Raw genomic sequence first — 57,671 nt, forward strand, 5'->3', positions numbered from 1 at the left:
CACAAAACATAAGTATTGTCAGTAATAATGGATTGGATCGAACAAAACATATCATCTAATTGATTGGCTTTTGTTAATGCTACGATCAAGTCCACGTGTTCGTTGCTTTCGATGATTTCTTCTGGTGAATAGATTGGCAGTTTTGCGACCACTTCTTTACCGTTAAAGTCAGCAATCAACCCATTTGTACGAATGGCTTCAATGTGAGCAGGCCAACGATCGATCAAGAGGACCTCATTTCCGCTTTGATGTAGCATCAATCCGATTCGGCTGCCCATTGCTCCGGCCCCAGCTATTGCGATTTTCATGTTTTTTCTCTCCTTTATTCAATGAGTTCCCTTTTAGTATATAGAAAAATGGAAGAAAATAGCATTGTTTTGTTTGAAAAAAATGAAAAAAAGTGTCTTACTTAAGAAGAAAGTGAGGGATACAGATGGATATTTTGGCGGCAATTGATTCATTTAAAGGAAGTGCTTCTTCATTTGAACTAAATCAGGCAGTTCTAAATGGCTGGGAAGATCGTAAAGGAAGAAAAATCAATGTGCCGATTGCAGATGGCGGAGAAAATACTGCAGAAGCAATCTATTACGCGCTCAGGGGAACATGGCGTACCATTGATGGGATGGATCTCTTATTCCGTCAGCGAAAAATCAGCTATTTATTGACAACTTGGCAAGGAAAAAACACCGCAGTCATCGAATCTGCACAAGCATTGGGGTTAGATCTACTTGATAAACCAACGGATCAAACTATCCGACTTGCTTCCAGTTATGCCTTAGGAGAACTTATTAAAGATGCACTGCTTCAAGAAGTAGAACAAATTATTGTCACTTTAGGAGGAAGCGGGTGTAGCGATGGTGGTCTAGGATTACTCCAATCCTTGGGTGCTTCTTTAGAAGGGTACACAGAAGGAAATCCTTTATTATCTACTAAAAAACTTCATTTTGATCGAAGAAACGTTCTTGTTTCTAAAGTAAAATTGATTATCGCTGCAGATGTTACCAATCCATATACAGGTCAACAAGGAGCTGCTTGGCAATTTGGAAGACAAAAAGGAGGAATAGATACGACGCTAGCTTTCTTAGATAAACAAGCAGGAAAGATTGCTCAGCAAATAAAAGATTTCTGGGAGGTGGATTTAGATGATATTCCAGGAAGTGGAGCAGCAGGCGGTATTGGTGGAGCCCTTTTTTTGTTGGGAGCGAAGATGGTTTCTGGTTTCGATTTAGTCAGCCAAATCACTGGATTGGAAAAAAAGATCGAACAAGCAGATGTCATCATTACAGGAGAAGGGCGGATCGATCAGCAAACGATCCACGGAAAAGTTCCATACGGTGTAGCAGTGCTTGCAAAAAAATATCGAAAACCAATAATCGCTATTTGCGGAAGTAGAGACCAAGAGCTAGAAGGACTTTCTGATTTTCTCCCAATTGTCTTAAGTATTCATTTGGGTCCAATAGGTTTAGAAGAAGCAATGGAACACAGGCAAACATTAGAAAAAACAAAAATCTTAGGACAGACACTTAGCAGATTTTTCACCATCCTCCCGAAGTAGTTGACAAAATCATTTTCTTTATGCTATCGTAATTTCAAATATAGGACAAAGTGAGGGATCCGTGCATTGAAAAATTAAGTCGATTGATGAAAGCTGCATTCAGACTGTACCTTGTGGAGACAAGGAAGCAGTGTGCAGATTTTCGGGATTGGCTTGGTTTTTTCGATGTATGGGTCTTTTTGTGTGTATCCAACCCTTGCATCCTCTTTAGCCAGTTCTGAAAATAGGACTGGTCTTTTTTTACGAGGTGATGGAAAATGTCTAAAATCGAAATAAAAAATCTGACATTCGGCTACGACAGCCAAGGCACATTATTATTTGAACAAGCAAATCTAAATTTTGACACACAATGGAAACTAGGACTTATCGGACGAAACGGTCGAGGAAAGACAACTTTACTGAATATTCTACAAAACAAACTACCTTATCAAGGGCAAGTAATCCATCAGCAAGAATTTGCCTATTTCCCGCAACAGACAAAAGATAAAGAACGTTTAACCTATTACGTGTTAAATGATATTACGGATTTTGAGATATGGGAAATCGAAAGAGAGCTCCAATTGATGCAAACAGATCCTGAAATCTTATGGAGAGAATTCAGCACACTATCGGGGGGAGAGAAGACAAAAGTCCTACTGGCACTTTTATTTGTGGATGACACTCATTTCCCGTTAATCGATGAACCAACGAATCATTTGGATATCTCTGGTAGAAAACAAGTAGCGGCTTATTTGAAAAAGAAAAAACAAGGCTTCATCGTGGTCAGCCATGACCGGGGATTTATCGATGAAGTAGTGGACCATGTTTTAGCAATCGAAAAAAGTCAACTGGAACTTTATCAAGGGAATTTCTCTATCTATGAAGAACAGAAAAAACTTCGTGATGAATTTGAAATGGCTCAAAATGAAAAATTGAAAAAAGAAGTCAGTAGGCTAAAGAAAACAGCAGCTGAAAAAGCCGAATGGTCTCGTTCCCGAGAAGGAGATAAAACAAAGAAACAAGTCGGATTCATCGATACTGAATCTAGACGAGTGAATAAAGGAGCAGTGGGTGCTGATGCTGCACGGACGATGAAACGATCCAAAGCAATCGTGAATCGGATGGAGACCCAGATCAGCGAGAAAGAAAAACTATTAAAAGATATCGAATATATCGATTCTTTGACGATGAATAGCCAAGCGTCTCACCATAAGCGACTTTTAAGCGTAGAAGATCTTCAATTAGGGTATGAAAATCTGTTATTCGAGCCAATTCATTTTACAATCGAGCCTCATCAGCGGGTGGCGATTTCAGGTCCTAACGGTGCAGGAAAGTCATCCATTATCCATTATCTTCTGGGGGCATTCAACGGCAAGGTTATAGGAGAAAAATACCAGCCAAAACATCTGAGCATTAGTTATGCAAGCCAAAATTATGAAGACAATCGAGGAACGTTGGCGGAATTTGCAGAGAAAAACCAAGTAGACTACCAAGCATTTTTGAACAACCTCCGAAAGCTTGGGATGGAAAGAGATGTTTTTCATAACAAGATCGAGCAGATGAGTATGGGCCAACGGAAAAAAGTGGAATTGGCTAAATCTTTATCACAGCCAGCTGAACTATATACATGGGATGAACCATTGAATTATTTGGATGTCTTCAATCAAGAACAATTAGAACAACTGATCTTGAACGTGAAACCTGCCATGTTACTAGTGGAACATGATCAAACCTTCCTGGATAAAGTATCTACTGGGATTATTTCTCTTGAGAGAATCTAACCCTTGTAATCTCAAGAACAACAAGGTATGGTTAAGGGGAACTTTGCCAACGAAGGAGAGAATCACATGCTTTATGTAACGAGACACGGAGAAACAACTTGGAACGCACAAGGATTAGTTTGCGGACGGGCAGATGTGCCGCTGACTGAAAAAGGACAGATGCAGGCACAGAAACTAGCAGAAAAGGTAGTAGATTTGCCTGTTCCAATCACGAAAATCATCCATTCCCCTCTTCAACGAGCAAGAGATACAGCACAAGCAGTTGCTGATCGTCTCAGCTTGCCGCTGACCGTTGATGAACGATTGGTAGAAATGGATTTTGGGGATTATGATGGACTGCCAAGCAAAGATGAGAACTTTCAAAAAGCACGTTTAGCGTTCGCTGTACGATTCCCAAATGGGGAGTCAGTCTTAGATGTGTATGCACGGATCGTTCCTTTATTGAAAGAATGCATCGAAGACGAAGAAAATGTCTATCTGTTAGTTTGCCATAATGCCTTGATAAGAGTGATCAATGCTTATTTTCATCCGATGCCTAATGAGGGGTTCTTTACATTCATGGTAGATAATACAGAATTGGTTTCTTATGAGTAATTATGTTTTTGTGTTATTTAAATAAAATATTTCAAGGCACTGCTTTTGCTTAGCAGTGCCTTTTTTAGGTTATGACAATTCTTTTGATAATATAAACTCAACCTTTAGAAATGAAATTTAATTATTTTAATAAAAGTATTGAAATTTTGTTTCTTTAGATATATACTCTAGTCATAGAAATGAAGACGGATACAGAAAAAGAGGGATAATATGTTTGGCTTTTCAATATTTATGAACGATTCTTTGTCAGAAGAGAAGAAACAGTATATCCGCCAAATGGCATCCAATGGCTTTGTCGGTATTTTCACTTCCATGCATATACCAGAAGATGATGTTTCGGCATATCAAAAGCGATTGATCGAACTAGGAAGCGAAGCGAAAAAGAATAAACTAGAATTGATGGTCGATATTTCAGGAGAGGCATTGGAACGAGCGGGTTTTTCATTAGAAGATCTAACGCCTTTGAAAGCAATTGGTGTAACAGGTTTAAGAATGGATTATCATATTTCCAATCAGCAGATTGCCGACTGGTCACATCAATTGAAAATCAGTTTGAATGCTAGCACGATCACGCCTAAAGATATCGATGAATTGAAAGAAGCAGAAGCTGATTTCTCACAGATTGAAGCTTGGCATAATTATTATCCACGTCCCGAAACAGGGCTGGACAAAGAATGGTATCAGAAAAAAAATCAATGGCTCAAAATTCAAGGTCTCCTTGTCCAAGGTTTTGTACCAGGAGATACAGAGTTGAGAGGCCCACTATATCAAGGATTGCCAACTTTGGAAGAACATCGAGGGATCCATCCTCTTGCAGGCGCTCTAGATCTATTAGCAAGTAACACGGATATTGTTTACATCGGAGATGCAGGTCTGTCAGAAAACGTTCAGGAGCAATTTGCTTCTTTCCAAAAAGAACAGACAGTCTTGCTCCATACGGAACCTGTAGATGAAGAATTTTACGAATATATATTAGGGAAGCATACGAATCGGCAAGACGATGCAAGAGATGTCATACGAAGCGCAGATGCACGTTTTCGAGAGATTCCGCCTATCCCAGCAAGAAATACAGCTACGCGTATGAAAGGGTCTATTACTTTAGATAACGAAAAGTATTTGCGCTATATGGGTGAGATCCAATTAACCAAATATGATTTGCCAGCGGATGAAAAAGTGAATGTAGTAGCTAAAGTTATCAAAGAAGAGCTACCATTGATCAACCAAATCAAAGCTGGTATGAACTATCAATTTATAAGAAAAGAAGGAAGATAAAAATGAGCAAAATCAATTTAGAGAACCTAACAACGGAACGCAGAAACCAAGAAACTTTTGGATTAGATGAGATGAGTATTTCTCAAGCCGTTCAACTAATGAACAAAGAAGATCAGAAAGTGGCCGCTGCGGTTGAAAAAGAACTGACAAGTATCGAACCAGTGATTGCTAACACGATTGAGTCCTTTAAAAAAGGTGGACGTCTGATTTATATGGGAGCCGGAACAAGTGGAAGACTAGGTGTGTTAGATGCTGCTGAATGCGTACCGACATTCGGTGTAGAACCGGAAATGGTCATAGGTCTAATTGCTGGTGGAGAAGAAGCAATGACTGTAGCTGTCGAAGGGGCCGAAGATTCTTATGAGCTAGGGCAAGAAGATCTAATCAAGCTGAATTTGACAAAAAATGATATAGTTATTGGTATCGCAGCTAGCGGTCGTACACCATATGTGATCGGTGGATTAGATTACGCAAAATCGATCGGTGCTGTCACAGGAACGATTTCTTGCAATAAACAAGCCGAAATCAGTAAACACGCGGATTTCCCAATCGAAGTCGATGCAGGTCCAGAATTTTTGACAGGCTCTACTCGATTGAAGTCAGGAACAGCACAAAAACTTATCTTGAATATGATTTCTACTATCAGTATGATTGGTATAGGTAAAGTATTCAATAACTTGATGGTCGATGTCAAACCAACAAATGAAAAACTAATCGAACGCTCAAAACGAATCATCATGCAAGCGACAGAAGCTGATTACGAAACAGCTGAAAAGTACTTTGAAGAAGCAGATCAAAATGTTAAGCTGGCTATCGTCATGATTTTGACAAATAGTGATAAAGAGGAAGCTCAAGCAAAATTAGCTGAAGCAAACGGATTTGTAAAAGGGACCTTATGAGGGGGAAAAGACCATGGCAAAAAACGAACTGACTTTGGAAGAACTGGCAAAACAAATTTATAAAGGGGCAGGCGGCATGGGCAATGTAGAAAGCATTGTCCACTGCATGACTCGTGTGCGTATGAAGATCATCAATGATGATCTTGTAAATGTCTCTGAATTAAAAGCGATTCCAGGAGTGCTTGGTGTAGTAGAAGATGAACAGCTTCAAGTCATCATCGGACCTGGGAAAGTGAACAAAGTAGCACAGCAAATGGTTGATTTGGCAGGCGTGAAATTAGGAGAAAAACTTTCTTCTGTAAGTGCAGCTACAGCAAATTCATCAGCATCTGGAAAAGACCGTGTAAACGAACGGGCACAAGAAATGAAAGCGGCACAAAAATCGAAACAAAAACCATCTAAAATCAAATCGGTATTAAAAGACATTTCTAATATCTTTGTGCCAATGATTCCTGCATTTGTCGGTACTGGGATCGTGGCAGGGATTGCCGCAGTTTTAGCAAACTTAGTCACAGCCGGAACACTTGATGCAGCAACATGGCAACAATATATCGATGTGATGAACATCTTGAAAAACGGGATGTTTAGCTACCTAGTTATCTATACAGGTATCAATGCTGCACAAGTTTTTGGTGCAACACCAACTCTTGGTGGAGTTATCGGGGCCGTTGTGATGCTGACAGGGATGAATCCGGAAGCACCACTGAAAAACTTATTTACTGGTGAAGCTCTTGCAGCTGGACAAGGTGGGATCCTAGGTGTCATCTTCGCTGTTTGGCTATTGTCAATCGTTGAGAAAAAACTGCATAAAGTAGTACCTGATGCGGTAGATATCATCGTTACACCAACTCTTTCATTGATTGCCATCGGTCTGATTGAAATTTTCTTCATCATGCCTTTAGCAGGTTTCATTTCTGATGGCATGGTCGGTGGGATCAACTGGGTACTTGGCGTTGGTGGAGCATTTGCCGGCTTCGTTCTAGGCACATTATTCTTGCCGATGGTTATGTTCGGACTGCATCAAATTTTGACTCCAATCCATGTGCAAATGATTGATGAAACTGGTCGTACGCTATTGCTTCCAATTCTTGCGATGGCTGGTGCAGGACAAGTGGGTGCAGCATTGGCATTATGGATTCGCTGCAAAAAAGATAAAGAATTAACAGAAATGATCAAAGGAGCTTTACCAGTCGGGATCCTAGGAATCGGCGAACCATTGATTTACGGAGTAACATTACCTCTAGGACGCCCATTTATTACTGCTTGTATCGGTGGAGGTATCGGCGGGGCAGTGATCGGAATGATCGGAAATGTCGGGGCTATCGCTATTGGACCTTCAGGAGCCGCTTTGATCCCATTGATCTCTGACGGTAAATGGTTAGGCTACATCCTTGGATTATTGGCAGCTTATGCTGGTGGCTTCGTTGCTACATTCTTCTTCGGTATTCCTAAAGACCGTTTAGAAAAAGAAGAATTAGCGACTGAAACAGCCACAGTAAATGAAGTGCCTGAAAAAGTAGTACCTCAAACTTCAGCTGAAAGTGTGACTATCCTCTCATCAGTTGCTGACGGAACAGTTGTTTCTTTAGATAAAGCAAGTGATCCAGTTTTTGCACAAAAGATGATGGGTGAAGGCTACTTTGTAGAACCAGAAAACGGACATATCTATTCTCCAGTTACTGGGGTAGTCAGCTCTGTCTTCCCAACGAAACACGCTATTGGGATCACAACGCCAAATGGTTTAGAAATCTTGCTTCATATGGGAATCAACACAGTTGACTTAGGCGGTACGCCATTTGATGTGAAAGTAACAGAAGGGCAGCAAGTGACACCTGATACGCTTGTAGCAGAAGCTGACTTAGAAGCGATCAAAGCAGCAGGCAAAGAAACATCCATGATCGTCTTGGTAACCAATATGGATCGTGTAAAAAACTTTGTCTTGGAAAAAACAGGTAAAGCAAAAGCAAAAGCACCTGTGATGGATGTCAAAGCTTAATATGATAGAAACAATAGAAACGAAAGAAGAAACTGAAATCTATTTTTCAGCTTCTTCTTTTTTATTATTTATTGTTTTCTGCTAAAATCTGATAAATTCGTGTCACATCAGATGGTGTTCCCCGTAATTCATAATCTGCCAAGAAAGGAAAGCCAAATGTTTGTGCATATTGTTTGGCTGTTAGACAATACTGATTATTGAAGTTTTTATTTCCGCTACCGACTACACCAAGACAAAGTTTATGATTGTCTTCATGTTCCAGATATTCACGCATCGTTTCGGTCAAGATTTCTGTATCACCGTTATCTAAACCATTTCCGCCGTCTAAATAAGTAGGAACGAAAGTAAAAAATGGTTCTGTTTCTTTCGTAAAATCACTATTTTCATGGATTTCTTTTAAAGTAACTTCAGGATTGACAGGATCTTCTGCATGCATTTTTTCAGCATATTCTGCTAGATGTTTGGCAAAGGCACGCGTATTTCCTGAAATCGATATATATAAAATGTTCATGGATCATCCTCCAATTCTTTCCTTTTAGTATAGCATCTTTTTTAAGTTTTTTGGTGGTGTAATTTGGAAAGGGACTAGGCGCTTTGCTTGTATAATGAGAAAAAAGCCGGTAGAATTATATTTCTATTAAAGTTTTTATTAATTAAGTAAAAATAAAAAAGGTTTGTTATACTTTTTGATAAAAGCGGTTTTATTTTGGAGGATGCTTACATGGATACAGAGCAACAGAAAAAAGGAATTGGTTTAATTCCACTTGCTGCCTTAGTAATTGGTTCAGCGATTGGAGGTGGCGTATTTGGTATTATGACGGACATCTCCGGATCGGCTGGCGGCCCAGCTATTTTCAGTTGGGTACTCGTAGGAACAGCAATGTTGATGCTCTCCTTGTCGATCAATAATATCAATAAAAAACGTCCAGATTTAAAAGGCGGGATCTTTAGTTACGCAGAAGAAGGTTTTGGCCGTTTCGCTGGTTTTATCAGCGGTTGGGGTTACTGGCTCACATGCTGGTTAGGCAACGTAGCTTTTGCAACATTGTTGATGAGCGCATTAGGATATTTCTTCCCAGTATTTGAAGGTGGGCAAAATCTGGCATCGATCGTGATGAGTACAGTCTTTTTATGGGGATATGCATGGCTAGTGAATCGGGGAGTCGAAAATGCTAGTTTCGTCAATGCTATCGTCACATTCTGTAAATTAGTGCCATTATTTTTATTTATTGTAGTAGCTATCAGCACGTTTTCGATCCAACAATTCATTGATAACTTTTCTAGCGACATTATATTGAATGCGAATGGACAGCCGATCCCGTTTTCCAGTCAAGTATTGAGTTGCATCATGGTGATGCTTTGGGTATTTGTTGGTATTGAAGGAGCCTCTGTCGTAGGTTCACGAGCAAAAAAACAATCAGATGTTGGGAAAGCAACGATTCTAGGGATATTCGGCTTGATTATTATTTACGTCTTGGTTTCCATGCTTCCATATGGGACAATGACGATGAATCAGCTGCAAACGATCAAGGCGCAGCCTGCTATGGGCTATGTGTTTGAAATGATGGTTGGTAAATGGGGAGCAGTCGTGATCAACGGCGGTTTGATCATTTCTTTAGTTGGTGTTTGGCTCTCATGGACGATCTTACCGATTGAAACAATGGGAAACATGGCTGAAGACGGACTTTTGCCTAAAGCATGGGGAAAACTCAACAAAAATGGGGCACCAACTTATGCTATCGTATTGACGACGTTATGTACGAATGTCTTTTTACTTTCATTATTATTCACTGACAGTGCTTATAACTTTGCTTACACACTTGGTACAGCAGCTATTTTCTTCACGTGGCTTTTCTTAGGATTGTACCAAATGAAACTTTCTTATCAGCGGAAAGAATGGGTCCAATTTTTAGTAGGGCTTTTAGCAAGTGCCTTTCAAGTATGGGCTATGCTAGTCGTAGCCTTTAATGAAGTAATGCTTGTTCTTGTTCTTTTCTTGCCAGGCATTTATTTTTACCTCAAAGCACGTAAGGAGCAAAACGAGCCTGTACAACATATCCACTTAGATAAGATTTTACTTATAGGTGTGACGATGGTCGGAGTGATTGCAATGGTTTTATTTGCCACTGGGATGCTTCACGTATAGAAGTATAAAAGAAGTATAAAGAGAGGTTGTGAGCCTGTCGTTTATTCAAAAACATACTAGGAAAGGAGCTGTGACACAAATGTTGTCACAGCTCCTTTTTCAGAATAAACGGTGTTTAAGAGACAGCCAATCGGCAATAAGGCTGAACGTCTCTTTCACAGCCTCTTTTTTGATGAGTCATCATACATTTTTTCGCTTAAATACGAGATATCCTAATGCTAAGAACAAAACGATGTAAGCTAAATTACCGAATAGCATTTGATTAGTAGAAAGATGAGTCAATTGCTTCATGATCTCTTCGTTTCCAATTTGGTTTTGCAGATTCAACATACTGATCGGATTCCATTTGATCCACTCCCATTTTTGGATGAGTGCAATAAGGATACCAGATATGATTGACGAAGCAAAATAAAAGACGATTCCTGCTGAGATGGATGCACCGGAACTATTGATAAAGCAAGCAATCATCAACACTAAACTTAAAATCAGCCATAAACCGATATAACTACCCAAAGTATAAGTGAACAAGCTTTGGATCAGTGTTTGACCAGTAGAAAGCTTCTCCGTGAAGGAAATCGAAGGGAAAAGAATCAGTTTCATCAACACAGTGACAATAATAGCTAAAAGGTATAAATAAACAGAATAAATAACTAATGTGATCCATTTGCTTACTAATATTTCTCCTCGAGAATACTTTCGATAAAGGAGATTTTTCAATGTACCATATTGTGCTTCCATCGAAATGATCGTGCTTGCAGCTGCAATCATGATAAAGACAATCCAAGATGTGGCACTAAAAAGCTGAGCAGTCATTTCAACTGGATCAATGATCGTCGTGTATTTTTTGGCTAGAAGTGCTGTTCCTATGAGCAAAACAACTAATAGAACAGATAAAACAGCAGTTGACTTTTTCTTGATCAATTTAAATAATTCTTGTTTTACAAGCAATGTCATTTTTCTTCTTCCCCCTTTACTGAATCCAGAATTTCCAATAGAGAAGATTCCAAATCATTCGTCAGATGCTGGACGTCTGTCACATGGATATTTTGTGCAGACAATAGCTGGATCACGGTTCCTAATAATTCTTCGTTTTCTTTTAAAAGCTTGATTTTATCAGGATCTTCCAAAGTATATCCAGCTTCTGTCAAGATCGTTCGAGCAGCTAGATCATTTGTTGTAGAGATAACGATGAAATCTTGCGCTGTTTGGTTCAATTCAGCCATTGTACATTGTTTGATGATCTTTCCTTGATTGATCAGGATCAGCTCATCGACCATTTTTTCAAGCTCGCTGAGTAAGTGACTGGAGATCAAGAAAGAGGTGCCCTGAGTAGCCAAGTCGGTAATGATTTTTCGCACATCTCTTGTTGCTTGTGGATCCAAACCGTTCATCGGCTCATCTAAAATAACGATAGACGGATGGTTCAGTAAGGCAAGAGCAATTCCCAATTTTTGTTTCATTCCCAACGAGTAGGATTTCGCTTTTTTGTGAATGTACTTTTCCATCTTGAGCTGATTCACGATAGTGTCGATAGCAGATACATCGTTGGTTTCAGAGAATAACTTCAGATGATCATAGCCTGTTAAGAATGGATAGATACCCGGGTATTCGATCAATGCTCCTACTTGTTCCAACCCTTTATGACTAGAGGGAGAAATCTCATTTTCACCAATACAGATTGTTCCATCTGAGTAATGGATCAGTCCTAAAATAGCTTTCATGATCGTTGTTTTTCCAGCGCCATTAGGACCTACTAATCCAACGATTTTGCCAGGGGATAAGCTAAAACTGACATCGCTGAGGGCTTGTTTGTGACCAAAGTTCTTGGATAATTCTTGGACCGAAAGACTTTTCAAAAATATTCACTCCTTTTCTATAGATAGTACAAGCATACACCTGATGAGTGGAGAAGTCGCTAGGTCATTGGACTTATTTCTTATTTTTTCATAAAAAAATTGAATATTAAATAAAAAGGCTTATTTTTTCTGATCAGTACTTATTCCAAGTGTCTAGTGGCCGCTAGTAATCTTGATGCCAATGATACTGATGAGTAGCATCCCCACAAAGAACCAAGTGGAAAGATTCAGCTTATCATGAAACAAGACCACACCAATTATGACCGAACCAACTGCGCCAATCCCTGTCCAGATAGGATAAGAGAGACTCATCGGCAAACTTTTGATTGCCTTTGACAAAAAGTAAAAACTAGCAATCATGCCAATCACTGTGTAAAAAGAATAATTGATTTTAGAAAAACCATCACTCCATTTCATCATCGTTGACCAGAATACTTCCAAAATTCCTGCTATGATTAATTCCATCCATGCCATACTTACATTCCTCCTTAACTATAAAAAAATACACAAAAAGAGGAAAATCATCCCTTCAAAGACCTAATGGAATGATCATCCTCTTTATCCTACCCGGTGGCAGATCGTATATCTTTTTCTGTAGTATAGCACACCTATCCAGATATCGGCAATCTCATACTTTTTAGTAAAGTGTACCAAGCACTGACGGATATATCGTTAGCGGAAAAGAAGATGAATGCTTTGCAATTTCATAGAAAGAAGTTGTTATTTATTAATCATTTAAAAAAAACAGTAACTAGACCTTATTTCTATATATTATCGGGCAATAAATTAAAAAAAGCTTTACCTTACAATAAGTAAGATAATTTTTGTGATAAAAAAATAACGAAAAATATTTAAAAATAGTGTCTATTTCGTGAGAAAACAACTATATTTTTTATGTGTTTTGCTTTATAATTAAAAAAATATTGTCATTTTATGGAGGAAAATATATGGAAAATTATCTTAGCCTTTTAGGCGTCTTGATTGTTATTCTCGGGTTTGCATTTAAATTAGACTCGATATTGATCGTAATGGTTGCTTTAGTTGTTACAGCTTTGACTGGCGGTCTTGGCATTCAAGGAATGTTAGAACTTTTAGGTACAAGTTTTGTAAACAATCGCGGGATGGCGATTTTTATCATCATTATGTTGGCAACAGGAACGCTTGAAAGAAATGGTCTGAAAGAATCAGCGGCTTCCTTGATCAAGCGATTCAAGAAAGTATCTGCTGGTATGATTGTAGATATTTATGGGATCTTTCGAATGATCTTTGCGGCTTTTAACGTGAGTTTTGGTGGAGTTGCTGGATTTGTTCGTCCAATCATTTTACCGATGGCATTGGGGACCATCGAATCAAAAGGGTTAGAAGTCCATCCTAAGCATGAAGAAGAACTAAAAGGTATGGCTTCAGCTATGGAAAATGTCTGCTGGTTCTTTGGCCAAGTACTATTCATCGGAGGAGCAGGGGCGTTGCTAGTCCAATCAACACTGAAAGATCTAGGATATGACGTAACATTGGGACAGCTTGCTTTAGTGGAAGTTCCAGTGGCTATCACGGCTTTAGTTGTGGCAAGTGTCTACTTCTATCTTAAAGAAAAGAAATTAGCGAAGAAATATTATCCAGGAAAGGGGCAATAAGATGGACTTTTTTACAAATCCTGATATTTTATTAGGCGATAAATTACTGGAGATCCTTTATATCGTGATGGGACTCGTATTGATTTACACTGGAGTAAGAAATTTAACAGATAAAACCAATCCTCATCGTTATGGGTCAGCCTTTTTCTGGACGGTCTTAGGGGTAGTTATTGCAGGAGGAAGATGGCTTCCGGCAATCGTGAACGGTGGCTTGATCTTTGCGATGACCATACCAGCAATTGCTAAGAAAGTCAGCAAAGGAGAAAGCCGGCTTCCATCAAAAGAATATATGGAAAAAATGTCAGACAAACTAGGAATGAAAATTTTTATTCCAGCTTTGAGTATCGGTGTCTTTGCGATCTTGTTTGCTCTATTTACCAATTTAGGTGCTTTAGTCGGCGTGGGCGTCGGTGTTTTTGCAGCCATGCTAATCTTGATGTTCTTTTCTCGAGATAATCGACCAAGTACATTTTTAGATGATGCAGCAGATATGCTGGGCACAGTAGGGCCGTTAAGCATGTTGCCAATGCTTTTAGCTTCTCTAGGTGCGGTATTTACAAGCGCTGGAGTTGGGACAGTGATTTCCAATGCAGTAGGTACGATCGTTCCAGAAGGAAATGTGAACATCGGCATCATCATTTACGCTCTTGGCATGGTGATATTTACGGTAATCATGGGGAATGCATTTGCGGCCATCACCGTGATGACGGTTGGGATCGGTGCACCATTCGTATTTAGTCATGGAGCGAATCCAGCGTTAATAGGAATGGTTGCATTGACTTGCGGTTTTTGTGGGACCCTGCTGACACCGATGGCTGCTAACTTCAATATCGTGCCTGTAGCGATGCTGGAGATGAAAGACAAATACGGAGTGATCAAAAACCAGTTGTTTATTGCGTTATTTATGCTAGTTTTCCAAATTGCTTATATGATTCTATTTAAATAATAGAAGAGAGGGGTTGTGACAGAATAATTGTCGCAACCTCTTCTAACATTGTAGTGGAACACTATTTTTTTATAAGAATATATTAAGTTTGATCTGTTATGTTATTTAAACTATTGTTTCCTTTATTTACGCTGTTCAAGGAAAATGGTATGATAAAAGATAACCATATGTTAAATCAATCGGACGGAGGAACAACAGATGAAAGTACTAGTAACAGGTTTTGATCCATTTGGTGGGGACAAAGTGAATCCAGCCTATGAAGCAGTAAAAAAAATGCCAGATGAAATCAGCGGTGCTGAAATCATCAAAGTGGAAGTACCGACCGTATTCGAAAAAAGCAGTCAAGTAGTCAAAGAAGCCATCCAACAGCACCAACCAGATGTCGTGATCTGTGTCGGACAAGCAGGTGGGCGGTCAGCAGTCTCGTTCGAACGTGTCGCAATCAATCTAGCAGAAGCAAGAATCCCTGATAATGAAGGAAATCAGCCATTCGATACGGCTTTAGAAGAAAACGGTCCAGCCGCTTACTTTACCTCATTGCCAATCAAAGCAATGACAAAAAATGTACAAGATCATGGTCTACCAGCGTACATCTCTTATACAGCAGGAACATTTGTCTGCAATGATATCATGTATCGTTTGCTTCATTTGATCGAAACACAATTCCCGGCAATTCGAGGTGGGTTCATCCACGTGCCATTCTCACCCGATCAAGTGATCGATCGTCCAGTGGGTACGCCTTCTATGTCTTTAGAAGACATTGCTTCTTCTTTGACTTATGCAGTTGAAGCAGCAGTAGAAAATAAAGAAGATATTTCCGGAAATGCCGGAACAACTCACTAATTTAGCAAGAAACACTGGCTGGTTGCTAACGTTATGTTAGTAGCCAGCTTTTTGTAATTAGAAAGGAAAGAAACAGCCGTGGAAGAATGGCAATCCGTCTTTGAAGAATGGTTTCCAAAAGAAATCAGCAAAAGCTATCCCATCAAAATTTCTAAACAATACACAAGCAGTCAACGTTGGGAGATCTATGCAAAATTAACGAAAAAACAGCGGGAACTAGTCGATAAGCACCGCCGATATCTAATCAGCTCTCGTTTTATGGAAGAACATTATTTAGCTGCAACAGATTGGGTGTTTTCTGACTTCAAGATCAATCCGTTTTTTCGAACAAAACGAAGCCAGCAAAAATTGTATTGTGAGTGTGGTAGAGAATTAAAAGTGCAATACATCGTTAAATCGCCAAAAACCGGAAAGATCCTAAAACTAGGCATCAACCACTTTGCCGATCACCTGCATGTCTCTCCGACAGTGGCAGCTTCGATCCATCAGGGAATGACAAAAGTTGATCTGGCCTTAGACGAATTATTATGGCTTAAGCAGAAGAATATCGATTTTCCTGAAGGACTATGGCAAAAATACTGTTTTGTCTTGTACCAAAATCGTCGGATGAAACAGCCATATTTACCGGATATAAAATTAGCTCAGCGGCTCGCAGAATTTCGCCAAGTAGAAATGCCGATTTACATAGCGGATTATCAAGCATTGGAAAATGAAATCAAGAAAATAAGTGAACACATCAATGGGCAGTCAAAAAAGCGACAGATAAAAAAAGAACTATTTGACGACTTTGCAGAAGAATTAGTAAAGGATGTAGAAGAATTCTTGATCAACTATCGCGCATTTTTACGTAAAGATTGGCAATCCATCGTATATGAAGAAGTGCCAGTACATCCTAATGCTTATTTTGAAACATTTATTTCCGTGTTGAGAAAGACAAAACGTCAACGAACACCAGAAGTCACTGCTCAGATGGAATATTTTGCGAAAAACCAACGATTCATCCAACCAAAAATCTATCTATTTATTTGGAAGCAATATTGTCGCTATGGTTTTACAGAAGGGTTCTTCGACAGCATTCCTCGGATAGTCAGAAATGGTTTTTTAAAAGTATTGCGTAAAGAACGAGAAGCTATACAATCTGCTGATAAGAAAGACCGTACAGTCTCAAAAGAAAAATGGCAACTAGTAGTGAAAGATATCCAATCTGGAAATGTGCAAGAGACAATCGACAAATGGAAAGGAAAACATTATCGTTTTACTGAAGCTCAGAAACAAGCGTTGGAATATTATCAGAAGTTAGAAGAATCACTGCGTTTCAATGATGAGGCAAGAAAGTATCTGAAGGAATTACTATAAAAAATAGAGGCTGGTACAGAAGCGTTTAACTCCAAGAAATAAGAAGAAATTCACGAAAATTGCTTTTCAAATTTTTGTGAATTTCAGCTTATTTCCGAAGGAGTTGCTTCTGATTCCGCCGTTTATACGTGTTTAGAGCGTGAGACAAAAGTGTTCTTTACTTTTGTCCCACGCTCAGTTTTTTTATGCGTGTTGTTGTGCGTTGTAGTATTCTTCTTCCATTTTTTGCATACGTTCACGTTCTTTTTGGTTATACCAAGGTGAAACGGTAAATGCAAGGACATCATTCAGCAAGTAAACAGAGCTGTTCACGAACATCGCCAAACTTGCAGATCCATGCGTAAATGAAATATACCAAAGGACCATTTGAGCAAGCCCTGAAGCTAACCACCAGTAATATTGGTTGTTGTAACGCAAGAAACTGATGATACCAGCAGTCAAGCTAATAGAAAAAGCAATGGCATCTACCCACGGCCGAGGATCATCTGTATAACGACCAATCAGGAATCCTGAAACAAGATAGACAAGGAAAGTACTGATGATTGCGATAAACCAGCTTTTTCCAGTGAATTTTCGGATTTTTGAAGCCATATTATGATTCCATTCTTTACTTAACAATACGGGGATATCCAATGTGATCATATAAGCAATCTGTTCACCGATACTTAAATAGTTCTTTGCTGAAAACCCAACGATAATAAAACAAATCGCAGACAAAATACCTAAAATACCGTTGACTGATTTTGCCGCATTGATGGATAAAATACACAATACACCAAGCGTGGTACCGATAAATGTAATAACGGACAGCCAAGTGATGGGACTATTGACGAGAGTCATGACCTGGCAGCCAAGACTGAAAAAGAAAAGATAATAATTTTGTTGCGGCCAGCCTTTTAGCTGATGAGCTAAAAACTGAAAATATGACTTCATGTATGAGGACTCCTTAAGACACTAAATGTAGTGTGTTCTGTATTTACTAACACAATCTATTGTATGCTTTTCTTGAAAAAAAACTAGTCTTTCAATTATAAATAATTTGTGTTATGATAATTTTCTGTTTGTTTTCTTGAAAATATAATTTCTTACTTTCATTTATTATATTGGGAACAGGAAGAGTGTCTTGGAGGACCTACTTTCTGTTTTTTTTGCCTTTTTTCTTATAAAAAGGAAAAACAGCTATTTTTTTCAATCTGACACATTTACAATGGAACTGGAGATTAATATAGATCCGAGCTTAAACGAAGAATAGGAGTGCTCATATGAACCTTACAACGATCCATCATATAGCCATCATTGTTTCAGATTATCAGAAATCACGTGATTTTTATGTTAATAAATTAGGATTTGAAGTAATCAGAGAAAATTACCGCAAAGAACGAGATGACTATAAATTAGATCTGAAACTAGGAAGTGCTGAATTGGAGATTTTTGGAATTGCTAATGCGCCACAACGACCAAACTATCCAGAAGCTTGTGGCTTGCGTCATCTTGCTTTCAAAGTAGACGATATTGAAGAAACAATTGCAGAATTGCAGTCCTTAGGGATCGAATCAGAACCGATTAGAGAAGATACCTTTACAGGAAAAAAAATGACGTTTTTCTTTGATCCAGACGGATTGCCATTAGAACTGCACGAATAAAGATAACAAAATTGTCACTTTTTTTTCGTTTCATTCGATTTTTCATTCGTTCATTTCTTGATATTCTTTAAAAAAAAGAAACAGGAGAATGAAGAATGAAAAAAATGATGTTTGGTGTTGCTGCCCTCATCGTAATAGGGATTACCGGTATGACGGGACTGCTCAATGCCGCTTTTCACATGGATGATATTAGTGACCAGGAATATCGGATCTCATTGAAAAAAGCAGCAGCAATCGTAAAAAACGAAACAAAAGAACATAACATATCTGCTATTCATTTTGCAGTTGAAAAAGATTTGGAGAATCCTACGAATGCAACATATGAATACCAGTTTTTTTGTGAAGGACAAGTCATAGCAGTCAATCCATCCACTGGGAAAACAACCGTACGAAATGACACGGAAAAGGCCGCAGAACATCTTTTTGATATAGAAAAAACGGAAGAGTTCAAACAACCGCAAGCAGCGATGAAGGAAGCAGTCAGCTACTACGGGAAAAAAGCAAAAGTGAAAGAGTGGACACTTCTAGTCAAAGATGAACGTCCTTATTATAAAGTCCGATTAATAGATGGAGAACAGGACCGTCAGGTATGGATATCTGCATAGAAGAAGGATATTGCTTCTCTTTTTTACAATATAAGAGTAAGCTAAGAGAGTAAAGATGAAAGGAAGTTGAGATAACATGGAAAAAATGAAATGCCCTAATTGCGGAAAAAAATTTGCATACGAAGAAGTCAATAATGTAGTCGAACATAATGATAAAGAAATGCCAGTCGTCTGCCCTTATTGCCGAACTGAAGCGGCAAGAATCGTTACTCATGGTTATTTCATTACTGAAAAGATTGAAGATTTTTTTAAATAACGATTTTGCGATTTCTTTTTCTGCATGTTAGAATGGAGAAAAGGAGAGGAAACTATGATTCGTTTTGCGAGAAAAGAAGATGCTCCAGAAATCGCCCCATTGATCTTAGTGATTCTAAAAGATATGGAACTGCCATTTTTGAAGCAGACAGGGGAACAAAAGACTTTAGAGATTTTAGAAGAAGCAATCACTGATCCAAATTATCGTTACAGTTATTCACGAGGTATCGTAGAAGAAATAGACGGTAAAGTTGCAGGAGTTGCTTACGGTTATACAGATGAAGAAGAATCAATCATCGATCAGCCACTGGTACCTATCTTAGAGAAATATCAGCTAGATGCGTCTACACGTTTGTTCATTGATAAAGAAACGTTTCCCAACGAATGGTATTTGGACTCTATCAGTGTATCAGAAGATTTTAGAGGACAAGGCATCGGTTCGCGATTATTAGAAGCATTACCTAAATTGGCGAAGAAAGCTAATCGCTCCGTCATCGGTCTAAGTGTGGATGAAAAAAATCCAAAGGCTAAAAAATTATACGAACGCCATGACTTCAAAGTTGTCGGTCAGCGGATGATCAGTGGTCATCTTTATGATCATATGCAAAAGAATATCTAAAAAGATGTACCTGAAATGCGTATTTCCGCATTTCAGGTACATCTTTTTAACTTAAGTTAAGTCGGTAAGAAACAGGCTTATCGCGACTTTTGTCTTTACGGTAGAGCCAGTAATCTAAAACCGCAGCAATACAAATACAAACTGGAGCATCTTCATCATTTGAGACATCCAATACATAGTAATCTCCTGAAAAAAGTGTTGCTTTATCCATTTTCATGATTTGCTGATTGAAATGATGGATTTGATATTGATGATTATAGATATCACCTTGGACTGTCCAGTGAAGTCTACGAATATAATAAAAGTCACCGGGCCAATTGAATATTTTCTGCATGGTTCCCAGCTTTTCGAACTCTTTATACAGCTCAAAACGCGTACCGAATGTCAGGCTTATCTGCTTGATGTGAGCAACGAGATCGCCATTCATGGCATAAAGAGACAATGCATCGCCCTTTGTTCCCCAGCGACCAACCATCAAAAACAGGGAATGTCCTTTTTCGTTTTTGACAATTGTCCGAGTTGCACGTCCAAGCTGCTTTTCCTGAATGAAAAATTCTGACATCTATATCCCTCTTTTCTAGATAAAACTACAAGTCTTCTGCAATCGCGCGCAATATGGCTTTTCCTACGCCAGATTCAAGGTTTGTGTCCGTTGTATATTTGGCATAATCTTTTACTTCGATTTCTGCATTTCCCATTGCGAAACTGACTCCTGCTACTTGCAGCATGCTGACATCATTGAAGTTATCGCCAATCGTCATGACTTCTTCTAAAGAAATCCCACGCTCGTGAGCGACATGGGCAACAGCAATTCCTTTTTGAGCGTTTTTATGGTTCACTTCGATATTGTTTTGACCAGAGGAAGTAACGGCTAGATCGCCTAAAAGAGAAATCTGCTTTCCAACTGGACCTAATACAGCTGGCCCTTCTGTATGAAAACAAATAATTTTTAAAACTTCCAGATTCTTTTCTTCCAAAATAGCACGAATACTGTCCACGTATGTGATGTGCAATAACTCCAGCTTAGCTGAGGCCATGGCAATCGCCATTTTATACGTAAGGTGAGGTAAATGGGTAGCCACCATGGAAGCAAAACTTTCAATTCGTTTCGCTTGATTTTCAGAATAAAGACCATCGTTGGTTGCTACTTCATAGTAAATACCGTTAGCATCTAGAATATCTAAAACAGAGATTGCTTGATTATTTGGAATCGACACGGTAAACAATGAATTTCCTTCTTTATCAAATACCTGTGCCCCGTTCAAAGTGATCATCGCACAATCGATTCCTACCTCATCTAAAGCTGCGCGAGCTTCTTGATAGTTTCGACCAGTAGCGACCATGAACTCAACACCGGCATCATTTGCAAAACGTATCGCCTCGGCATTTTCAGGAGAAACACTCATATGGGCATCTAATAATGTGCCGTCCATATCTGATGCAATTAATTTGATCATAATGATTATCGTTCCTTTCTGCTTCTTGTTCCTAGTTTACCATATTAATCAAGTGCTGAGGGTGAAGATTGTCCCTTGTGATTGAAGAAAATGTGAGTTATTCTTTTTATTAGGAGGTGGAGTTTTTGAAAGAAATCATTCATAACAGTTGGCAAGAAGTTTTGTCCTCAGAATTTTCAAAAGATTATTATCTGCATCTAAGAGAATTTTTAAAAAAAGAATATGCGTCCCAAAAGATCCATCCAGATATGTATCATATCTATGAAGCATTGGAATTGACTCCTTATGAAGAAGTTAAAGTGGTGATTTTAGGACAAGATCCTTATCATGGAGAAAATCAAGCTCATGGCTTATCTTTTTCTGTGCAACCTGGCGTAAAGATCCCGCCATCGTTAAGAAATATCTATAAAGAGCTTTATGATGATCTTGGAATCGCACCTGTTCAACATGGAAATCTAGTGTCATGGGCTAAACAGGGAGTCCTTTTACTCAACACCGTTCTTACCGTTCGGGAAGGGCAAGCGTATTCTCATCGCGGGAAAGGTTGGGAAAGATTAACAGACACGATCATTGAAAAATTAAATGAACGGGAAAAACCAATCGTGTTTATCTTGTGGGGAAAACCGGCACAAGAAAAAATCAAAATGATCGATAAGAGTCGCCATATCATCATAACATCTCCACATCCCAGTCCGTTATCTGCAAGTCGTGGCTTTTTTGGTTCCAAACCCTTCTCGAAAACGAATGATGCGCTCCTTGCGTTAGGAGAAGAACCGATTGATTGGCAACTGCCTGAAACAGTGTAATAAAACAGCGCTTTCCTGTTATAGTGCAGTTCGCTTTGTATGTGAAAAACTTAATTTTTCCAGCATTTTTGACTGATACAGATAAAATAAACTGTTCTTTTTTTCTGGAATAGTGTATGATAATACATATAAAAACGTCTGGAGGTCATCTTGTGGAATTGTTTGATAGTTTAAGATTTAAAATTGTTCGCCGTGGGATCAAAATCGTTTTCCCGGAAGCTACTGATGCTCGTATTTTAGGCGCAGCTGCCCGGTTGAAAGCAGAAGAACTTGTGGAACCCATTTTAGTAGGGAACGAAGAAGAAATAAGAAATGCAGCGCATGCCAGAGGAATCAAAACATCTAGCTTTACGATCATCAGCCCTGATAATTACGATAAGTGGGATGAAATGGTGGATACTTTTGTTGAACGTAGAAATGGAAAGGCATCCAAAGAACAAGCAGAAAAGATTTTAAAAGATGTGAATTACTTTGGTACGATGCTTACGTATATGGGGATTGCAGACGGAATGGTCTCTGGAGCGATCCATTCGACTGGCGACACTGTTCGCCCAGCACTTCAGATCATCAAAACAAAGCCTGGCATCAGTCGGACAAGCGGAGCGATGATCATGGTACGTGGAAGAGATCAAGAAAAATATGTCTTTTCGGATTGTGCGATCAACGTGAATCCAACTGCGCAAGAATTGGCTGAAATCGCCGTAGATTCTGCAAAAACAGCAGAATTGTTCGATATCGAACCAAAAGTAGCAATGATGAGCTTCTCGACAAAAGGCTCAGCGAAATCGCCAGAAGTAGACAAAGTAGTTGAAGCAACTAAAATCGCTAAAAAACTAGCGCCACAATACATGATCGACGGCGAATTGCAATTTGATGCTTCTTATGTTCCTTCAGTTGCACAACTGAAAGCGCCAGATTCAGAAGTAGCTGGTCAAGCAACAGTCTTTGTATTTCCAGAATTGCAGTCAGGAAATATCGGCTATAAAATTGCTCAGCGTTTCGGTAACTTTGAAGCAATCGGACCAATTCTACAAGGCTTGAACAAACCGGTTTCTGATTTGTCTCGTGGAGCAAATGAAGAAGATGTATATAAATTATCGATTATCACAGCAGCACAAACATTGATTGATTAACAAATACACGCGAACTAGCCAAAAACAGCAGCTGCTGTTCTTGACTAGTTCATTTTTTCTTTAAAAAAACTTCATTACGCGATATACTGGCAAAAAGAAAGAAGAGCGGGAGAAGATGAAAAATGATCGAACTATCAGGATTAACAATGACAGAACAATTCGCAGAGGCAATTGGTCATTCCGCAATGCCAGGTGACAATCTGATATTGACTGGTGATCTAGGTGCGGGTAAAACAACGTTGACGAAAGGAATTGCCCAAGGATTAGGGATAACGCAAATGATCAAAAGTCCGACATACACGATTATTAGAGAATATAGTCAAGGTCGGATTCCGTTGTATCATATGGATATTTATCGGGTAGCAGCTAGCGGAGCAGATTTAGGGTTAGATGAATATTTTGAAGGTGATGGGCTTTCCGTTGTTGAATGGGGAAATCTATTAGAAGAAGCACTGCCGGAGGATTATTTGGAACTGATTTTAGAAAAAAGTGATACAGATTTAGAAAAGCGGTATGTGAAACTAATCTCATACGGGGAGCAAAGTGAAACCTTCAAACAGCGAATTCTAGAAAAATGGGCTGAAAATCATGAGTGAAGAAGTTGGGATCATCTTGCGGGAAGCAGTGCCAGGAGATGCAAAAGACATTCTTTTGATGATGGGACAAGTTAATAAGGAGACAGAATTTTTAGTTTTGGATGAAGCAGAACTCCTGTTACCACCAGAAACCTTAGAAGAAGAGTTGGATTATATATACGAAAGCAATAATAATTTATTGCTGCTTGCAATCTATGAAGGGACGATTATTGGAACAGCATCTGTCAAGGCAGACAGTCAATTTCGTTTGTCTCACGTGGGAGAAGTCGGTATCAGTATTCTGCAGGAATATTGGGGAATGGGACTAGGCACTCTTATGCTAGAAGAAATCATCAGTTGGGCGAAGGAAATGGGTGTACTTTTTCGATTGGAGCTTGACGTTCAAGTTCGTAATGAAAGAGCCGTACACCTTTACCGAAAAATGGGCTTCCAAATCGAAGCGGTCATGCCTAGAGGGGCAAGAACAGATCTAGGTGAATTTTTAGATGTATATAAAATGAGTTATTTGATTGAATAGAAGAAATAGGAAAAGAGTGAGAAACTGTCATCCTTTTGAGAAGGCAGAAAAACACACGAAGGGACTGTGACAAAAGTCGTGTCGCAGTCCCTTTTTTTTGAATAAACGGTGTTCAATCAGCTGACCTTCGGTATTAGCTCAAAAAACGGCAAAATATGAGGAACTATTTTGCCGTTTGTTTCTCTAATACTCAGGTCAAAACGCTGATTTCACAACCTCTTGGTAAACGGTGTCCAAAAGCTTGCATCTGCGGTAATAAGTCCAACCAAATGAAAAATATGAGAAGCTATTTTTGTTTGGCTGTTCTTATTACTTGATGCAGAACAGCTTTTTCACAACCTCTCCAATAAACGGTGTTCTCCTGCCAGCTCCTCGGTCCCCAGTCACAATATTTAATAAACATGAGAAGCTATTTTTTGAAATTGCTCCTTGTGACTCGGAGTGAAACGGCAGGCTCACGACCTCTTTGTGTGTTTCATAAGTATTCTTTTACTTTATAGTCACAAGTTTTTTCAATGGATCTGTCCCGAATTTTTTTTCTTGATAAAGCAGGATTTCCGCACATGCACGACTATCTTCCAATGCATCATGGTGATGATCTAATTGGATGTTCAAATTTTCGCACACAGTGTTCAATCGATGATTTGGAAATTCAGGAAACAGGCGACGGCTACTTTTCACTGTACATAAAGAAAGATAATTAGGCTGTTCAAGATGATAATAATCTAAGCATCCCGCTAAGACCTTTGTATCAAAAGCAGCATTATGTGCAACGACTAAACGATTTTTTTGAAAATATGGTTGGATAGTTTGCCAGACTTCTGGGAATTTCGGCGCATTGCGTACGTCTTCTTGATGGATTCCGTGAATTTGGACATTTCGCCAGAAAAAAGGAGTCTCAGGCTGTATCAATGTATAGAATTCATCAACGATCTGGCTATTTTTTACCATGACTAGCGCAAGAGAACAAGCACTATAAGGCTGATGATTGGCAGTTTCAAAATCCATGGCAACAAAATTCATTTCTGTAAAACCTCCTTGGGAAATTACTGTAACATACTTTTGAAAAAAGCAAATAAATTTAACAAAAAACATAGAATTTTTTATGTAATATTTGTTGAGAAAAGCTAGTTTTTGAACTCATTCCTTGTGATTTGGAGTTAGATGGGGATCATGACTTCTCGGTATTAAGTCAAATTTATGCAAAGTTGTGAGGAACCATTTTCAAAAAAATTTCTTACGACTCGAAAGTAGGCGACTTTTTCACAACTTCTCCACTAAACGGTGTTCAATCAGCTGACCCTCGGTATTAGCTCAAAAAATGGCAAAATATGAGGAACTATTTTGCCATTTGTTTCTCTAATACTCAGGTCAGGACGCTGATTTCACAACCTCTCCACTAAACAGTGTTCAATCAGCTGACCCTCGGTATTAGCTCAAAAAATAGCAAAATATGAGGAACTATTTTGCCATTTGTTTCTCTAATACTCAGGTCAGGACGCTGATTTCACAACCTCTCCACTAAACAGTGTTCAATCAGCTGACCCTCGGTATTAGCTCAAAAAATAGCAAAATATGAGGAACTATTTTGCCATTTGTTTCTCTAATACTCAGGTCAGGACGCTGATTTCACAACCTCTCCACTAAACAGTGTTCAATCAGCTGACCCTCGGTATTAGCTCAAAAAATAGCAAAATATGAGGAACTATTTTGCCATTTGTTTCTCTAATACTCAGGTCAGGACGCTGATTTCACAACTTCTCAATAAACGGTGTTCAAAAGCTTGCATCTGCGGTAATAAGTCCAACCAAACGAAAAATATGAGGAACTATTTTTGTTTGGCTGTTCTTATTACTTGATGCAGTGCAGCTTTTTCACAACCTCTTAATAAACGGTGTTCAAAAGCTTGTATCTGCGGTAATAAGCCCAACCAAACGAAAAATATGAGGAACTATTTTTGTTTGGCTGTTCTTATTACTTGATGCAGGACAGCTTTTTCACAATCTCTCGATAAACAGTGTTCAAAAGCCAGTTTCTCGGTATTATGCCAAATTTATGCAAAATGTGGAAAGCCATTTTCACAAAATTTTTCTTAATACTCGAAACTAAACGACTTTTTCACAACCTCTTTATTTCAAATCTAATTCTACTGGACAATGATCACTGCCCATAATGTCCGTATGGATCTTTGCATCAGCTAGTCCTGGCTCTAAATCTTTGCTCGTCAAAAAGTAATCGATCCGCCAACCAGCATTGTTTTTCCTTGAATTGAATCGGTAGTTCCACCAAGAGTAGACACCTTCCTGGGTTGGATAAAAATAACGGAATGTATCGATAAACCCGTTATCCAACAGTCGAGAAAGAGCCGCTCTTTCTTCTGGAGTGAATCCAGCATTTTTTTGATTCGTTTTCCAGTTTTTCAAATCAATCTTTTGATGAGCGACATTTAGATCCCCACACACGATGACTGGTTTTTGTTTTTTTAGATTTTCCAAATAATTATAAAAGGCTTCTTCCCATTCTAATCGGTAATCTAAACGTTTTAATTCGCTTTGAGAATTTGGCGTGTAACAGGTTACAAGAAAGAAATCGGAATATTCCAAAGTAATCAGACGGCCTTCTGTATCATGGATATCGATACCCATTCCGTAAGTGGCATTCAATGCTGGTTTTTTAGCAAAAATCGCTGTGCCGGAATAGCCTTTTCGTTCCGCGTAATTCCAATATTGATAATAACCTGGAAGATCTAAATCAATTTGTCCTGCTTGGAGTTTCGTTTCCTGCAGACAGAAAAAATCGGCGTCTAACTCATGAAAAACTTCTAAAAAATTTTTATTTACGATGGCACGAAGCCCGTTTACGTTCCAAGAGATAAATTTCAATAAAAGCACACTCCTTCGAATTAATTTCCTTACCTTTGCGATACTATTGTACCTCATTTTAGTAAAAAATGGTGTAAGATGAAAGTAACTAAATGATCCAGGAGGAAAGTAGATGAAGATTGGTGTAATCGGTGTAGGGAATATCGCAGAAAAAGCATATTTACCAACTTATGCGAAAAAACAAGGAACACTTGATTTTTATTTTGCAACAAGAAATAAAGAAACAAAAGAAAGAATTCAAAAAGAGTACGGGTTCCAACATCTATATGAAACGATCGATGAGCTTTTAGAAGAAAAAATCGAAGCATGTATGATCCACGCAGCAACAAAAGTACATTATGAATTAGCCAAAAAATGTCTAGAAAATGGTATCCATGTTTATATTGACAAACCACTGAGTGTCCATCTAAATGAAGTTCGTGAATTGCAAGAATTAGCTGATAAGAACCAAATAATTTTGATGATCGGTTTCAACCGGCGCTTTGCTCCTATGGTAGAAGAATTGAAACGTATCCCAGATAAGCGGTTGATCCACCTGCAAAAAAATCGAATAGCGGCAAAAGAAACGACAGAGTTCGTCCTTTATGATTTGTTTTTACATCTTATTGATACAGCTGTGTATTTATTAGATGAACCCATTTTGAGAACAAAATACCAGATAAGAGAAACAAAGGAATTTTTGGAATATGCCATTTTACAATTAGAAACACAAAATCAAACGGCTATTTTAACGATGGATTTAGCAAGTGGCGCTAATATAGAAAAATATCAAGTAACAAGTAAAAATGGTACTTATGAAGTAAACGATCTGACCCAGCTTGTCATTCAAGATGCTGATGGAAAAAAAGTGAAAGAATTTGGCGACTGGACAAACACGCTAGTCAAACGCGGGTTTGAGCCAATGGTAGAGGCCTTCTTTTCTCAGATCCGTTTAGGTAAATCGGAAACAGAATTGCTTAAACAAAAAGAAGTTGTAAGAAGTCATGAATTATGTGAGGAAGTGCTTAAAGATCACTACCGTCATCAACTTTGAACAAGACTGGCAAGATTGTATTAAGCGTGATAGAATAATGAGGACGTTTGAGAAAAGAAAGGAAAATCCTCAGTGAATAAAGAAGAAATAGTTGAAAGCTTAGCCACGATTACTATATTGTTTGATGAACCATTGATGAACTATACGTTTACGAAAACAGGTGGACCAGCTGATGTCCTTGCATTCCCGAAAAAACAAGAAGAAGTAAAGCAAATCATCGATTATTGCCGAATCCATGATATACCTTGGATGGTATTAGGAAATGCAAGCAATCTGATCGTTCAAGATGGCGGGATTCGCGGTGTAGTCATCATGCTGACTGAAATGAAACAGATTCATGTCAAAGGAACGATGGTCATTGCGGAAGCAGGTGCCTCACTGATTGATACGACTTATGCAGCTTTGGCAGAATCATTGACTGGATTTGAATTTGCTTGCGGCATCCCGGGAAGTGTCGGTGGAGCGGTTTATATGAATGCAGGTGCGTATGGCGGAGAGATCAAAGATGTTTTTGCTGAAGTGGATCTTTTGCTTGAAGATGGAACATTGAAAACTTTGACAAAAGACGAAATGGTATTTTCTTATCGTCACAGTAAAGTCCAAGAATTACGTGCTATCGTATTGGAAGCTCGATTCAGTTTGCAAACAGGGGATTATGAAGCAATCAAAGCAAGAATGGATGAGTTGACCGAATTGCGTCAATCAAAACAGCCATTAGAATACCCTTCATGCGGAAGTGTCTTTAAGCGCCCAGTAGGACACTATACAGGTCAGCTGATCCAACAAGCAGGATTGCAAGGCCTGAAATGGGGCGGTGCACAAGTCTCTGAAAAACATGCTGGATTCATCGTCAATATCGATCATGCGACAGCGACAGATTATATTGAATTGATTGCGCACATCCAAGAAGTAATCAAAGAAAAATTTGATGTGTCTTTAGAAACAGAAGTGCGGATCATTGGAGAAAAACAAGCAATATCAGAAACAAGCAGAAGTTTAGCCAATTAATAAGTAATGGAACTTAAAATAAGTAAAAGAGCAGGACGGTGGCCGTCCTGCTCTTTTTTGTGGTTGTTTACGCAAATGGCGCAAATCTTGTACATTTTAACACAATAAAACAAAAAATATAGAATATTTCCTCATAAATTTTTCCATTTTTTGCAATATTCTCAAAAAAAAGATAAAAAATGAGAATAACTGATGAAAAAACAAGCATAATCCATCATAAAATCAGTATAGGTGAAAAGATGAACTTTCATCTGCATATCAAGTAATTGGTATGAGGCATTTTTTGAGGTGTAGGATATGAAGTTGGATTACCTTATAGAAGAGGAAGATAGAGAAAAACTGCTGCTAGCTAGATATTTAGAATTTGAGAAAAAGAATTATGTAGTGCTGCCTAAGTTATATGAAACATTAGGTTTGTCTAAATTTAAAACAAGAAATTATATCATAGAATTAAATAAAGAATTTACTGAATTCAAAACAAAGCCAGAGATCCAAATTTCAGAAGAAGCAGAGATCCATGTCGAACGTCTGAATTTGACGGATATCAAAAATTTAAGAAGAATCTACTTTCAACGATCAAAAATTGCTCGACTGTTAACGGAGATCGTGGATTCAAAAGTAACGATCGAAAAATTTGCAGAGAATCATTTTTTAAGCATATCAAGAGCCTATGTAAAAAGAAGAGAATTAGTCTCTTTTCTTGAACAGCATCAAATAAAGTTAAAGAAAAACATATTAGTTGGGGAAGAAATAAACATACGGAACGTATTATTTGGGGTATATTTCGGGGTCTTTAATGGTTTTTCTATGCCATTTAGAGAAAGCGTCATGAATGAAGCAAAGAGTATCGTGCAATATTTTGAATATCTGTTCAATTTAAAACTGTCTGCAACAAAACGAATCAAATTCAATTTGCTAACCACTATTAGTTTGTTGAGGGCCTATGGGAATCAACCAATCGGAAAACGTTTCTTTTCAGATGAATACTTTAAGAGCTCAGAAGGAATGAAGATCATCAAGGATTTATCACATATTTCTTTTCTTCATATCCCTAAAGAGCAGATCATTGATGAGATTTCTTATATCATGTTGTTTTTGATCACGGAAGAAGAATTTGAATTAGATGGCGCATTTGGACTTGCGGAAGCTCATTTTCATGATATCCACATGATTAGTCAAAAAATGTCAGTGGAATTGATTGATCAATTACCATTTTCGATTGAAATCTCTGAAGAAGAAAGACTATATATACGAAAAGAACTTCGTATGGGTATGATGCATGTCAATCGAAAAAATTGGATATTCGACTTTGAGATGACTAGCTTTACGTCTAAAAAGCAGCTACAGTTTTTCTTCGAGACGTATCCAATATTCAGTACAGCAATCCAAAAGGTCATACAAGAGAATAAACGCTATTTCTTGGGAAAAGATGAACGTTTCATGATTCGCTTATTTTATGATTATCTCTTTTTATTGGTCGGTATTTGTCCGGTATCATATTTTGAAGCACCGATTCATGTCTGTATTGATTTTTCGCAAGGATCTGCTTATACCGATTACATTATTTCTCAAGTGAAAGGATTTAAAAATTACAATATTGTGATTGAGAGTCGAATCACTTCTCGTACGAATATTTATTTATCTGATTGTTTACTTGAAAAATTTAATAAAGAACAGATAATTTGGAAAAATCCACCGACTCCAGATGACTGGGAATATTTTGGAAATACCATCATCAGAGAAAAAAATAGACATTTAACTGAAAAAATCAGCTAGTATTTATGGATGGCAGCTTTGTCTCACATATTTATTAGCTGATTTATGTTTTTTTCAAAGAAAAGGTAACTAGATATAACTAGATATAACTAGATATATTACTTAACAAAATTAAAAAGTACATAAGTTATTATTCCGATTTTCTTGAAACAATAAAAAATCAAAAAAAATACTCTCCTAATAGTCCATCTTCTTTTGATTTTATTTATATAATGAAATCATCTTATGAAAATTACTACTTCATGTTTAGACAAGAGTAGGGAGGACTAAGAATAAATGTGTTCAAAAAGACGTTCAAAACAACTAAATAAACACGCTTGTCGTTTAGATAAGGAACGGTCGTGTTCTGAAAAACACTACGTTAAGTTTATGATGCGCACGATGCTGATCAGTTTATCTGTAGGTGTCTATATGCATGTACCCGTTCAGGCAACGACACAAACCATCAAGGTCGTACGTACCTCTGTTTCTGAGACCACTGATTCCCCTATCACTATTACTCATACTTTCACTGATGCAAATGGAAAACAGCTACTTCCTGCATTGACTTCCTATAATAAAGTCAGTTATCCTCCAACGATAAACCACTACTGGTTAATTCCTAACAAAACATTATGGACATCGGAAACCGGAAGCAGTGTGCCGCTTTCTATCTTTTCCGATATGACTGATCCTACAAAAGGTGATCAGTTAAAACAGATCACTGATATTTTGAATCATGCTTTGACAGATATAAAGGACGGTGGAAGCGCACAAGTTTCTTATGTATATGAAAAAGATTATTCACAGTTTGAAGGAAAGAAAATCGATGTTCTGGCAGGGACAAAAGTTTCGATATCTGATCTGGTAGAAAGGCTGAAGAACGCAGATGGAACACAAGGAGATATGTCCAAAGTAATTTCAAACAATGGGAATATCGTGGATACGACTAATACAGGAACATCTACTATTTCCTTGTCCTATTTTGATCCAATTGCTTTAAAAACAATGACTGCATCTGCTGTGATCCATGTTCGTGCTGATCAAACAGCTATCAAAGGAAAAGATCTTCACTTAAGAACAGGAGAGAGTTACGACCCTAAAGATCTTGTTGAATATGTAACAAAAAGCGATGGAACTTCAGGAAATAAAGAAGAAATCAAAATGAACGGGACAGTAGATACTACAACTCCGGGAGAATATCCCGTTGTATTAACTTATATAGACTCGAAAACATCAAATGTGGCAGAAACAACAGCTGTAGTTTATGTAGAAGCATCTGCTGCTTCATCGACTGTCATCACTCATTTTATAGATAGTCAAACAAATAAAGAACTTCAAGCAGAAACACATATGAGTAGTGTAAATCGTATTCCTGATTTGCGCCTACCTGCTGAATTTTCTGATCGAGTGCCAAATATAGATTTATCGACTTATGAACAAAATGGGAAAGTCACTTCTATTTCTGATTGGATGCAAGCAAACGGATTAGACAGAAAAAGTCACTGGTCGGAGATCCTTGAAGTACTTCACTCAGAACTGATGAATAATAGGAAGCAATCAGGAGGGGAAATTACCTTTACTTATGTTTATATACCAGACAATCGTTCATTAGAAGGTCATGATCTTATTGTTCATCCAAACGAAAAAATAAACAAAGAAGAGTTGATCCAATCAGCAACAAATTCCTTAGGTAAACCCGTACCGTTAAAGGATGTATCGGTTACAATCAATGAAGTACCATTGGAGGATGGTTATTTGACCAAACAAACAGGTGATTTTACGATTATGTATAGTTATCATGACCCGTATTCACTCCAAGAACTCCATGCTCAGTCACTATTACATGTTTTACCATTAAACAAACAGATAGATCAAAAAGAACAAAAAAGACAAGAAGAAAGCTTGTCAGAAAAAAAACAACAAATGGCTCATGCAGTTTCTCCAACAGGGAAAGTAAAACAAACAAGAAGCCTAGAGTTAGCAAGAATATCTAGAAAAATCTCAGAATCTAATAAAACGATAAGGCAAGAAGCTCATTTGGCCCCACAAGTTTCTGGATTGGAAAATGAAATTTTAGAGCCTAAAATAAAACAACAATCAGAAAAAGAATTTGTTGCTAAACAGTCGGAAGATCAGAAGGAATCAGATGACCAGAAGGAAACGAAGAAAAAACGCTTGTCAACTATTGATTCCACCGATGAGCATCTGCAGCCGCAAGTACCACTTCCTAGTCCGGGAACACCCGCACCTGGTGGAGGTATTCCTTCTTCTGCTTTAGGAGATTTCATGCGAGGTATGGCAGGAACATGGGTATACGCTAATCGAAATGAATTTGACGCAGATGACTGGTTCTGATTTATATCTCTATCTGTTATAGTCAAATAAGTAGCTGAGTCATATGTTATTTGGCATAATGGAGACGAGGAGGGATAGAAAAATGTTAGATAAAACGTTACCTTACGCAGAAATCTGGATGACAAGACCACTTCAACAAAATGTTCCAATCACGCCTTTAGCGGAAGGTTTTGAATTTCGATTTTATCAAAAAGAAGATGAATCTGCTTGGGCGGAGATTGAGACTTCCGTTGGGGAATTTCAAACGACAGATGAAGCACTTGAGTATTTTCAACAAAACTTTGCTCCTTATCCTGAAGAACTTGAAAGAAGGATGTTTTTTGTAGAGACAAAAAAAGGAGAAAAAGTAGCAACCTGTACCGCTTGGCGAAAAAAATCAAGAGAGCAAGTGTATCCGGTTTTTCATTGGTTAGCAGTGAAACCAGATTACCAAGGAAAAGGGCTCGCAAAAGCATTGACTGCCAGAGTCTTGCAAGAATTTCCTACCCTCCATACGGACGGACCAATCTATCTTCACACACAGACATGGAGCCATCAGGCGATTGCTCTTTATAAAAAAATGGGTTTTACTTTTATTGCTGAAAATCTAGACGGCACACCTAATCCAGATTATGAAAAAGTTATGCAGGTTTTAAGTAAATTAGATAAATAACGAAATGGTGAAATAAGTCCTCAGTATTGGGATAAAAAACGAAATAGTCATTCCTCATATCTTACTTTTTTGAGTTAATACTATCGGATAACTAATGGCATGCCATACATTCAAAAAAGAAGGGGCAGTGACAAAAGTATTGTCACTGCCCCTTCTCTTGTTTTTTAGCATGTTTTATCGTTTGATTTTTTTAGGAATAAAATTCTTGATGAACGTAAATTTTTGGTAATCGTTTCGACTATAGAGGTAACCAAATACACTGAAAACAACTGCTCCAATAAAATTAACAAATAAATCCTTCATAGTATCCATGATTCCCACGTCTAAGTAACCATTTTGGATGATTGTTTTATCTGTTTTACCATCTGCATTTTGACTTTCAATGATTGTCCGAGTGATATCTGGAACATGATAGACAGTGTTTCCGTCTTTACTTAACTCCACACTATTGATTTGCTGGATGATCGTATCTTTTTGCATATCGAATTGCAGTAATTTATCTGCTGAAAATTCCACAAACTCCCACATAACACCAACTGTCATCGAAAAACAGAAGGAAACAACTGCTAGTAATAAAGGAGTCAAGTTCATGGTTTTTGTATTTTTATTGAGCAAATAAACAAGGGAAAAGCCGACACCCCCAGCTAAAAATCCGCTGAATGCATGTAGAAAAGTATCCCACATTGAAAAATAGCCATAAAAATCACTTAACTCTCCTAAAACTGTTGAACTAAAAATAAAAGATAACAAAATGATTTCTAGCATATTTGGAATCTGTATCTTTAATATCTTTTCCAGAAAATAAGGGATTTCAAATAAAATTAATGTCAGTAATAAAAGCATTGTATTTCCCCAGTGTTGGTTCCAGACCTGATCCACTAGCATAATAACGACGATGATACGTAATAAAATATAGATTCCGTTTGTGATTCTACCTGCAGTTTTTGTACTGTTCGTAAAAAAGGTTTTCAAATGATTCATAAAATAACTCCTTCATGTATATCCTTAATTATACTAAGAAGCGTGTGTTTACCAAAGCTATATGACTTAAAGAAAAACAGAGTTGATATTGTGAAAAAAATCACTTAATATAGTATAAGGAGAAAAGGGGGATACAAATGAAAAAATTAGTTGCTGGTTTATTAACAGCCGTTGCACTTCTTGCTATGAGCGCATGCGGCGCAGATCAGAAAAATACAGCGCAGACAAGTTCTAGTACGAAGGAATCTGCCGAAGTATCATCAGGCGCTTCTGAACAAGTATATACAGATCCAAAAGAAATGAAAGAATCTTATGATGTCGTGATTATTGGAGCTGGTGGTGCAGGGATGGCAGCAGCTATCGAAGCAAAAGATGCTGGGTTGAATCCAGTAATTTTGGAAAAGATGCCTGTTGCCGGAGGAAACACATCTAAATCATCAAGCGGTATGAATGCTTCAGAAACAAAATTTCAAAAAGAAGAAGGAATCAAAGACTCGAATGATGCCTTCTATGAAGAAACGCTAAAAGGTGGTGGAGGAACGAATGATAAAGAAATGCTTCGATACTTTGTCGATCACTCTGCTGATGCGGTCGATTGGCTAGATCAAAACGGTATCAAACTGGACAACTTAACGATCACTGGAGGGATGAGTGAAAAGAGGACACATCGTCCGTCTGATGGCTCGGCTATTGGTGGATACTTAGTGGAGGGGTTATTGAATAACGTCCATGAGCGGGAAATCCCTATTTTTGTCAACGCAGATGTGACAGACATTAAGAAAAATGGGGAAACGGTCAATGAAGTGACTGTACATGTTCAAGGAGAAGAACCAAAAGAGGTCACCGGAAAAGCAATCGTAGTTACCACAGGCGGTTTTGGTGCCAGCAAAGAATTTATTGAAAAATATCGTCCCGATTTAGCTGATTATATTACGACAAATCAAGAAGGATCAACTGGAGATGGTATCACCATGATTGAAAAATTAGGTGGACAAACCGTTGATATGGATAAAATACAAATTCATCCAACTGTGCAGCAGGATGAGGGGGTCTTGATTGGTGAGGTTGTTCGCGGAGAAGGAGCAATCTTGGTCGATCAAGAGGGGAAAAGATTTGTCAATGAAATGGATACAAGGGATAAAGTATCTGCAGCAATTACAGCATTGCCTGAAAAATCAGCTTATTTGATTTTTGACCAAGGCGTGCGTGATCGTGCCACAGCTATTGAATTTTATGACCAAAAAGGATATGTCACAACTGGAAAGACAATGGAAGAATTAGCAGAAAAAATCGATTTACCAAAAGAAACACTAGCAAAAACAGTTGATGGATGGAATACGGATGTTGCGGAGAAAAAAGATGCTCAATTCAACCGTGCCACAGCCATGGAACATGACTTATCGTCTCCGAATTATTATGCGATCAAAATCGCACCAGGAATCCATTACACGATGGGCGGTGTGAAAATCAATACGAACACTGAAGTATTAGATAAAGAAAACCAGCCAATTAGGGGGTTATATGCTGCTGGTGAAGTCACAGGTGGCTTACATGGAAACAACCGGATCGGTGGAAATTCAGTTGCGGAGATCATTATTTTTGGGCGACAAGCGGGCATACAAGCAGCTCGATTTGCTTCGGAAAATGAATGAAATAGAACGTAAATAAAAAGAGGTTGTGAAATCAGCGTTTTGAGCTAATACCGAGGGTCAGCTGATTGAACACTGTTTAGTGAAGAGGTTGTGAAAAAGCTGCCCTGCATCAAGTAATAAGAACAGCCAAGTAAAAACAGCTTCTTATGTTTTTAACTTGGTTGGACTTATTACCGCAGATGCAAGCTTTTGAACACCGTTTATTCGGAAAAAGAGCGTGGGACAAAAGTAAAGAACACTTTTGTCTCACGCTCTAAACACGTATAAACGGCGGAAGCAGAAGAAATTCCTTCGGAAACAAGCTGAAATTCACAAAAATTTGAAAAGCAATTTTCGTGAATTTCTTCTTATTTCTTGGAGTTAAACGCTTCTGTCCCAGCCTCTTTTTTGATCAGCATGATTTTATTCAGTTATCTTCAAAATGATTTTTCCGATGTTTTTGTTTGCTTCCATATATTCATGCGCTTGTTTGACTGCGCTGAATTGGAATGTACGGTCAATGATTGGCCGAATCTTGCCATTTTCTAGAAAAGGCCCAGCTTTTTGCATAAAAGTTTGTGCGAGCTCTGCTTTATACTGATCACTTCTAGGTGTCAATAATGTACCAAGCAGTTGGACACGTTTCCCAATCAATACACCAAGGTCTATCTCAGGCACGATGGTCCCACCTAGCATACCAATCAAGACCCAACGTCCATCAACGGCTATAGAAGCTAAATTCTTTTCCCAGTAAGAAGCGCCGATGAAATCCAAAATAACATCGACTCCCCGACCTTCAGTGATTTTTCGTACCTCTTCTTGAAAGTCTTGTTTTTTATAGTTGATCAATTCATCTGCACCAAGTTCTTTACAAAAGGCGAGTTTTTCTTCTGATCCTGCAGTAACGATGATTTTCGCGTGAGAAAGCTGTCTAGCTAATTGGATCGCTGCTGTTCCCACACCACTTGCTCCTGCATGGATCAAGACAGTTTCGCCTTCTTGTAATTTTCCAAGCCAGTAAAGTGTTTGATAAGCAGTCAAAAAAACTTCTGAGATTCCAGCAGCAGAAACATAGTCTAGCGTATCAGGGAGAAGGATTGCACGATCGGCAGGCATCACAGCATATTCGGCATAACCACCTAGATTGACTAATCCGTATACTTTTGTCCCAGGAGTAAAAGTGGAGATATCACTTTTATTCTCAACTACCTCTCCAGCTACTTCGACTCCCAAAATAGGGTAGGGAGGTTTCAAAGAGACTGATTCTCTTTTCATAATATCTGTTCGATTGACAGCTGCTGTATGGACTTTGATCAGTAATTCGCCTTGTTTTGGTTTAGGAACAGGCACTTCAATTTGTTCTAATACATCTACAGAACCAGGATGCTTGATTGAAATGGCACGCATGGATCTATTCCTCCTTTGCCCATTCTTGGAATGCTGTATTCAACTCTTTGCTACCTTCAGAAAGTACTAGAGTCGTACGAGAAATATCCGTTTCTTCCACTAGAGCGGCAAGTACAGCAGCAACTGTAGAGCGAGTGATCGTTTTTGATGCCTTCTCATTAGGCTTAGTTAATTGAATGGAAGTAACTTCTTCATCGTTAGTCAATGTGACTGGTTGAAGAATGACAAAATCTAAGTTAGTTCGTTTCAGCCATTCATCTGCATAATGTTTAGTAATATAATAATCTGTCATGGACTCAGGCCATTTTGCTGGTTCATCTGCATAAACAGCACTGACCATCAGATAGCGAGAGACATGCGCATTTTCAGCTGCGATCACTGTTTTGATTGCGCCATCCAAGTCTACTTGCAGAAGATTCTTTCCTTGAGAGCCGGCAGCAAAAATCAATACATCGATGCCTTTGAATGCTTCGGTCATTTTTTCCACGGACCAAGTTAAATCAAAAGAGACATACGAAACATTCTCTTTTTTTACTAATGTTTGGGAAGCAACATCTCTCACCCCTGCAAAAATTTCATGGGAACTTGGAGCTAAATCTTTTATCAGGTGTCGGCCAATTTGTCCGTTTGCACCTACAACAAAAATTTTCATTTGGATCATCCTTTCGACGTCAAATCTTTCCATTCAATAGTAACACCAAAAGAGAAAAAAATCAGAGATCGGCTACGATGACTATCAGTTAGTAAGAGAAGGGTGCTTGAAGTATCTTAACAAGACATTGCATACTGCTGCAGTCGCAAGACCTGCGACGATTCCTTCAGGTATACCACTTGTAAAAATAACCGCTAGAATAGCTGAATAAACAGCATTTAAATTTGTTCCGATGACTTTGGCATAATCTTGCTGGAATAAAAAGTAGATCATATTCATCACTAAAATCGTATTGGTCAATGAACCGGAAAGTCCAGCTAAGAATAAAGAAACGGAATCTGCTTTTTGTTTCATTAGTTTGCGCAGACCTTTATAAACGAAATAAGGAACCACCCCAATCAAGATGCGAGGAATAAACGCGATCAGCAAGGCTTTCCAGCTTCCATGTTCTGTTCCGATGACTGGGATAAACGGAGAAAAGACAAAAGACAAAGGTGTTTGGATAACTGTGCTACGGATCATGCTGATCAGTCCAAATGTACCGCCAAGAAAAGCACCTAGTCTTGGTCCTAAAACGATCGAAGCAATGATTACAGGAATATGCATGGTTGTTGCATTGATTGGACCGATAGGGATAAAACCTAAAGGCGTAACAGCTAATAAAATCAAAATAGCTAAAAACATCGCAGTTAATGTAAAGTTTTTTGTATTTTTCATAAGTACTCCTTTTTTCTAAGCATTTCTTTCATTAAGAGTCAGCATGACCTGTTCGATGATCGTCTGAATATCAGCTAAGGCACCTTTTCCAAAATCTCCACAAGCTAAAAGAGATTCTCTTGGTTCAATTTTCTGATAGCCGACAGATCTCAATGTTTCCAGATTACGCTGAGTGATCGGGTTTTGATACATATTCGTGTTCATGGCAGGGGCAATCAATTTTGGTGTTCCCACTGGAAGCGCCATTGCGACTGTTGAAAGAAGATCGTCTGCAATGCCATTTGCTAGCTTGCCGATAATGTTTGCTGTAGCAGGCGCGATGAGAAACAAGTCAGCTTGTTTTGCTAGTTCGATATGATTGATTACCTGCGGATTTGATTCTTGCATGACGTCTGTATGGACTGCGCGCTTCGACAGAGATTGCAAGGTTAATGGCGTGATAAAATGTGTGCTGCTTTTAGACATAATCACATCTACCTGGGCACCTAATTTGACGAATTGACTTGTAAGATCAGCGCTTTTGTAAGCAGAAATACTTCCAGTAACGCCTAGTAAGATCTTTTTCATTTTGATTCCTCCAGTCTAATTTTCTCAGTAATCAATGCAGCAATCTCAGATTTACTTTGAGCTTCTTCCACTGTTCCATCTTTAGATAAGAGATAGCCGTGGTGTGTCTCGCCATGGATTTCCGTCAAATCATTTGCGAAAATAAAATCAGTTTTGTTATTTATCAGACTATTTTTTGCGACTGCCAGAAGAGATTCCTTTGGTACATCTACTAATAGTTTGAAACCAATGATTTTTGCTTTTGGCTGCCATTCACGTAGATAAGAAATGATTTTTGGTGTTTTCTTCAAAACGAGCACAAGATGCTCGGTGTTAGAAGAGATCTTTGAAACAGTGGTATCTGTCTGTTCATTTTCCGCAAACCAATTGTCCAGTTCTTCTTGCGTTGAAGAAGTGGGTAGGTTTTTTGCCAGCTGTTCTTCTGAAAAACTAAAAGCAGGAGTAAAATCACTGACTGCCATACTGTGGATAATCGCATCGTAGTGTTCTTTTTTCGTTAGTTCTTCTAATTGTAAAAATAAGTCCAGTGCAGATTCGATCGTATAAATCGTTATATTGGAGTGTCTTTTCGGTTTCAGTGCTTGTTTCGTAGTCACGTAATCGATTGTGGTATCCGGATTGGCAGCTAAATAATCAGCTAATGCTTGCCCTAATCGTCCTGTCGAATGATTTGTAATAGCACGTACTTGATCGATTTTTTCAGTCGTTCCTCCAGCTGTGATTAGAATCTTCATTTATGGTCACCTACATTTACTAGTGTTCTTCCTTGGTGTGTTCCAGCAAGTAGTTTAGATGCTGTTTCAGGCAATTGATCCAGAGTAATCTCTTGGACGACCAGTTCATCTGCAATCTGCAAATCCGCCATCTGTTGCCATAAAGAAAGACGTTGATCTATTGGTACATTGACAGAATCAATTCCAATCAACTGGATGTTTCGCAGAATAAAAGGCAAGACAGTCGCGTTTAGTTTGATTCCCCCAGCATTGCCACATAAAGCTACTGCACCGTTATAAGAGATCAATGGAAGAAGACTGCTTAGCTGCTCGCCACCTACTGTGTCGATGACATAGTCGATTTGCTGTTTTCCTAAAGCTTTTGTTGTCTCTGGCAGAAATTCATCAGGTCGTACGACTTGCAAAGCACCTAGACTTTTTAGCCATGTGACAGACTCTACTTTTCTGGAAAAGGCAATGATTGACTGGAATCCTAGTTTATGTAACAGGGCTATCGCTGTACTGCCTACACCGCCAGAAGCACCAGTAACGACAACTTTTTTATCGGAGGTCATACCTTGACGGATTAAAGCGTTCACACACAACATAGCAGTAAACCCTGCTGTACCAAGGATCATCGCTTGACGCAGCGTCATATTTTTTGGTAGAGGAACTAACCAGTCTCCTGGTACTTTTTGATATTGGCTATAACCGCCTGGATGGGTGACGCCAAGCCCAAAACCAGTAGCAAGTACAAGATCTTCTTTTGAAAAACGTGGATTGTTACTTTGGACGACAGTTCCGGATAAATCAATCCCTGGAGTCATCGGATATGTTCGTATCACCTGACCAGACTCGCTCATTGCCAATGCATCTTTATAATTGACATCAGAATAGGCAATTTTTACCAAGACTTCATTTTCAGCCAACTCAGTAAATGGCAGATCACTGATTGCTGTATGGAAAACAGGTTCCTTTATTACCTGAAAAGATCGAAAAGCGTTCATTCGTGAGACACTCCTTTTAAAATTTTCTTTTATCATACCATAAAGCCTACTCTTTTATTCTTGTTCTTCCGTAAATTTAGACAAAAATTAGGTGAAAAATAAAGAATCAAACAACTAGAATTTATTCCAAAAGATAAAGAAATATTCAGCAAAAAAAATTTTACAAAGGGTTGCCTTTTTCAATAAATTTCGTATACTAATACGAGTGGTAGTAAACAGGAAGTTTACTATTAGAAAACTTCGATTCGGAGGAAATTATGGAAATTGGTGAGAAGTTAAGAAATTTGCGCATCCAAAAGAATTTGACACAAGAAGAACTAGGCGAACGCACAGATTTGTCAAAAGGGTATATTTCCCAGTTGGAACGAGATTTAAGTTCACCATCAATGGAAACATTCTTTTCTATTCTTGAAGTCTTAGGTGTGACTCCAGAAGAATTTTTTCATCAAGAAGCAGCGAATCTGCAAGTGGTTTATTCAAAAGAAGATCATACGGTTTATTTCGATGAAGAAAACGGGTATGAATTGGAATGGCTCGTGGCTGATTCGAATGAAAAAGAAATGGAGCCTGTCTTGCTGACTTTTGAAGGTGCAGGAGAATATAAGACGTTTGAACCTTCATTATCTGAAACGTTTATTTTTGTATTAGAAGGGGAATTAGAGTTAAGCTTAGGAGAGACGGTCTATGTGGCAAAAGCAGGACAGTCGATCTATTATCAAGCGACAAAACAACATCAATTAAGGAATCATCTCAAAAAACGAACAAAAGTATTGATTGTTGCAACGCAATCATATTTGTAATATAGGGGGTAAAAACGTGGGGAAACCAATCATTTCATTTGATCAAGTAGTGAAACGCTATGATGATGAAACAGTATTAAAAAAAGTAAGTTTTGAGATCGAACAAGGAAAATTTTATACACTGCTTGGTCCTTCCGGCTGTGGTAAAACAACGATCCTACGTATTATAGCTGGATTCACCGAAGCTACAGAAGGGGACATCTATTTTGAAGGGAAACGGTTGAATGATTTGCCAGCTAATAAGCGACAAGTAAATACAGTCTTCCAAGATTATGCACTTTTTCCTCATATGAATGTTTTTGATAACGTTGCTTTTGGATTGAAGATCAAGAAAATGTCCAAATCAGATATCGAAAAGAAGGTAAAAGATGCTTTGCGTATGGTCCAGCTTCCTGGATACGAAAAACGGGAGATTAGTGAAATGTCTGGTGGTCAAAGACAGCGTGTAGCGATTGCACGAGCAATTGTAAATGAACCGAAAGTATTGCTATTAGATGAACCGTTATCGGCGCTTGATTTGAAACTACGTACAGATATGCAGTATGAACTGCGGGATCTGCAACAACGATTAGGAATCACGTTTATTTTTGTTACTCATGACCAAGAAGAAGCGTTGGCAATGAGTGATGAGATTTTTGTCATGAATAAAGGGAAAATCGTCCAAAGTGGTACACCCGTAGATATTTATGATGAGCCAATCAATCATTTCGTTGCTGATTTTGTTGGGGAGAGCAATATCGTGGACGGTGTAATGATCGAAGATAATCTAGTTGAGTTTGTTGGTAAGCAATTTGAATGTGTCGATGGCGGGATGCGTCTAAATGAACCAGTTGAAGTTGTTTTACGCCCAGAGGATTTGACGATCACGACACCAGATAAAGGAAAACTAGTCGTAACGGTCGATACTCAGCTGTTTCGTGGTGTCCATTATGAAATCATCTGTTATGATGAACAGCAAAATGAATGGATGGTCCATTCAACGAAAAAAGCTAAAGAAGGAAGCAAAGTAGGATTGGCCTTTGAGCCAGAAGATATCCATGTCATGCGTTTCAACGAGTCTGAAGAAGAATTCGATGCACGTCTTGACAGCTACGAAGAATAGGGGGGACAAGAATGAAAACAATGCGCAGGATCTATTCCGTCCCTTATATTTTGTGGCTCGGTTTATTCGTGATCGCGCCTGTATTAATGATCATTTATCAATCTTTTTTTGATATGAATGGGCAATTCACGCTGAATAATTATCTATCTTATTTTACGTCGGGGACATCGCTTTCTATGACGATCAATTCTGTATGGTATGCATTTTTGATCACGTTTTTCACGCTGATCATCAGTTACCCGACTGCTTATTTTTTAACAAAACTGAAGCACAAGCAATTATGGCTGATGCTGATTATTTTGCCTACATGGGTGAATCTGCTGCTTAAAGCTTACGCATTTATTGGGATTTTCAGTGTGCACGGCAGCGTGAATCATTTCTTTGATTTTATCGGGATCGGGCCGAAACAGATATTATTCACAGACTTCAGTTTTCTGTTCGTGGCAACGTATATCGAGATTCCATTTATGATTATGCCAATTTTCAATGCATTGGAAGAGATGAATCCTTCTTTGATCAGTGCTAGTAGAGATTTAGGCGCGAATAGCTTTGAGACCTTCCGACGAGTGATTTTTCCGTTATCATTAAATGGTGTGAAAAGTGGTGTCCAAGCAGTATTTATTCCTTCTCTTTCTTTATTCATGCTGACTCGTCTGATTGGCGGAAATCGGGTGATCACTTTAGGAACGGCTATCGAACAGCATTTCTTGGTTACACAAAACTGGGGGATGGGTTCTACAATCGGTGTGATTTTAATCATTGCTATGTTCATCGTGATGCTCCTGACAGGCGAGAAGAAAAAAGGAGGTCGCTCATAAATGAAAAAATTTAAATGGTCGTATCTTTATTTAGGGATCGTCTTTTTATTCTTATATGCACCGATCTTCTATCTGATTTTTTATTCCTTCAATGAAGGAGGAACGATGAACAGCTTTACAGGATTTACTTGGGAAAATTATGAAGCTGTTTTTGAAGATACACGTTTGATCATTATCGTATTGAATACGTTCATGCTGGCTTTCTTATCTGCATTGATCGCCACGATCATCGGGACATTTGGGGCTATGGGAATCTATTACACGAAAAAACGACGTGCACGGACAGCGTTGTTGAGCATGAATAACATCTTATTAGTCTCTCCTGATGTTATTATCGGTGCTAGTTTCTTGATTTTCTTTACACTACTAGGATTCGGATTAGGTTTTCAGAGTGTATTGCTTTCCCATATTGCTTTCAGCATTCCAATCGTCGTCTTGATGGTCTTGCCAAAATTGCAGGAAATGAACGATTCAATGGTCGATGCGGCTAGAGACCTTGGTGCTAATAATTTCCAAGTAGTCAAAAATATCATTTTGCCTTATCTTTCTCCAGGAATCATAGCTGGATATTTTATGGCATTTACCTATTCTCTTGATGATTTTGCGGTTACATTTTTCGTCACAGGAAATGGCTTTACGACGCTCTCAGTAGAGATCTATTCTCGTGCAAGACAAGGAATCAGTTTAGAAATCAATGCGCTAAGTGCGTTAGTTTTCTTGTTCTCCATGATATTGGTCATTGGATACTACTTTATTAGTAAAGAAAACCGTCCAAAACGGCTGAAGAAAAACAGAAGAGTACGCGAGGGGGTGGCACGGCTGCGATGAAAAAATTACAATCTCTGTTTTTAGGTATTCTCATCATTATTGCGGTGCTGCTGCTTGGTGTTCGTCAACTTGAAAAAACAAGTGGCATGAGTGGAGCAAAGGTACTTACCATCTATAACTGGGGAGATTATATCGATCCTAGTTTGATCACGAAATTTGAAAAAGAATATGGATACAAAGTGAATTATGAAACATTTGATTCTAATGAAGCGATGTTCACAAAAATCCAGCAAGGTGGGACAAACTACGACATCGCTATACCAAGTGAATATATGATCCAAAAAATGATCAAAGAAAAACTAGTACTTCCATTAGATCATTCGAAGATCAAAGGATTAAATAATATTGATCCACGATTTTTAGACTTGGATTTTGATCCAGATAATCAGTATTCGATTCCATATTTTTGGGGAACTTTAGGGATCGTATATAACGATAAATTCTTTGATGCAAATCAAATTAAGCATTGGGATGATTTGTGGAAGCCGGAATTAAAAGACAGTTTGATGCTGATTGACGGTGCACGAGAAGTTATGGGGCTTTCTTTGAATAGTTTAGGCTATTCTTTGAATAGTAAGAATATGGCACAGCTGACAGAAGCAGCAAATAAATTGAATCATTTAACACCAAATGTCAAAGCAATCGTGGCAGATGAGATCAAAATGTATATGATCAATGAAGAAGCCTCCGTGGCAGTGACATTTTCTGGCGAAGCTGCCGATATGATGTGGGAAAATGAACATTTACATTATGTGATCCCACCAGAAGGATCCAATCTTTGGTTTGATAATATCGTTATGCCAAAAACCGTGAAAAATAAAGAAGGTGCCTATGATTTCATCAACTTTATGCTAGAACCGGAAAATGCGGCACAAAATGCAGAGTATATTGGTTATTCTACACCAAATGAAGAAGCAAAAGCGTTATTGCCAAAAGACATTTCGTCGGACGAACAATTCTATCCATCTGATGACACGATCTCCCATCTTGAAGTCTACAAAGATCTAGGATCGAAATACCTAGGCATCTATAATGACCTATTCTTAGAATTCAAGATGTATAGGAGATAATGGCAAAACTCAGTAAGAATGGGGACTTATCAACGTTCTAAAGAGCTAAAAATCGTCCTTTTTCTATCTGAGTTTTCCAATCTTCTACCAAAAGCGGATGAAACGCCGCTTTTTTTGTGTTATTTTATTTTTTCTACCACGTTTTTCTACCAGAGAAAAGTGGACAAAACCATTGTAAAATAGGGCCCGAGACGGGCTAGTAAATCTAAGATTGAAAAAGTTACAGAAGGATAAAGTAATTGGAAACTATGCAAATATACTTAACCCTTCTGTAATCTATTAATAAAACTAATATATGAATCCAGTTCAATATTTGTAGCTATGAAAAAACATAAAAATCATATTAGATAAAAACTAAATTGGTAGATAAATTATTTTGTCAGATATCTGAGGCAAATATTCGACTATTTGTGTTTCAAAGTAAAAATTGGAATACAAATATAGAATAGACATATTGCAGCCGATAGTTTATTATGCTTTTAGACACATTAAACTGGAGGAAAAAATGAAAAAGAGCGCTAAAGATCGAGTTTTTGATGAGCTGATACGACTAACAGGGAATATGTCTTCTGTCACTGCCGAGAAAATTTCGAAGAATCTAGGTATCTCTCGTCAGAATGCCAGCCATTATTTGACGAGATTAGTGGAAGATAAAAAGGTCGAGAAATTACCGGGAAAGCCTGTTTTGTGGAAGCCTTTAGATGAATATGCGGTTGTAGATAATACGGAGCAAATAAACGAAGCCTTTCATTCTGTAGTTGGTCATGACGGAAGTCTGAGAGAGGTCATTCAAAAATGTATAGCCGCTGTCAAATATCCGCCTAACGGACTCAGTGTATTAATAAATGGAGCCACGGGTGTTGGAAAAAGTTTTTTAGCCACAAAAATTTTTGAATACGCTATCCATGAGCAAATTATTGAAAAAGATGCACCATTTGCTATCTTAAACTGTGCCGATTATGCGGACAATCCCGAACTGCTTTCGGCAACACTGTTTGGATACAAGAAGGGGGCCTTTACGGGGGCTGAAAAGGATACCGATGGTTTATTGGCAACGGCCAACAACGGCTATCTTTTTCTCGATGAGGTCCATCGCCTATCGAAAGAAAATCAAGAAAAGCTCTTTCTATTTATTGATACTGGAAACTATCGTCCAGTCGGTGAAAATGTAAATTGGCATTCTGCTAAGGTTCGTTTTATTTTCGCCACGACGGAAAAAGGTGAAAATTATTTATTAGACACCTTTGATCGGCGTATTCAAATTAGTGTTATGTTGCCAACTTTTGAAGATCGCCCCATTCGAGAACGATTAGAGCTGATTCAATTATTTTTTCAAAATGAAGCGGATGTTTTACAAAAAGATATTATTGTTTCAAGAGAAGCCTTGTCTTTAATGTTATCTCATCCCTTTAGTGGGAATATTGGTAAGCTGAAGAATATCATTAAAATCAGTTGTGCGGATGTGTATAGTCGAACACAAGAAGAACCATTAACGATTGGGAAAAATGAGATCTTGATTCAGTTAAATATGCTGGAATCCGAAGTAGAAAGCTTGCCGATTGCTAGTTTATTGATAAAGAAAAATCAAAAGATAAAAACGGATCGAATCAAACCGTTTGATTATGATTCGATTTTGGAAAAAATTACTCAGCTGATAAATGAAGGTAATTTCAATGAAAATTTTTCTTCGATAAAGAATGAAGTACAGCATTTGGTGCATCACATTGATAAGGATTCTTTTTTATCAATGAGTAGAAAATTGATGATTCAGATGTTTAGAAAGGTCTGGGTATCCGTTTTAGGAAAAACGTACGGATTGACGACGAGTGGACCTGTTGCAGAAATTATTAGCAGATCCTATGTCATTTCCCCAAGCTATAAGACAGACTGGTTCTGTTGCAAAGTTTTAAATAAAGAATAAAATCCCTTACGGTATCTATGATTTAAGCTGGGATTCCCAATAATACCTTGATTTCAGTACAGACCGAAAACCCGAAGAGAGTGCCTTCTCTTCGGGTTTTCTTATATAATCCTCGAATGGCTTCCATGCCTTTAATCGTGGTAGAGGCAGTGCGTAAACTTCGATAGAATTTATTGCGTCTCTTTACTGGACGATGGTCTTGTTCAATCAAATTATTCAGGTATTTAATGGTACGATGTTCTGTCCCTTGATAAAAGCCGTATTCTTTTAGTTTCTTAAAGGCACTTGTAATAGAGGGGGCTTTATCTGTGACTACAACCTTCGGTTCATCAAACTGCTTCACTAACCGCTTAAGAAAAGCATAGGCTGCTTGTGTGTCCCGTTTTTTACGTAACCAAATATCCAAGGTTAAACCATCTGCATCGATGGCTCGATACAAATAATGCCATTTTCCTTTAATTTTGATGTACGTTTCATCCATTTTCCATGAATAAAAGGATTTTTTATTTTTCTTTTTCCAAATTTGATAGAGTAGTTTGCCATATTCTTGCACCCAACGATAAATCGTCGTATGAGAAACGTTAATGCCACGATCATATAAGATTTCTTGAACTTCACGATAGCTAAGGTTATAACGAAGATAGTAGCCCACGGCTACAATAATCACATCCTGCTGAAATTGCTTTCCTTTAAAATGATTCATCGTCATTCCTCCTGCTATCTTTTTCTATTATTCTACCTTATTTGATAGTAGATTTAAAACTTTGCAACAGAACCTTCAGTTCCATTCCAAAAAAGAATTCAAAACCGTTTAGAGAAGCAGTAAAAGCGATCTTTAAGTTTACGGATATTGAACTCGCTCGAACAGCTAAGAATGCCTTAGTCGGTGAATATATCGACCAGCCTAAATATACAAAAGCCTGCGAAATATTGGATAATGGCTTCGAAGATGCCTTTCAATACACGGTTATCGGAAATAGTCATAATCGGCTAAAAAGCACCAACCTTCTTGAACGACTGAACCAGGAAGTCCGCAGAAGAGAAAAGATTATTCGGATTTTTCCCAACCGAACGTCTGCCAATCGATTAATTGGAGCTGTCCTTATGGACCTTCATGACGAATGGCTCAGTTCTACAAGAAAATATATTAAGTTTGATCAATGAGAGACCGGTAAAACATTGTATAGTATTTTACACAGGATTATGGACTTGACTCAAAACAACAATCTATTTCTAAGTTTAACAAAGTAATAGATTGTTGTTTTGTGTTGAATAGTTTGCATACATAGTTGGAAAGTAAAGGTTAGCTAAAAAATGTTTGAAAATGTAATTAATTTATTTGTAACTTAGATTATAGTCTGGGAATATATGATTTGACAAATTAAGCTAGAATAAAATGCTTCTTGTACATAGCTCAAAAATATTTCGATTGGTGTTCTGTAATTCAATGATTTTCTTGGAATATGATTACGTTGATTGCTGACACTGGAAATAAATGTCTGATTCACTTTTCTAAAATCCATTGATTTCGGCAGTCCATTACGACGCAGAATCCCGTTAGAATTCTCGTTTAACAGAATTAGGCAGAAGTCGCCCATCCTCTATAGGTGGGTGATGAATGCCGTTCGGTATGAGGGTTACCGTTGGTAACTCGAAGACCGACAACTAAGGCGTATTGCCTTTTTATTTTGTCCCATGTTACAATCAGTCTATACAAGAAATGAGTTGATATAACATGGAATTAGATACAAATAATCATTCAGTATTTCTTCTTTATTACCACCTTGTTTTAGTAACGAAATATCGTAGACAAGTGATTGATGATGAAATATCTGATTATGCCAAAACTACTTTTGAAAGAATTTCAGAATCGTATCACATTACTTTAGTGGAGTGGAATCATGATAAAGACCACGTTCATATTATGTTCAAAGCTCAACCTAAAACAGAATTGACAAAATTCATCAATGCCTATAAAAGTGCCAGCTCAAGATTGATAAAACGTGACTTTCCAAGAGTCAAACAATTTCTTTGGAAAGAAATGTTCTGGTCTAAAAGCTTTTGTCTTCTGACAACTGGTGGCGCACCAATTGATGTGATTAAGAAGTATATCCAAAATCAAGGAAACAATCATAAATAGAAAGTAGGTGAACTTTATGGAACAACTAAAAGCATACAAATTCAGAATCTATCCAACAGAGGAACAAGAAATCTTCTTTGCCAAATCTTTTGGTTGTGTCCGTAAGGTCTACAATCTAATGCTTGATGACCGAAAAAAGGCGTATGAAGAAGTTAAAAATGATTCTTCTAAAAAAATGACTTTTCCGACACCAGCTAAATACAAGAAAGAATTTCCGTTTTTGAAAGAAATTGATAGCCTTGCTTTAGCCAATGCCCAACTTAATTTAGATAAAGCATACAAGAATTTTTTTCGGGATAAATCCGTTGGATTTCCACGTTTCAAAAGTAAGAAAAATCCTGTTCAGAGTTATACAACGAATAATCAAAATGGTACAATTGCTTTGATTGATAGTAAATTCATCAAAGTTCCTAAATTGAAGTCATTAGTAAGAATTAAGCTTCATAGACAACCAAAAGGGATTATCAAATCTGCTACAATATCACGTCATTCTAGCGGTAAATACTATATTTCTTTGTTGTGTAAAGAAGAAATTATCGAATTACCTAAAACTAATTCCACAATTGGTATTGACTTAGGTATTATGGACTTTGCGATTCTTTCTGATGGACAAAAAATTGATAATAATAAATTCACGTCCAAAATGGAAAAGAAACTAAAGCGTGAACAACGCAAATTGTCTAGGCGTGCTTTATTGGCTAAAAATAAAGGTACCAATCTATTTGAAGCTAAAAATTATCAAAAACAAAAACGCAAAGTAGCTAGATTGCATGAAAAAGTAATGAATCAACGTACTGATTTTCTGAATAAGTTGAGTACAGAAATGATCAAAAATCACGATATTATCTGTATTGAAGACTTAAACACAAAAGGTATGTTGCGAAATCATAAATTAGCTAAAAGTATTTCTGATGTTTCTTGGTCAAAGTTTGTGACTAAATTACAATACAAGGCTGACTGGTATGGACGAAAAATCATCAAAGTAGATAAATGGTTTCCGTCTAGTCAGATTTGTTCAGAGTGCGGACATAAAGATGGCAAGAAATCTCTTGAAATTCGAGAATGGACTTGTCCTGTTTGTCATACTCATCATGATCGTGATATCAATGCTAGTATCAATATTCTGACCGAAGGTCTAAGACTACATTCTATGGGATTGGCTTAGATCCAATCATCAAGAACCGTAGGAACTACGGGGATAGCTTGGTAAATAAGAGACACCGCTGTTAGTAAAGAAATACGCTATCAAGTATGCTCTATTCCCAAGAAGCTCCCACTTCAAGCGTTAAGAACCGTCAGGTTTAGCTAAGTGGTGAGTAGTTCACTTTTTACAGCGTTAATCGCTCTTGATATGAATGAGCTCTGATAAAGCCGAAGTAAATTGGCGATTTGAAAAGTTCAATTATTTGAGAATAGAATATTTTTTATATAGAATTGAGTTATAGTTAAGGGGGAATAGGTGTGTTAAATAAAATGTCAATTTCAACTGTGGAAGTCAATGGTGGTCGTGAAAATGAGCGATAATTTATTTTTAGAAGTACAACCAGAAGTATTTAAGCAAGTACCTCGTTTAAAGGATGGATTCTTGTTAACTTTAAATGATGGCTCTAATCAATTTTCTTCAGCAGAGGGATGCTGTATGATTGGTGATCATTTTTTATTAGTTTCCACACAACATTATATTCCAGCATATGATTTAACAATACCTTGCGAAGAAGCAACAGTTAAAACATCTGAATACGATACTACCTTTATTAATGGGCATTTAGTATTAGAGGTAACTCCATCAAATCAAACAATTCGTTTAAAGAATGAAAGTGGTATTTTAGATAGCAATGTCCAAGTCTATTTTGACTCATCAGACGCTTCGTAAATCTGTTCTAAATATAGTTTTAAAACCTCGAATATTTCTTATATCGAGGTTTTTTGATGAATTACCTAGTGTTTACGTGTTAGGGAACAATCGATCGAGCGTCACTAAAACACCGTCTTCGTCATTTGAAGGACATTGATGCTTAGCAACTTGCTTAACAGCTTCCGTTGCATTATCCATTGCATAACTCAGACCACAATACTCCAACATCTCAATGTCATTGCCCCCATCTCCAAAAGCAACGCACTGGTCAGGATTAATCCCCAAGCGCTCAACTAACATTTTCAAGCCGAAAGTTTTATGGCACTCAGAAAGAATCAAGTCTACAGAACCATGACCACTACTGGTAGGTACTAATAGCCCGGCTAATTTTTCACGGAACAATTCAACGTAAAATTCGGTTTTTTCAACAGGCATAGTCGGAGCAAATTTTAAAATTTTATCTTGAACTTCTGCAAAATCAGCTACCCATTCTAATCTATGGTAATAGATATTGGTTAGATCAAAAAATGCTTGACTCACCTTTCCTCTTTCACAGTAGGCACTATTCAGACCACACATCACATTTTTTACTTCAGGATAGTCTTTACATAAATCAAGGACCACCTCGATCGCTTTTCTAGGCATATCGGCTGAAAATAGTACCTCTGTTTTATCTTTAACAAAAGCACCATTTTCAGCAACAAAACTTAATTCATCATAATAATTTGGAAATAACGATCTCAATTGGTAGTATTGATTTCCACTTGCAACAACAAATTGACAATCAACAGCTTTCATTCGCGATAAAACAGCCTTGAACCTTGGGATATCGTATGTGTAATCAGTACGAGCAAATGTTCCATCCATATCTACTGCTACCAACTTTAGATTATGAGGATTCTTATTCATAAAAACACTCCTGTCGCCTTTGATATCTTCATTATATTGAAAAAGTATTCAGACCTAAAGCAGCCTATTTTTCTTACTCCGTTAAAAATAAGAACATTTCTAATTTCAGTTAACTATCTAGATACATACAAGCCATTTTTTGTATTAAAAGCTACCGACCTGTCTTTCTCCTAACCCACAGGTCAGCCTAAATCAGTGTTGACATAAGATTTTTATCATTTTTACTTTAACTGATTTTCTATAACTGGTACATCCTTGGTCAGCTAGTATCATAAGTTGATCCTAAGATAAGCACCTTATTACTGAATGTAATACACAAATTTGATCTGGATAATTCATAACCTAGAAATAGGCCATCAAAATAAAAATATTACTTTTATTCATGTTCAATCAGGTAATAAACCATTCATGAATTATTTTTTTACTAAATGCGTTATAGGGTATGGTTTACCAAAACCATCTAAGTCTTCTTCAGATTCAATTTCAAATCCATGGCTTAAATAAAAATGTTTTGCATATTTATTTTGACTATTAACATCAATTCTTTTTATATCTTCAGTTTCAATCAGCTCAATTAATATTTGACTACCATATCGCTTACCAATAAAATCTGGATCAAGAAATAGCATAACTAATTCTTCTGCACTTACACCACTAAAACCGACAATTTCTCCGTTATCTTCCCATAAATAAAGTTTAACCTCATCTAAGTTCTCAGGGTTCTGTTGCAAAGTTTTAAATCTACTATCAAATAAGGTAGAATAATAGAAAAAGATAGCAGGAGGAATGACGATGAATCATTTTAAAGGAAAGCAATTTCAGCAGGATGTGATTATTGTAGCCGTGGGCTACTATCTTCGTTATAACCTTAGCTATCGTGAAGTTCAAGAAATCTTATATGATCGTGGCATTAACGTTTCTCATACGACGATTTATCGTTGGGTGCAAGAATATGGCAAACTACTCTATCAAATTTGGAAAAAGAAAAATAAAAAATCCTTTTATTCATGGAAAATGGATGAAACGTACATCAAAATTAAAGGAAAATGGCATTATTTGTATCGAGCCATCGATGCAGATGGTTTAACCTTGGATATTTGGTTACGTAAAAAACGGGACACACAAGCAGCCTATGCTTTTCTTAAGCGGTTAGTGAAGCAGTTTGATGAACCGAAGGTTGTAGTCACAGATAAAGCCCCCTCTATTACAAGTGCCTTTAAGAAACTAAAAGAATACGGCTTTTATCAAGGGACAGAACATCGTACCATTAAATACCTGAATAATTTGATTGAACAAGACCATCGTCCAGTAAAGAGACGCAATAAATTCTATCGAAGTTTACGCACTGCCTCTACCACGATTAAAGGCATGGAAGCCATTCGAGGATTATATAAGAAAACCCGAAAAGAAGGCACTCTCTTCGGGTTTTCGGTCTGTACTGAAATCAAGGTATTATTGGGAATCCCAGCTTAAATCATAGATACCGTAAGGGATTTTATTCTTTATTTAAAACTTTGCAACAGAACCCTTTATGGGCATCAGAAATGATGAGTTCTGTCCCCTTTAGGCCGCGTTCTTTTAAGTATTCAAAGAAGATGGACCATGTGTCATCACTTTCTTCATTTTGAATCATGAAGCCAATGATTTCACGGTCGCCACCTTCTGTTATCCCGATCGCAATATGGCAGCTTTTAGAAAGCACTCGATGGTCCTCACGGACTTTTATGTAGAGAACATCAGTCATCAGATAAGGATAATTCGTACCTGAGAGTGAACGGTTCTGCCATTCGTTGACCATCGGGTCTAACTGCTCAGTCAGGCTAGAAACAAAAGATTTCGATACAGATTTTCCACATAGCTCTTCAACAATCTTTGAAACTTTACGTGTCGAAACGCCCGAAACATACATCTCAAGCATTGAAGCGAGCAGTGCCTTTTCATTTCGCTGATAACGCTCAAACACCGTCGGTGAAAATTCACCATCACGTGTTCTAGGCACTTTTAATTCGAGTGTACCCACACGAGTCGTAAAGTCTCGCTCATAATAGCCATTTCTTTGACTCTGACGACTTTCTGAACGTTCATAGTCATCGGCTTGAATATATTCTGTTCGTTGATTTTCCATCAATTGGTTGAAAACAGTGGTTAAAATATTTTTAGAAACATCATCTTTTACCGAATGTTCAATAATACTTTGAACCTCTTCGTTGTTCAGTGTAAAATGTACTTGGGTCATGTAACGTCCTCCTGGGTATGTTTTTGTGGTTAAAAACATTGTACCGTAAAAGGGCTGTTACATGGCCTTTTATCTTTTACACAATTATATGGACTTTATCTTGTTTTGTGTTTCTATGAATTTTATTAATTACAAAAACTATTTCATGTATGTTTAAGGTATACCCTAAATAGACATCATAATAACATTGAAAAACATGGTTGTCATTTTTCTAGATAAATGGCATAAATTTTCAGCGCTAAGTGACAAAAGCAACTAATTTTTCATGAGAGATTTTTAAATATCTCAATCTATCTCCAAAATTAGTTGCTTTTGCAGCTATAGTTGACTATGAATATGACAAATAATTAGAAAAAACTGTGCCAATTAAGTATAAAAATGACATTTTAGGCCCTGCTTTAATGAAATTTTTGTTTGGAGGGAACGACTTCATTCCTTTGATTATTTCAGTTGAATTTAATAGAGAAGCCTGGCGTCTATTAAGAAATAATTTTCTTGATGAGCGTCAATTTTTTTAACGGAAATCTATCCTATACTAAATTCAGTAAAGAAAAAGGAGGAATCAAAGAAAGCTATTTTAAACAAACCAAAATTATAGGAGGAATAAATCATGACTGAAAATGAAGCTACTCAAGAAAGAACACCCCAAGAAAGATTGCAAGAAGAACAAGAACACAAGGAACATGTTCATCATACGAAAATTAATGCAGCGGCCATTGCGGATCATCTTTTAGGCAACATGCATACATTACATGTGAAACTGCACCAATATCACTGGTATGTAAAAGGAGCCAATTTCTTTACGTTGCATGAAAAATTTGAAGAGTTGTATAACGAAAATGAAAAATGGTTCGACAAACTTGCGGAGCGTCTAATTACTTCTGGGCATAAACCTGCTTCGACAACGGTTGAATTTGAAAAATATTCGATGCTTTCGGAAGATGCAGTTAATAAATACGCTAAAGCAGAAGACATGGTTGAAAATATTATCGAGGACTTCAGAAGCACTCGTGACCTAACTATTCGCGCGATTCGTTTAGCTCAAGACGAGGGTGACGATGCTTTAGAAGATACATTGATTGCTTTTAAAAATGACTTAGACAAGAACATTTGGATGCTGCAAGCGTTCATTGGTAAAGAAGCATTAGAAGATGATGACGCTCTTGATGAGGATGAAGATTAAGGTAAAAGTAGAAGCTGATTTAGGGATTGGAATTCTTTCCAGTCCTTTTTCCATTTTCTTGATGTGCATCAATTTTTTTGTAGTAAGAGACTTATATTATTATTTGTCAAATTAAGCGAGACAAAACTTTCCATTTACGTAACTCAAAAAAACTTCTAATGGTGTTTGGTAATTTAGTGATTTTCTAGGGATATGGTTTCTTTTGGACGCAACGGATGAGATGAATCCTTGATTGACTTGGTTGAAGTCCATTTCTTTTGGTAGTCCATCTTTTCGGAGGAGTCCGTTTGAATGTTCATTTAATCCCCGTTGGGAAGGCGTTCCTGGGTCTGCGAAATAAATATCAATATCATTCGTATTACTAATACTTTTCCAATTAGAGAATTCTTTTCCACAATCAAAGGTAATTGATTTGAAAAGATTTTTGGGTACGGATTGAAACCATTCATTAATCGAATTTTCAATATCAACTGCCTTACGGCCTTCTGGTTTCAAGGCGATAATGGCTTTTGAAAGTCGCTCAACGAGTGTGATGACGGCACTTTTATGGTGGATGCCGACAATCGTATCACCCTCTAAATGTCCAAATTCTTCTTCGAAAACGACATAATCTTTTTTACGTTCAGAAATATTTCTTTTGAATGCCTGTTTTCCACGTTTTTCCTTATAACCATTTGGTTTTCGTTTTCCTTGCATCGGTAAATGTAAAACATTGAATTCTCCCGTCTTAAACCGGCGATAGAGGGTACTTACTGAACAAGAGAAGGTTCGCTCTGCACGGCCAATAATGACGTCTGGGGTCCAACCTTCAGTTGATCTTTTTGCAATGTATTCTTTTTCCTCAGCAGGAAAAATGATTTCGGTTCTCCCACAACGTCGCTTATTTTCTTTGTATTGTTCAAAGTATTCAAGTGCTGTTCCACCACATTTGAGAAAGTTATAGACATTGTAAATTGTT

The 57,671-nt window shown here is 37.7% G+C and carries 56 protein-coding genes and 4 pseudogenes (2 of these 60 running past the window's edge); 37 read left to right on the plus strand and 23 right to left on the minus strand.

Going from position 1 to position 57,671, the window contains the following annotated elements; genetic code table 11:
• Positions 1-308, minus strand: partial view of a 2-dehydropantoate 2-reductase gene (locus IGL15_RS02945; RefSeq protein ID WP_002296177.1) — the 5' portion only. Its footprint begins 634 nt before the window's first position; 308 of the gene's 942 nt are visible here — the first part of the coding sequence; the start codon lies at positions 306-308; its stop codon lies beyond the left edge, outside the window.
• Positions 309-433: 125 nt separating this feature from the next.
• Here IGL15_RS02945 and IGL15_RS02950 point away from each other — a divergent pair, with 125 nt between their 5' ends.
• The 6 genes from IGL15_RS02950 to IGL15_RS02975 all read left to right on the plus strand — a co-directional run bounded on the left by IGL15_RS02950 (position 434) and on the right by IGL15_RS02975 (position 8,076).
• The gene (locus IGL15_RS02950; RefSeq protein ID WP_002289891.1) at positions 434-1,555 is read left to right on the plus strand and encodes a glycerate kinase family protein; all 1,122 of its coding nucleotides are present in this window, start codon (positions 434-436) and stop codon (positions 1,553-1,555) included.
• A 257-nt stretch (positions 1,556-1,812) separates the two neighbouring features.
• The gene (eat(A), locus tag IGL15_RS02955; protein WP_104765639.1) at positions 1,813-3,315 is read left to right on the plus strand and encodes an ABC-F type ribosomal protection-like protein Eat(A); all 1,503 of its coding nucleotides are present in this window, start codon (positions 1,813-1,815) and stop codon (positions 3,313-3,315) included.
• 66 nt (positions 3,316-3,381) lie between these two features.
• A complete protein-coding gene (locus IGL15_RS02960) occupies positions 3,382-3,909 on the plus strand; it encodes a histidine phosphatase family protein (RefSeq protein WP_002296174.1) in 528 nt (175 codons plus the stop codon).
• Positions 3,910-4,119: 210 nt separating this feature from the next.
• Positions 4,120-5,181 carry a DUF871 domain-containing protein gene (locus tag IGL15_RS02965; protein WP_002321136.1) on the plus strand — a complete coding sequence of 354 codons (1,062 nt, stop codon included), beginning with the start codon at positions 4,120-4,122 and terminating at the stop codon, positions 5,179-5,181.
• A 2-nt stretch (positions 5,182-5,183) separates the two neighbouring features.
• Positions 5,184-6,080 (plus strand): N-acetylmuramic acid 6-phosphate etherase, encoded by an 897-nt coding sequence (gene murQ / locus IGL15_RS02970; protein WP_002287094.1) that lies wholly within the window; start codon positions 5,184-5,186, stop codon positions 6,078-6,080.
• Between the two features lie 13 nt (positions 6,081-6,093).
• Positions 6,094-8,076, plus strand: a complete 1,983-nt coding sequence (locus IGL15_RS02975) for a glucose PTS transporter subunit IIA (protein WP_002321137.1) — start codon at positions 6,094-6,096, stop codon at positions 8,074-8,076.
• A gap of 64 nt (positions 8,077-8,140) precedes the next feature.
• Here the strand turns inward: IGL15_RS02975 and nrdI are convergent, their stop codons facing one another.
• Positions 8,141-8,587, minus strand: a complete 447-nt coding sequence (gene nrdI / locus IGL15_RS02980) for a class Ib ribonucleoside-diphosphate reductase assembly flavoprotein NrdI (RefSeq protein WP_002287091.1) — start codon at positions 8,585-8,587, stop codon at positions 8,141-8,143.
• 210 nt (positions 8,588-8,797) lie between these two features.
• Here nrdI and IGL15_RS02985 point away from each other — a divergent pair, with 210 nt between their 5' ends.
• Complete coding sequence (locus tag IGL15_RS02985; protein WP_002287090.1) at positions 8,798-10,222, plus strand: basic amino acid/polyamine antiporter; 1,425 nt, start codon at positions 8,798-8,800, stop codon at positions 10,220-10,222.
• Positions 10,223-10,402: 180 nt separating this feature from the next.
• On the opposite strand, the gene IGL15_RS02990 is transcribed toward IGL15_RS02985, so the two are convergent.
• The 3 genes from IGL15_RS02990 to IGL15_RS03000 form a co-directional block, all read right to left on the minus strand.
• Complete coding sequence (locus IGL15_RS02990) at positions 10,403-11,176, minus strand: ABC transporter permease subunit (RefSeq protein WP_104765640.1); 774 nt, start codon at positions 11,174-11,176, stop codon at positions 10,403-10,405.
• Positions 11,173-12,078 (minus strand): ABC transporter ATP-binding protein, encoded by a 906-nt coding sequence (locus tag IGL15_RS02995; protein WP_002287087.1) that lies wholly within the window; start codon positions 12,076-12,078, stop codon positions 11,173-11,175. The genes IGL15_RS02990 and IGL15_RS02995 overlap by 4 nt, the downstream gene beginning before the upstream one ends.
• Before the next feature lie 153 nt (positions 12,079-12,231).
• Positions 12,232-12,552, minus strand: coding sequence for a DMT family transporter (locus IGL15_RS03000; protein ID WP_002287086.1), 321 nt, complete (start codon positions 12,550-12,552; stop codon positions 12,232-12,234).
• Between the two features lie 473 nt (positions 12,553-13,025).
• Between IGL15_RS03000 and IGL15_RS03005 the strand changes: the two genes are divergently transcribed.
• From IGL15_RS03005 to IGL15_RS03020, 4 genes are all read left to right on the plus strand, one after another.
• Entirely contained in the window at positions 13,026-13,712 is a 687-nt protein-coding gene (locus IGL15_RS03005) for a DUF969 domain-containing protein (RefSeq protein ID WP_002287083.1), read from the plus strand.
• 1 nt (position 13,713) lies between these two features.
• On the plus strand, positions 13,714-14,658 hold the full coding sequence (locus IGL15_RS03010) for a DUF979 domain-containing protein (protein WP_002287082.1): 945 nt from the start codon (positions 13,714-13,716) through the stop codon (positions 14,656-14,658).
• A 198-nt stretch (positions 14,659-14,856) separates the two neighbouring features.
• Positions 14,857-15,501 (plus strand): pyroglutamyl-peptidase I, encoded by a 645-nt coding sequence (gene pcp / locus IGL15_RS03015; RefSeq protein WP_002287081.1) that lies wholly within the window; start codon positions 14,857-14,859, stop codon positions 15,499-15,501.
• A 78-nt stretch (positions 15,502-15,579) separates the two neighbouring features.
• Positions 15,580-16,857: a hypothetical protein gene (locus tag IGL15_RS03020; protein WP_002287080.1), complete on the plus strand. Its 1,278-nt coding sequence runs from the start codon at positions 15,580-15,582 to the stop codon at positions 16,855-16,857.
• A gap of 183 nt (positions 16,858-17,040) precedes the next feature.
• Here the strand turns inward: IGL15_RS03020 and pnuC are convergent, their stop codons facing one another.
• A complete protein-coding gene (gene pnuC / locus IGL15_RS03025; protein WP_002287078.1) occupies positions 17,041-17,790 on the minus strand; it encodes a nicotinamide riboside transporter PnuC in 750 nt (249 codons plus the stop codon).
• A gap of 329 nt (positions 17,791-18,119) precedes the next feature.
• Here pnuC and gloA2 point away from each other — a divergent pair, with 329 nt between their 5' ends.
• The 4 genes from gloA2 to IGL15_RS03045 all read left to right on the plus strand — a co-directional run bounded on the left by gloA2 (position 18,120) and on the right by IGL15_RS03045 (position 19,979).
• Entirely contained in the window at positions 18,120-18,500 is a 381-nt protein-coding gene (gene gloA2 / locus IGL15_RS03030; RefSeq protein WP_002287076.1) for an SMU1112c/YaeR family gloxylase I-like metalloprotein, read from the plus strand.
• Positions 18,501-18,595: 95 nt separating this feature from the next.
• On the plus strand, positions 18,596-19,105 hold the full coding sequence (locus tag IGL15_RS03035; protein WP_002287075.1) for a hypothetical protein: 510 nt from the start codon (positions 18,596-18,598) through the stop codon (positions 19,103-19,105).
• A gap of 76 nt (positions 19,106-19,181) precedes the next feature.
• Positions 19,182-19,361 (plus strand): hypothetical protein, encoded by a 180-nt coding sequence (locus tag IGL15_RS03040; protein WP_104765641.1) that lies wholly within the window; start codon positions 19,182-19,184, stop codon positions 19,359-19,361.
• 54 nt (positions 19,362-19,415) lie between these two features.
• Positions 19,416-19,979, plus strand: a complete 564-nt coding sequence (locus IGL15_RS03045; RefSeq protein ID WP_002293816.1) for a GNAT family N-acetyltransferase — start codon at positions 19,416-19,418, stop codon at positions 19,977-19,979.
• A gap of 46 nt (positions 19,980-20,025) precedes the next feature.
• Here IGL15_RS03045 and IGL15_RS03050 read toward each other — a convergent pair whose 3' ends face one another.
• Both IGL15_RS03050 and IGL15_RS03055 read right to left on the minus strand, forming a co-directional pair.
• Positions 20,026-20,541 carry an LURP-one-related/scramblase family protein gene (locus tag IGL15_RS03050; protein ID WP_104765452.1) on the minus strand — a complete coding sequence of 172 codons (516 nt, stop codon included), beginning with the start codon at positions 20,539-20,541 and terminating at the stop codon, positions 20,026-20,028.
• A 25-nt stretch (positions 20,542-20,566) separates the two neighbouring features.
• The gene (locus IGL15_RS03055; protein WP_002287072.1) at positions 20,567-21,436 is read right to left on the minus strand and encodes a Cof-type HAD-IIB family hydrolase; all 870 of its coding nucleotides are present in this window, start codon (positions 21,434-21,436) and stop codon (positions 20,567-20,569) included.
• Between the two features lie 125 nt (positions 21,437-21,561).
• Here IGL15_RS03055 and IGL15_RS03060 point away from each other — a divergent pair, with 125 nt between their 5' ends.
• The 4 genes from IGL15_RS03060 (at position 21,562) to IGL15_RS03075 (ending at position 24,488) form a co-directional block, all read left to right on the plus strand.
• A complete protein-coding gene (locus IGL15_RS03060; RefSeq protein ID WP_002287070.1) occupies positions 21,562-22,242 on the plus strand; it encodes a uracil-DNA glycosylase in 681 nt (226 codons plus the stop codon).
• A 152-nt stretch (positions 22,243-22,394) separates the two neighbouring features.
• Positions 22,395-23,375, plus strand: coding sequence for a phosphate acetyltransferase (gene pta / locus IGL15_RS03065; protein ID WP_002287068.1), 981 nt, complete (start codon positions 22,395-22,397; stop codon positions 23,373-23,375).
• Positions 23,376-23,497: 122 nt separating this feature from the next.
• Complete coding sequence (gene tsaE, locus IGL15_RS03070; RefSeq protein ID WP_002287066.1) at positions 23,498-23,971, plus strand: tRNA (adenosine(37)-N6)-threonylcarbamoyltransferase complex ATPase subunit type 1 TsaE; 474 nt, start codon at positions 23,498-23,500, stop codon at positions 23,969-23,971.
• Complete coding sequence (locus IGL15_RS03075; RefSeq protein WP_002287063.1) at positions 23,964-24,488, plus strand: GNAT family N-acetyltransferase; 525 nt, start codon at positions 23,964-23,966, stop codon at positions 24,486-24,488. The genes tsaE and IGL15_RS03075 overlap by 8 nt, the downstream gene beginning before the upstream one ends.
• Before the next feature lie 489 nt (positions 24,489-24,977).
• On the opposite strand, the gene IGL15_RS03080 is transcribed toward IGL15_RS03075, so the two are convergent.
• Both IGL15_RS03080 and IGL15_RS03085 read right to left on the minus strand, forming a co-directional pair.
• Positions 24,978-25,511, minus strand: a complete 534-nt coding sequence (locus IGL15_RS03080; RefSeq protein ID WP_002291442.1) for a 3'-5' exonuclease — start codon at positions 25,509-25,511, stop codon at positions 24,978-24,980.
• Positions 25,512-26,617: 1,106 nt separating this feature from the next.
• Entirely contained in the window at positions 26,618-27,370 is a 753-nt protein-coding gene (locus IGL15_RS03085; protein WP_002297274.1) for an exodeoxyribonuclease III, read from the minus strand.
• Between the two features lie 112 nt (positions 27,371-27,482).
• Here IGL15_RS03085 and IGL15_RS03090 point away from each other — a divergent pair, with 112 nt between their 5' ends.
• The 5 genes from IGL15_RS03090 (at position 27,483) to IGL15_RS03110 (ending at position 34,176) form a co-directional block, all read left to right on the plus strand.
• Positions 27,483-28,403, plus strand: a complete 921-nt coding sequence (locus IGL15_RS03090; RefSeq protein ID WP_002287059.1) for a Gfo/Idh/MocA family protein — start codon at positions 27,483-27,485, stop codon at positions 28,401-28,403.
• Positions 28,404-28,475: 72 nt separating this feature from the next.
• On the plus strand, positions 28,476-29,411 hold the full coding sequence (murB, locus tag IGL15_RS03095) for a UDP-N-acetylmuramate dehydrogenase (protein WP_002287058.1): 936 nt from the start codon (positions 28,476-28,478) through the stop codon (positions 29,409-29,411).
• 297 nt (positions 29,412-29,708) lie between these two features.
• Positions 29,709-31,187, plus strand: coding sequence for a helix-turn-helix domain-containing protein (locus IGL15_RS03100; protein WP_002287057.1), 1,479 nt, complete (start codon positions 29,709-29,711; stop codon positions 31,185-31,187).
• A 276-nt stretch (positions 31,188-31,463) separates the two neighbouring features.
• The gene (locus tag IGL15_RS03105; protein ID WP_104765218.1) at positions 31,464-33,524 is read left to right on the plus strand and encodes a bacterial Ig-like domain-containing protein; all 2,061 of its coding nucleotides are present in this window, start codon (positions 31,464-31,466) and stop codon (positions 33,522-33,524) included.
• Between the two features lie 82 nt (positions 33,525-33,606).
• Positions 33,607-34,176 (plus strand): GNAT family N-acetyltransferase, encoded by a 570-nt coding sequence (locus IGL15_RS03110; RefSeq protein WP_002287055.1) that lies wholly within the window; start codon positions 33,607-33,609, stop codon positions 34,174-34,176.
• A 174-nt stretch (positions 34,177-34,350) separates the two neighbouring features.
• Here the strand turns inward: IGL15_RS03110 and IGL15_RS03115 are convergent, their stop codons facing one another.
• Positions 34,351-35,157, minus strand: coding sequence for a hypothetical protein (locus IGL15_RS03115; protein WP_002287053.1), 807 nt, complete (start codon positions 35,155-35,157; stop codon positions 34,351-34,353).
• A gap of 137 nt (positions 35,158-35,294) precedes the next feature.
• Between IGL15_RS03115 and IGL15_RS03120 the strand changes: the two genes are divergently transcribed.
• Positions 35,295-36,809, plus strand: coding sequence for a flavocytochrome c (locus tag IGL15_RS03120; RefSeq protein ID WP_002287050.1), 1,515 nt, complete (start codon positions 35,295-35,297; stop codon positions 36,807-36,809).
• A 402-nt stretch (positions 36,810-37,211) separates the two neighbouring features.
• On the opposite strand, the gene IGL15_RS03125 is transcribed toward IGL15_RS03120, so the two are convergent.
• The 6 genes from IGL15_RS03125 to IGL15_RS03150 form a co-directional block, all read right to left on the minus strand.
• Positions 37,212-38,195 (minus strand): NAD(P)H-quinone oxidoreductase, encoded by a 984-nt coding sequence (locus IGL15_RS03125; protein ID WP_002287048.1) that lies wholly within the window; start codon positions 38,193-38,195, stop codon positions 37,212-37,214.
• Positions 38,196-38,199: 4 nt separating this feature from the next.
• Positions 38,200-38,847 carry an NAD(P)-binding oxidoreductase gene (locus tag IGL15_RS03130; RefSeq protein WP_002296930.1) on the minus strand — a complete coding sequence of 216 codons (648 nt, stop codon included), beginning with the start codon at positions 38,845-38,847 and terminating at the stop codon, positions 38,200-38,202.
• Positions 38,848-38,931: 84 nt separating this feature from the next.
• Complete coding sequence (locus IGL15_RS03135) at positions 38,932-39,564, minus strand: ECF transporter S component (protein ID WP_002287046.1); 633 nt, start codon at positions 39,562-39,564, stop codon at positions 38,932-38,934.
• A gap of 15 nt (positions 39,565-39,579) precedes the next feature.
• Positions 39,580-40,131, minus strand: coding sequence for a phosphopantothenoylcysteine decarboxylase (coaC, locus tag IGL15_RS03140; protein WP_104765217.1), 552 nt, complete (start codon positions 40,129-40,131; stop codon positions 39,580-39,582).
• Positions 40,128-40,865: a phosphopantothenate--cysteine ligase gene (locus tag IGL15_RS03145; RefSeq protein ID WP_002287044.1), complete on the minus strand. Its 738-nt coding sequence runs from the start codon at positions 40,863-40,865 to the stop codon at positions 40,128-40,130. The genes coaC and IGL15_RS03145 overlap by 4 nt, the downstream gene beginning before the upstream one ends.
• Positions 40,862-41,851 carry an oxidoreductase gene (locus tag IGL15_RS03150; protein WP_104765216.1) on the minus strand — a complete coding sequence of 330 codons (990 nt, stop codon included), beginning with the start codon at positions 41,849-41,851 and terminating at the stop codon, positions 40,862-40,864. The genes IGL15_RS03145 and IGL15_RS03150 overlap by 4 nt, the downstream gene beginning before the upstream one ends.
• A 257-nt stretch (positions 41,852-42,108) precedes the next feature.
• Between IGL15_RS03150 and IGL15_RS03155 the strand changes: the two genes are divergently transcribed.
• From IGL15_RS03155 to IGL15_RS03180, 6 genes and pseudogenes are all read left to right on the plus strand, one after another.
• The gene (locus IGL15_RS03155; RefSeq protein WP_002287040.1) at positions 42,109-42,651 is read left to right on the plus strand and encodes a helix-turn-helix domain-containing protein; all 543 of its coding nucleotides are present in this window, start codon (positions 42,109-42,111) and stop codon (positions 42,649-42,651) included.
• Positions 42,652-42,667: 16 nt separating this feature from the next.
• On the plus strand, positions 42,668-43,753 hold the full coding sequence (locus tag IGL15_RS03160) for an ABC transporter ATP-binding protein (protein ID WP_002287039.1): 1,086 nt from the start codon (positions 42,668-42,670) through the stop codon (positions 43,751-43,753).
• Between the two features lie 11 nt (positions 43,754-43,764).
• A complete protein-coding gene (locus tag IGL15_RS03165; protein WP_002287038.1) occupies positions 43,765-44,571 on the plus strand; it encodes an ABC transporter permease in 807 nt (268 codons plus the stop codon).
• Positions 44,572-45,399, plus strand: coding sequence for an ABC transporter permease (locus IGL15_RS03170; RefSeq protein ID WP_002287036.1), 828 nt, complete (start codon positions 44,572-44,574; stop codon positions 45,397-45,399). It begins immediately after the preceding gene.
• The gene (locus IGL15_RS03175; protein WP_002287033.1) at positions 45,396-46,469 is read left to right on the plus strand and encodes an ABC transporter substrate-binding protein; all 1,074 of its coding nucleotides are present in this window, start codon (positions 45,396-45,398) and stop codon (positions 46,467-46,469) included. The genes IGL15_RS03170 and IGL15_RS03175 overlap by 4 nt, the downstream gene beginning before the upstream one ends.
• A 427-nt stretch (positions 46,470-46,896) precedes the next feature.
• Positions 46,897-48,357, plus strand: a pseudogene (locus tag IGL15_RS03180) (sigma 54-interacting transcriptional regulator); the annotation flags it as partial.
• A 55-nt stretch (positions 48,358-48,412) separates the two neighbouring features.
• Here the strand turns inward: IGL15_RS03180 and IGL15_RS03185 are convergent.
• Positions 48,413-49,093 (minus strand): IS6-like element IS1216 family transposase, encoded by a 681-nt coding sequence (locus IGL15_RS03185; protein WP_438766636.1) that lies wholly within the window; start codon positions 49,091-49,093, stop codon positions 48,413-48,415.
• A 74-nt stretch (positions 49,094-49,167) separates the two neighbouring features.
• Between IGL15_RS03185 and IGL15_RS03190 the strand changes: the two are divergent.
• Positions 49,168-49,554 (plus strand): annotated as a pseudogene (locus tag IGL15_RS03190) (transposase); the annotation flags it as partial.
• A 182-nt stretch (positions 49,555-49,736) separates the two neighbouring features.
• On the opposite strand, the pseudogene IGL15_RS03195 reads toward IGL15_RS03190, so the two are convergent.
• Positions 49,737-49,964: pseudogene (locus IGL15_RS03195) on the minus strand (IS30 family transposase); the annotation flags it as partial.
• 161 nt (positions 49,965-50,125) lie between these two features.
• On the opposite strand from IGL15_RS03195, the gene tnpA reads away from it, so the two are divergent.
• From tnpA to IGL15_RS03210, 3 genes are all read left to right on the plus strand, one after another.
• Complete coding sequence (gene tnpA / locus IGL15_RS03200; RefSeq protein ID WP_002287522.1) at positions 50,126-50,530, plus strand: IS200/IS605-like element ISEfa4 family transposase; 405 nt, start codon at positions 50,126-50,128, stop codon at positions 50,528-50,530.
• A 16-nt stretch (positions 50,531-50,546) separates the two neighbouring features.
• Entirely contained in the window at positions 50,547-51,695 is a 1,149-nt protein-coding gene (tnpB, locus tag IGL15_RS03205) for an IS200/IS605 family element RNA-guided endonuclease TnpB (RefSeq protein WP_002323589.1), read from the plus strand.
• 348 nt (positions 51,696-52,043) lie between these two features.
• Positions 52,044-52,403 (plus strand): iron-sulfur cluster biosynthesis family protein, encoded by a 360-nt coding sequence (locus IGL15_RS03210; protein WP_002303333.1) that lies wholly within the window; start codon positions 52,044-52,046, stop codon positions 52,401-52,403.
• Between the two features lie 72 nt (positions 52,404-52,475).
• Here the strand turns inward: IGL15_RS03210 and IGL15_RS03215 are convergent, their stop codons facing one another.
• Positions 52,476-53,294, minus strand: coding sequence for a Cof-type HAD-IIB family hydrolase (locus IGL15_RS03215; protein WP_002316734.1), 819 nt, complete (start codon positions 53,292-53,294; stop codon positions 52,476-52,478).
• 413 nt (positions 53,295-53,707) lie between these two features.
• Complete coding sequence (locus tag IGL15_RS03220; protein WP_317910259.1) at positions 53,708-54,070, minus strand: GNAT family N-acetyltransferase; 363 nt, start codon at positions 54,068-54,070, stop codon at positions 53,708-53,710.
• A 16-nt stretch (positions 54,071-54,086) separates the two neighbouring features.
• Here IGL15_RS03220 and IGL15_RS03225 point away from each other — a divergent pair, with 16 nt between their 5' ends.
• Positions 54,087-54,767, plus strand: coding sequence for an IS6-like element IS1216 family transposase (locus IGL15_RS03225; RefSeq protein ID WP_001015311.1), 681 nt, complete (start codon positions 54,087-54,089; stop codon positions 54,765-54,767).
• Between the two features lie 52 nt (positions 54,768-54,819).
• On the opposite strand, the pseudogene IGL15_RS03230 reads toward IGL15_RS03225, so the two are convergent.
• Positions 54,820-55,530, minus strand: a pseudogene (locus IGL15_RS03230) (IS256-like element IS1542 family transposase); the annotation flags it as partial.
• Positions 55,531-56,140: 610 nt separating this feature from the next.
• Between IGL15_RS03230 and IGL15_RS03235 the strand changes: the two are divergent.
• Positions 56,141-56,713, plus strand: a complete 573-nt coding sequence (locus IGL15_RS03235; protein WP_002326536.1) for a Dps family protein — start codon at positions 56,141-56,143, stop codon at positions 56,711-56,713.
• A gap of 111 nt (positions 56,714-56,824) precedes the next feature.
• Here IGL15_RS03235 and IGL15_RS03240 read toward each other — a convergent pair whose 3' ends face one another.
• A protein-coding gene (locus tag IGL15_RS03240; RefSeq protein ID WP_002333767.1) for an IS30 family transposase crosses the window boundary here: on the minus strand, positions 56,825-57,671 show its 3' portion. It continues 107 nt past the right edge of the window; only the last 847 of its 954 coding nucleotides appear in the window; its start codon lies off the right edge, out of view; it ends in the stop codon at positions 56,825-56,827.

Origin of the sequence: Enterococcus sp. DIV0436a, from assembly GCF_051711605.1 — a bacterium.
Lineage (GTDB): Bacteria > Bacillota > Bacilli > Lactobacillales > Enterococcaceae > Enterococcus_B > Enterococcus_B faecium.

What these genes read in the sequence shown, in the direction of transcription:
- IGL15_RS02950 (WP_002289891.1), top strand. Translation starts at nt 434, where the DNA reads ATGGATATTTTGGCGGCAATTGATTCATTTAAAGGAAGTGCTTCTTCA.
- IGL15_RS02960 (WP_002296174.1), top strand. Translation starts at nt 3,382, where the DNA reads ATGCTTTATGTAACGAGACACGGAGAAACAACTTGGAACGCACAAGGA.
- IGL15_RS02965 (WP_002321136.1), top strand. Translation starts at nt 4,120, where the DNA reads ATGTTTGGCTTTTCAATATTTATGAACGATTCTTTGTCAGAAGAGAAG.
- murQ (WP_002287094.1), top strand. Translation starts at nt 5,184, where the DNA reads ATGAGCAAAATCAATTTAGAGAACCTAACAACGGAACGCAGAAACCAA.
- IGL15_RS02975 (WP_002321137.1), top strand. Translation starts at nt 6,094, where the DNA reads ATGGCAAAAAACGAACTGACTTTGGAAGAACTGGCAAAACAAATTTAT.
- nrdI (WP_002287091.1), bottom strand. Translation starts at nt 8,587, where the DNA reads ATGAACATTTTATATATATCGATTTCAGGAAATACGCGTGCCTTTGCC.
- IGL15_RS02985 (WP_002287090.1), top strand. Translation starts at nt 8,798, where the DNA reads ATGGATACAGAGCAACAGAAAAAAGGAATTGGTTTAATTCCACTTGCT.
- IGL15_RS02990 (WP_104765640.1), bottom strand. Translation starts at nt 11,176, where the DNA reads ATGACATTGCTTGTAAAACAAGAATTATTTAAATTGATCAAGAAAAAG.
- IGL15_RS03000 (WP_002287086.1), bottom strand. Translation starts at nt 12,552, where the DNA reads ATGGCATGGATGGAATTAATCATAGCAGGAATTTTGGAAGTATTCTGG.
- IGL15_RS03005 (WP_002287083.1), top strand. Translation starts at nt 13,026, where the DNA reads ATGGAAAATTATCTTAGCCTTTTAGGCGTCTTGATTGTTATTCTCGGG.
- IGL15_RS03010 (WP_002287082.1), top strand. Translation starts at nt 13,714, where the DNA reads ATGGACTTTTTTACAAATCCTGATATTTTATTAGGCGATAAATTACTG.
- pcp (WP_002287081.1), top strand. Translation starts at nt 14,857, where the DNA reads ATGAAAGTACTAGTAACAGGTTTTGATCCATTTGGTGGGGACAAAGTG.
- pnuC (WP_002287078.1), bottom strand. Translation starts at nt 17,790, where the DNA reads ATGAAGTCATATTTTCAGTTTTTAGCTCATCAGCTAAAAGGCTGGCCG.
- gloA2 (WP_002287076.1), top strand. Translation starts at nt 18,120, where the DNA reads ATGAACCTTACAACGATCCATCATATAGCCATCATTGTTTCAGATTAT.
- IGL15_RS03035 (WP_002287075.1), top strand. Translation starts at nt 18,596, where the DNA reads ATGAAAAAAATGATGTTTGGTGTTGCTGCCCTCATCGTAATAGGGATT.
- IGL15_RS03040 (WP_104765641.1), top strand. Translation starts at nt 19,182, where the DNA reads ATGGAAAAAATGAAATGCCCTAATTGCGGAAAAAAATTTGCATACGAA.
- IGL15_RS03045 (WP_002293816.1), top strand. Translation starts at nt 19,416, where the DNA reads ATGATTCGTTTTGCGAGAAAAGAAGATGCTCCAGAAATCGCCCCATTG.
- IGL15_RS03050 (WP_104765452.1), bottom strand. Translation starts at nt 20,541, where the DNA reads ATGTCAGAATTTTTCATTCAGGAAAAGCAGCTTGGACGTGCAACTCGG.
- IGL15_RS03055 (WP_002287072.1), bottom strand. Translation starts at nt 21,436, where the DNA reads ATGATCAAATTAATTGCATCAGATATGGACGGCACATTATTAGATGCC.
- tsaE (WP_002287066.1), top strand. Translation starts at nt 23,498, where the DNA reads ATGATCGAACTATCAGGATTAACAATGACAGAACAATTCGCAGAGGCA.
- IGL15_RS03075 (WP_002287063.1), top strand. Translation starts at nt 23,964, where the DNA reads ATGAGTGAAGAAGTTGGGATCATCTTGCGGGAAGCAGTGCCAGGAGAT.
- IGL15_RS03080 (WP_002291442.1), bottom strand. Translation starts at nt 25,511, where the DNA reads ATGAATTTTGTTGCCATGGATTTTGAAACTGCCAATCATCAGCCTTAT.
- IGL15_RS03090 (WP_002287059.1), top strand. Translation starts at nt 27,483, where the DNA reads ATGAAGATTGGTGTAATCGGTGTAGGGAATATCGCAGAAAAAGCATAT.
- IGL15_RS03100 (WP_002287057.1), top strand. Translation starts at nt 29,709, where the DNA reads ATGAAGTTGGATTACCTTATAGAAGAGGAAGATAGAGAAAAACTGCTG.
- IGL15_RS03105 (WP_104765218.1), top strand. Translation starts at nt 31,464, where the DNA reads ATGTGTTCAAAAAGACGTTCAAAACAACTAAATAAACACGCTTGTCGT.
- IGL15_RS03110 (WP_002287055.1), top strand. Translation starts at nt 33,607, where the DNA reads ATGTTAGATAAAACGTTACCTTACGCAGAAATCTGGATGACAAGACCA.
- IGL15_RS03115 (WP_002287053.1), bottom strand. Translation starts at nt 35,157, where the DNA reads ATGAATCATTTGAAAACCTTTTTTACGAACAGTACAAAAACTGCAGGT.
- IGL15_RS03120 (WP_002287050.1), top strand. Translation starts at nt 35,295, where the DNA reads ATGAAAAAATTAGTTGCTGGTTTATTAACAGCCGTTGCACTTCTTGCT.
- IGL15_RS03125 (WP_002287048.1), bottom strand. Translation starts at nt 38,195, where the DNA reads ATGCGTGCCATTTCAATCAAGCATCCTGGTTCTGTAGATGTATTAGAA.
- IGL15_RS03130 (WP_002296930.1), bottom strand. Translation starts at nt 38,847, where the DNA reads ATGAAAATTTTTGTTGTAGGTGCAAACGGACAAATTGGCCGACACCTG.
- IGL15_RS03135 (WP_002287046.1), bottom strand. Translation starts at nt 39,564, where the DNA reads ATGAAAAATACAAAAAACTTTACATTAACTGCGATGTTTTTAGCTATT.
- coaC (WP_104765217.1), bottom strand. Translation starts at nt 40,131, where the DNA reads ATGAAAAAGATCTTACTAGGCGTTACTGGAAGTATTTCTGCTTACAAA.
- IGL15_RS03145 (WP_002287044.1), bottom strand. Translation starts at nt 40,865, where the DNA reads ATGAAGATTCTAATCACAGCTGGAGGAACGACTGAAAAAATCGATCAA.
- IGL15_RS03150 (WP_104765216.1), bottom strand. Translation starts at nt 41,851, where the DNA reads ATGAACGCTTTTCGATCTTTTCAGGTAATAAAGGAACCTGTTTTCCAT.
- IGL15_RS03155 (WP_002287040.1), top strand. Translation starts at nt 42,109, where the DNA reads ATGGAAATTGGTGAGAAGTTAAGAAATTTGCGCATCCAAAAGAATTTG.
- IGL15_RS03165 (WP_002287038.1), top strand. Translation starts at nt 43,765, where the DNA reads ATGAAAACAATGCGCAGGATCTATTCCGTCCCTTATATTTTGTGGCTC.
- IGL15_RS03170 (WP_002287036.1), top strand. Translation starts at nt 44,572, where the DNA reads ATGAAAAAATTTAAATGGTCGTATCTTTATTTAGGGATCGTCTTTTTA.
- IGL15_RS03175 (WP_002287033.1), top strand. Translation starts at nt 45,396, where the DNA reads ATGAAAAAATTACAATCTCTGTTTTTAGGTATTCTCATCATTATTGCG.
- IGL15_RS03185 (WP_438766636.1), bottom strand. Translation starts at nt 49,093, where the DNA reads ATGAATCATTTTAAAGGAAAGCAATTTCAGCAGGATGTGATTATTGTA.
- tnpA (WP_002287522.1), top strand. Translation starts at nt 50,126, where the DNA reads ATGGAATTAGATACAAATAATCATTCAGTATTTCTTCTTTATTACCAC.
- tnpB (WP_002323589.1), top strand. Translation starts at nt 50,547, where the DNA reads ATGGAACAACTAAAAGCATACAAATTCAGAATCTATCCAACAGAGGAA.
- IGL15_RS03210 (WP_002303333.1), top strand. Translation starts at nt 52,044, where the DNA reads ATGAGCGATAATTTATTTTTAGAAGTACAACCAGAAGTATTTAAGCAA.
- IGL15_RS03215 (WP_002316734.1), bottom strand. Translation starts at nt 53,294, where the DNA reads ATGAATAAGAATCCTCATAATCTAAAGTTGGTAGCAGTAGATATGGAT.
- IGL15_RS03225 (WP_001015311.1), top strand. Translation starts at nt 54,087, where the DNA reads ATGAATCATTTTAAAGGAAAGCAATTTCAGCAGGATGTGATTATTGTA.
- IGL15_RS03235 (WP_002326536.1), top strand. Translation starts at nt 56,141, where the DNA reads ATGACTGAAAATGAAGCTACTCAAGAAAGAACACCCCAAGAAAGATTG.